The sequence below is a fragment of the Citrobacter sp. RHB25-C09 genome (genome assembly GCF_013836145.1).
Lineage (GTDB): Bacteria > Pseudomonadota > Gammaproteobacteria > Enterobacterales > Enterobacteriaceae > Citrobacter_A.
In genome coordinates this window covers 2,592,310-2,647,471 of sequence record NZ_CP057483.1, presented here as the reverse complement: position 1 = coordinate 2,647,471, position 55,162 = coordinate 2,592,310, and the positions used below count along the sequence as shown (strand labels likewise).

Here is a 55,162-nt window from a genome sequence, read left to right as displayed (position 1 = left end):
GATGTGGCTGTGAGCGGCGTGGTGGGGGTACCGGTAGGGTTCGTAGGTGCGGCGGAATCCAAAGATGCGCTGACGAAAAGCCATCTTCCCGCAATTGCCGCGCTGGGTCGTAAAGGCGGTAGCAACGTTGCAGCGGCGATTATTAACGCTCTGCTTTATCACATGCAGGGGGCGCGATGAGCGATCAGGCATTCGATTCGCCGGTGTGGCATAACGGCAAAGCGCTGCGTAAGGGGTACACCACCGGCTCATGCGCTACGGCGGCGGCGAAGGTCGCTGCGCTGATGGTGCTGCGCCAGCATTTGATTCACCAGATTTCGATTGTCACACCGTCTGGTGTCACGCTGTGCCTTAACGTTGAATCACCCCACATCGAAGGACAGCAGGCGATTGCCGCCATTCGCAAAGACGGCGGTGACGATGTCGATGCAACGCACGGTATGTTGATCTTTGCGCGCGTGACGCTGAATAACAGCGGCAAGATTGCTCTTCTGGGCGGTGAGGGGGTTGGTACCGTCACCCGCAAAGGAATCGGTTTACCGATTGGCAGTCCGGCGATTAACCGTACCCCGCGCCATACCATTGAAGCCGCTGTCCGTGAGGCGATAGGCCCGACACGGGGGGCGGACATTGAGATTTTCGCGCCGGAAGGCGAAGAACGCGCGCAAAAAACCTACAACTCACGTCTCGGTATTCTGGGCGGCATTTCGATTATTGGTACCACCGGCATTGTCACGCCGATGTCTGAAGAGAGCTGGAAGCGCTCGTTATCGCTGGAGCTGGAAATCAAACGCGCTGAAGGGCTGGATTGCGTGGTGCTGGTGCCCGGCAATCATGGTGAACGTTTCGTCCGCGAGCAGATGGGCATTGATACCGTCGTGGTGGTCACCATGAGCAATTTCGTCGGTTACATGATTGAAGAGGCGGTGCGGCTGGGATTTCGCCATATCGTGTTAGTGGGTCATCCCGGCAAGCTGATCAAAATCGCCGCCGGGATTTTCCACACCCACAGCCATATTGCCGATGCGCGCATGGAAACCCTGGTTGCACATCTGGCGCTACTCGGCGCGCCGCTGGAATTGCTCAAAGAGGTGAGTGAATGCGATACCACCGAAGCCGCGATGGAGCCTATTGCAGCCAGGGGGTTTGAGCATATTTACAACCATCTGGCGGAACGCATTTGCCTGCGCGTCATGCAGATGCTGCGTTTTACCCAAAAACCGCCAGTTTGCGACGCCATCATGTTCTCATTTGATAACCAGGTACTTGGCAGCAGTCGCCCCGTCGACGTCATCGCCCGGGAGTTGCAATGTTAACGGTTGTTGGAATGGGGCCAGGCGCGCTGCACCTGATGGCACCCGCTGCGCGTGAGGCTGTCGAAAATGCTGACGTGCTGGTGGGGGGAAAGCGTCATTTGCAGCAATTTCCAGGCTTTCAGGGTGAGCAGTTTGCACTGGGGGCCAACATTCCAGAATTGTTGAGCTGGCTAGAGACTCTTCGGGAGAAACGCGTGGTGGTGCTGGCCTCGGGCGATCCGCTTTTTTATGGCATCGGCACGCGACTGGTCGCCCATTTTGGCATTGCCCAGGTGCGCATTATTCCGGGGATCAGTGCCGTGCAGTACCTTTGCGCCCAGACGGGAATTGATATGAACGACATGTGGCTCACCAGCAGTCACGGGCGCCGGGTCTGCTTCGATGCGCTTGCGCGGCATAGCAAAGTGGGGATGGTTACTGACGGCCAGTGCGGGCCGCGAGACATTGCGGTGCAACTGGCTGCGCGTGGGAAGGGATATCGCTGGATGGTGATTGGCGAAAACCTGGCGATGGAAAACGAACGGATCCATTGGCTGCGCGTCAGTGACGTTTGTGCGGAATACGAAATGAATGCAGTGGTGATCCTTGATGAAAGATGAGCTTTTTCTGCGTGGCGAGAAGGTACCGATGACCAAAGAAGCGGTTCGTGCATTTGCACTCGCTAAACTCGAACTGCACCGGGCTACACATTTCATTGATATTGGTGCAGGAACCGGCAGCGTTTCTATTGAAGCTGCGCTCCAGTACCCCTCGCTGCGCGTGACGGCCATTGAGCGCAACCCGGCGGCTCTGCGTTTGCTTGACGAAAACCGCCAGCACTTTGCCTGCTCCAACATCGATATTTTGCCTGGTGAGGCGTCAATGGCGCTCACCGACAAAGCCGATGCGATATTTATGGGCGGCAGCGGCGGGTTTCTTACTGAACTTATCGACTGGTCGATGCGCCAGTTGCACCCAGGCGGCCGCCTGGTGATGACCTTTATCTTGCAGGAAAACGTCAACACGGCGCTGGCCTGGTTGCAGCAGTCGGCCGTGAAAGAGATTGAATGTCTACAACTCCAGGTTTCATCACTGACCGCGCTCGGCAGTGGTCACTATTTCAAACCGAATAATCCTGTTTTTGTTATCGCCTGTCAGAAGGAAGAACGCCATGTCTGAGACTTTTGATCCCCGCTGCGTCTGGTTTGTTGGTGCAGGCCCCGGCGATCGTGAGCTAATCACCCTCAAGGGCTACCGGTTGCTACAGCAGGCGCAGGTGGTGATTTATGCCGGTTCGCTCATTAACACTGAACTGCTGGAATACTGCCCGGCAGGTGCGGAGTGCCACGACAGCGCGGAACTGCATCTGGCGCAAATTCTCGATCTGATGGAAGCCGGAGTGAAGGCCGGCAAAACGGTGGTGAGATTGCAAACCGGCGACGTGTCGCTGTACGGATCGGTGCGTGAACAGGGGGAGGAACTTGCCCGGCGCGGCATCCCCTGGCAGGTTGTGCCCGGCGTCAGCGCTTTCCTCGGTGCGGCGGCGGAACTTGGCGTCGAATACACCGTGCCGGAAGTCTCACAGAGCCTGATTATCACCCGTCTTGAAGGGCGCACTCCCGTACCAGAGCGCGAGCAACTGGAATCTTTTGCCAGCCACCAGACATCGATGGCGATTTATCTCTCCGTACAGCGCATTCATCGGGTTGCCGAGCGGCTTGTCGAAGGAGGGTATCCCGCGAATACGCCGGTGGCCGTGATCTATAAAGCCACCTGGCCGGAAAGCCAGACCGTACGCGGCACGCTGGCGGATATCGCCGATAAAGTGCGCGATGCAGGGATCCGCAAAACTGCGCTCATTCTCGTCGGCAACTTCCTCGGAGATGAATATCACTACTCCAGACTCTACGCTGCGGATTTTAGCCATGAATACCGTAAAGCCTGAATCTATCGCGCTGTTTTGCCTGACGCCGGGCGGCGTAGCGCTGGCGAAGCGGTTGTCGGCCATGCTACCGCTGACCTGCTTCACCAGTGAAAAGCTGCAGGAGGATGGGTTTCTGCCGTTTGACGGCGGTTTCGCCCAGTCCGCTCGCGACGCGTTCAGCCACTATTCTGCGTTGATTTTTATTGGGGCGACGGGGATTGCGGTCCGCGTACTGGCCCCGCTGGTGAATGACAAATTCAGCGATCCCGCGGTGGTGGTGATCGATGAGCGCGGTCAGCACGTCATCAGCCTGCTTTCGGGTCATGCGGGTGGCGCGAATGCCCTGACGCGTTATCTGGCGGGCATGCTTGGGGCCGATCCGGTGATTACCACGGCAACTGACGTTAACGAGTTGGCAGCGCTCGATATGCTGGCATTCCAGCTTAATGCGCGAATGACCGACTTTCGCACGGCGGTCAAAGTCGTCAATCAGATGCTGGTGAGCCATCAGCGGGTTGGCCTGTGGTGGGACGATGAATTGGCCGAAGACGTCCAGCACTGTGACCGACGCGGTTTTATCACCGTGACCGATCTTCAACAACTGCCTGAGCTGGACGGGCTGGTCTGTATCACCCTCCGTAACGAACTGCCGGCGATCCCAATTCCGCACTGGAAGCTGGTGCCACAGCGGGTGGTTGCCGGGATTGGCTGTCGACGCGATACGCCGTTTCCGCTGCTGGCGGCGCTGCTGGCACGCCAGCTCGAAGCGCAACGCTTTGATCCGCTGGCGCTGAAAGCCATCGGCAGCGTCACGCTCAAGAAAAATGAAGCGGGGCTGATTCAGCTTGCCTCCTGCTGGCGCGTGCCGTTTGAAACCTTTACCGCTGACGCGCTGCGTGAGCATGAACATCGCTTTGCGGCGTCTCCGTTTGTACGTCAAACGGTTGGCGTCGGTAGCGTCTCGGGGCCGGCAGCGTGGTTGCTGAGCCAGGGGCAACTGGCTGGCGAAACGCTGCGCGAGCAGGGCGTCACTATCACTTTGGGAGTTTCACACTGATGTTAACCGTTATCGGAATCGGCCCCGGCTCACAGGCCATGATGACCATGGAAGCCGTAGAGGCGCTGCAGGCGGCGGAAATTGTGGTGGGTTACAAAACGTATACCCACCTGGTGAAAGCGTTTACCGGCGACAAGCAGGTGATCAAAACCGGTATGTGCAAAGAGATCGAGCGCTGTCAGGCGGCGATTGAACTGGCACAGGCCGGGCACAATGTGGCGCTGATCAGCAGCGGTGACGCCGGAATTTATGGCATGGCTGGACTGGTGCTGGAACTGGTCAGCAAACAGAAACTGGATGTTGAAGTGCGCCTGATCCCCGGCATGACCGCCAGTATCGCCGCTGCGTCGTTACTCGGCGCACCGTTGATGCACGACTTTTGCCACATCAGCCTGAGCGACCTGCTGACGCCGTGGCCGGTTATCGAAAAACGCATTATTGCCGCCGGGGAAGCAGACTTTGTGATCTGTTTCTATAACCCGCGCAGCCGGGGTCGAGAAGGCCATCTGGCGCGCGCCTTTGAACTGCTTGCCGCCAGCAAGAGCGGGCAAACCCCGGTGGGAGTAGTGAAATCGGCCGGGCGCAAGAAACAGGAGAAATGGTTAACCACGCTGAGTGGGATGGATTTCGAACCCGTCGACATGACCAGTCTGGTGATCGTCGGTAATAAAGCAACTTATGTGCAGGAGGGGCTGATGATCACTCCTCGAGGCTACGTGCTGTGAGTTACGGCGATGTGCTGGTCATCGGCGGCACCAGCGATGCCCGGACGATATGCCAGCAACTGGATGCGGCCAACGTGGCCTATACCCTGTCGGTGGCAACGCCGACCGGGAAGCAGCTGGCGGGTGATATCCGGGGTCAGGTGCGCTGTGGCCGGCTGGAATTAGCGCAGATGGTGAGCTGGCTGAAGGTGAACAACACGCGCTGGGTGATTGATGCTTCGCACCCCTACGCCGACGTGGTGAGCCGCAATATTCTCAGCGCCTGTGAACAGGCCGGCGTGCTATTGAGTCGCTATCAGCGACCAGAGCAGCTTAACAACTTACAACATCCGCTGCTCTTTCGCGTGCAGAGCATTGCGCAGGCCTGTGAAGTTGCGCGGCGTTTTGGCAAGCGTGTCCTGCTGACGACAGGAAGCAAAGATTTGGCGCAGTGGCGGGTGGGGTTGCCTGAGAAGATCCTGCTCGCCCGCGTGTTACCGGTCGTCGGGGTGATCCAGCAGTGTGCCGAACTCGGCTTCGGGGTGGGGGAAATATACGCGCTATGTGGGCCTTTTAGCGCTGAATTCAACGCCGCCTTTTATCGTCAGTGTCAGGCTGATGTGGTGATTACTAAGGCTTCTGGCGCTGAGGGGGGCTATCAGGAAAAAGTACAGCCCTGTCTGGAAGCGAGTATTCCCTGCATCGTGATTACCCGCCCGGCGCCGCAGGTGACGGGAGATGAGTTACTGGAAAGTCAGGCCGCATTTCAACAGCGTTTAGCACGCTGGCTGGCCACTGCTTAAGGAGTCACACACATGAAAAAAGCGCTTCTGGTGGTCAGCTTTGGCACCAGTTATCACGACACCTGTGAGAAAAATATCGTCGCCTGCGAGCGCGATCTGTCTGCAAGCTGCCCCGACCGGGATCTGTTTCGTGCCTTCACCTCCGGCATGATCATTCGCAAGCTCCGACAGCGCGACGGTATAGAAATTAATACTCCGCTTCAGGCGTTGCAAAAGCTTGCCGAGCAGGGATATCAGGATGTGGCGATTCAGTCGCTGCATATTATCAATGGCGATGAATATGAAAAAATTGTCCGCGAAGTGCAGAGCCTGCGACCGCTTTTTGCTCGCCTGACGCTCGGTGTGCCTCTGCTCAGCAGCCACGATGATTACGCCCGGTTGATGTTGGCCCTACAGCAGCAAATGCCCGCGCTTGGCGAACGTGAGAAGGTGGTGTTTATGGGGCACGGTGCCAGCCACCACGCCTTTGCCGCCTATGCGTGCCTCGATCATATGATGACGGCGCAGGGATTCCCGGCGCGTGTGGGGGCGGTAGAAAGCTATCCGGAAGTCGACATTCTGATTGAAAGCCTGCGTAAAGAGGGGGTTCGCGCCGTGCATCTGATGCCGCTGATGCTGGTGGCCGGTGACCATGCCATTAACGATATGGCCTCTGATGAAGAAGATTCGTGGAAAACGCTGTTTAACGCCGCAGGGATACCGGCAACGCCGTGGCTGAGTGGCCTGGGGGAAAACCCGGCGGTGCGGGCGATGTTCGTCGCCCATCTCCATCAGGCACTGAATAGCGCGATGGAGGAAGCAGCATGAGCGGCAGACTGTTTGCCCTGAGCACTGGCCCGGGGGCGTCCGATCTCATTACTGTTCGCGCCTCGCGCATTCTGGGAACGCTGGATATTTTGTATGCCCCGGCGGGGCGTAAAGGCGGCGACAGCCTGGCCCTTTCCATTGTGCGAGAGTATATCGGCGAGCACACCGAAGTGCGCTGCTGCCATTTTCCGATGAGCGCTGACAGTGCGGAAAAAGAGGCCGTTTGGGATGAAGTCGCCGCTGCGCTGGTGAAAGACGTGGACGCCGGTAAACGCGTGGGATTTATCACGCTGGGTGATGCCATGCTGTTTAGCACCTGGGTTTTTTTACTCCAGCGTATTGGGTGTCCGCCGTGGCTGGAGATTGTCCCCGGTGTCACATCCTTTGCTGCCATCGCCGCTCGCGCAAAAACGCCGCTGGCGATGGAGCAGCAGTCGCTGGCGGTGGTGTCCTGCACCGCGCCGGAAGCCGAAATTGCCCAGGCGTTAAGTCAACACGATAGTCTGGTTCTGATGAAAGTTTATGGCCGTTTTCCACGCATTAAAGCCTTGCTGAAACAGGCGGGACTGCTGGATTGCGCGCTCATGATGTCTGAAGCCACGCTGCCCGGTGAGCAGTGCTGGCAGCATTTGCACGAGGTCGATGACGATCAGCCGTTACCTTACTTCTCGACCATTCTGGTCAATAAACAGTGGAGGGATGCACAATGAATCTTGAGCAGCAGTTGAAAAAACTGTCATTCAGTGGCCTGGCGGTGGCGCTCTTGCTGATGATTGTGCCGGAGCAGGCTTTTGCGATGCACATTATGGAAGGGTTTTTACCGCCAATGTGGGCGCTGGCATGGTGGTTACTGTTTCTCCCGTGTCTGTGGTACGGACTGGTGCGTCTGCGGCATATCGTGATGGATGACAGTCATCAAAAGGTACTGCTGGCACTGTGCGGCGCGTTTATCTTCGTGCTCTCCGCGCTGAAGATCCCATCGGTGACCGGAAGCTGTTCGCACCCGACCGGTGTCGGACTGGCGGTGATCCTGTTTGGTCCGGGCGTTGTGGCCGTTCTTGGCGCTATCGTGCTGCTGTTTCAGGCCCTGCTGCTGGCACACGGAGGGTTAACCACGCTGGGAGCCAACGGCATGTCAATGGCGGTCATTGGCCCGGTTGTGGGTTATCTGGTGTGGCAAATGGCCTGCCGCGCAGGTATACGGCGTGATGTCGGCGTCTTTCTCTGCGCCATGCTGGCGGATCTGGTGACCTATTTTGTGACCTCGGTACAGCTGGGCGTGGCGTTTCCCGATCCTGAAGCTGGAGCCACGGGCTCGGTCGTCAAGTTCATGGGTATTTTCTGCCTGACGCAGATCCCCATCGCTATAGCCGAAGGGTTGCTCACCGTAATGATTTACGACCAGTTGACGAAACGACAACTGATTACCGCGCAAGGACATTAAGATGAAAAAGACATTGATCCTGTTATCGATGGTGATTGCTCTGGTGATTCTGCCGTTCTTTATCAATCACGGCGGCGAATACGGTGGTTCGGACGGTGAGGCTGAAAGCCAGATTCAGGCCGTTGCGCCGCAGTATGAGCCATGGTTCCAGCCGTTGTACGAACCGGCAAGCGGTGAAATTGAAAGCCTGCTGTTCACCTTGCAGGGGTCGATCGGCGCGGCGGTGATTTTTTACATTCTGGGCTACGCCAGAGGAAGACAGCATCGTGATGACCGGTCTTGACCGACTGAGTTACCAGAGCCGCTGGTATCACGTCGCGCCGGAGCGCAAGTTTCTTTTCTGGCTGGTGTTAATGATTCTGGCGTTTAGCTTACCCCCATGGGGACAGGGGATCGAACTGGCGATGACCGCAGGGCTGACCTGTTGGCTGCTGCGGATATCATTTCTCCGTTGGTGCCGCTGGATGGCGCTGCCGTTCGGCTTCCTGTTGGTTGGTGTAGTGACGATCCTGTTCAGCGTTAGCCGCGATCCGCAAACGCTACTGGCAGGGTTCCCACTGGGTGAGTACTGGCTGGGCGTGACGACGACGGGGCTGCATACTGCAAACGACACCTTCTGGCGCAGCCTGGCGGCGCTCGCTGCCACGTTCTGGCTGGTGCTGAATTTGCCGTTTCCGCAGCTGATTGCTCTGCTCAAACGGGCGCACGTGCCGCGTCTGCTCACAGAGCAGATCCTCCTGACCTGGCGTTTTATTTTCATCCTCCTGGAGGAGGCGCTGGCGATTCATCGCGCGCAAACGCTGCGTTTTGGGTATCGTAGCCTGCCTGAAAGCTACCGCTCGCTGGCAATGCTGGTGGGATTACTGTTCACCCGGGTGCTGATTCGCTATCAGCAAATGGCGGCAACGCTGGATATCAAACTGTATCAGGGTGATTTTCACCTGTAAGGATAAGCATGCTTGCCACCACCGATCTCTGGTTTCGCTATCAGGATACGCAGGTTCTCAAAGGCTTGACGCTGGATTTTTCGACGCACGCCGTTACCGGACTGGTGGGGGCGAATGGGTGTGGAAAGTCTACCTTGTTTATGAACCTGAGTGGTTTACTGCGCCCTCAGCAAGGTGCGGTGATGTGGCAGGGGAAGCCGCTCGATTACAGCAAACGAGGCCTGCTGGCACTGCGTCAGCAGGTGGCGACCGTGTTTCAGGATCCGGATCAGCAAATTTTCTATACCGATATCGACAGCGATATCGCCTTCAGCCTGCGTAATCTGGGCGTGGCAGAGGATGAAATTGCCCGGCGGGTGGATGACGCACTGACGTTGGTGGATGCGCAGCGTTTTCGCCATCAGCCCATTCAGTCCTTAAGCCACGGGCAGAAAAAGCGAGTGGCTATTGCCGGGGCGCTGGTGCTACGGGCGAAATATTTACTGCTTGATGAACCTACGGCAGGACTTGATCCTTCCGGTCGCAGTCAGATGATTGACATCATTAAACGTATTGTGGCGCAGGGGAATCACGTGGTGATCTCCAGCCATGACATCGATTTGATCTATGAAGTCAGCGATGCCGTGTATGTTCTGCATCATGGCGAAGTGCTAGCCAACGGCGAGCCAGGTGACGTGTTCACGCGTACAGCGCTGATAGAGGCGGCCGGGTTAACCCAGCCGTGGCTGGTAAAACTGCATGCGCAGCTAGGCTTTCCGCTGTGTAAAACCGAAGAAGAATTTTTTCGTCGTATGCAAAAACGACATATTAAGGAGGCGTCATGACGCAGGCAATTATGTTGCAGGGGACGGCGTCTGACGTCGGCAAAAGCGTACTGGTAGCAGGACTTTGCCGCATCTTTTACCAGGATGGCCGGCGAACCGCGCCGTTTAAATCGCAAAATATGGCGCTTAACTCCGGCATAACGCCGGATGGCAAAGAGATGGGGCGCGCGCAGATTTTCCAGGCGGAGGCGGCCGGGATCGTGCCAGATGTGCGCATGAATCCGGTGCTGTTGAAACCGACCAGCGATCGTAAAGCGCAGATCGTACTGATGGGACAGGTCGCGACGGATATGGACGCCGTCAGTTATCACGCGTATAAGCCGCAACTGCGCGAGCAGATCCTCTCCGTTTATAAGAGCCTGGCGCAGGAGTTTGAGGTGCTGGTACTCGAAGGCGCAGGTAGCCCGGCAGAGATCAATCTTCGCGACCGGGATATCGTCAATATGGGCATGGCTGAAATGGCGCAATGCCCGGTAATACTGGTTGCTGATATTGACCGGGGCGGGGTGTTTGCCTCCATCTACGGAACATTAGCCTTGTTGCATGAGCATGAACGCGCGCGGGTGAAAGGCGTCATCATCAATAAGTTTCGTGGCGACGTGGCGCTGCTCTATTCCGGTATTGAGCAGATTGAAAACCTGACCGGTGTTCCCGTACTGGGCGTGATGCCGTGGCTGGATATCGATCTCGAAGATGAAGACGGTGTGGCCTTGCAAAAAGGGAAGTATTTGCGCACCGGGAAGCGCGATATCAACATTGCGGTGGTGCAGGTTCCGCATATTTCGAACTTCACCGATTTTAATGCGCTGGCCGCGCAGCCGGATGTGCGCGTGTGCTATGTGCGTCAGCCGGAAGAACTGAGCGGCGTTGACCTGGTGATCCTGCCTGGCAGCAAAAATACGCTGGGCGATCTGGTCTGGCTGCGTGAAAGCGGTATGGCCCACGCGGTAATGCAGGCGCACCGACAACATGTACCGGTGGTGGGGATCTGCGGTGGCTACCAGATGCTGGGCGAAACCCTGATCGACGACGTGGAGTCGGGGCTGGGCACGCTGCCAGGACTTGGCCTGCTGCCGACCACGACGCAATTTGCCCAACATAAAACGACAACGCTGGTCGACGGGACAATGTCGCCCGTTTTACCCGGTTGGTTATCGGCAGCGTCTGGTCTGGCGGTACGCGGCTACGAAATTCATATGGGTGAAACCACGCTACAAGACTACTGCCAGCCGGTAGTGCAATTAAATAAGAACGGTCACTACGTGGCGGATGGCGCAGTCACGGCGGACGGGCTGGCGTTTGGCACCTATCTGCATGGTCTGTTTGATAGCGATGATTTTACCCGCGCGCTGGTCAACGGACTGCGCCAACGTAAGGGCCTTTCTCCCCTGGATCCCACGTTCCATTACGCGCAATATAAATCGCAGCAGTTTGACCTGCTGGCAGATGCGATGCGGAAACACATCGATATTGAGAAAATTTATACCATCATGCAACAGCACCAGGAGTCCGTATGATGATTCTGGTTACCGGCGGCGCACGTAGCGGTAAGAGCCGACACGCTGAAGCCCTGATTGCCGACTGCCCTCAGGTGTTGTACATCGCGACATCGCAAATCTGGGATGAAGAGATGGCGGCACGAATTCAGCATCATCGAGATAGTCGTCCAGCGCACTGGCGAACCGCAGAGCGCTGGCAGCATCTTGACGAGCTCATCACGGCGGAGAACGGTACGGATGAGGCCATTCTGCTGGAGTGTATCACCACGATGGTTACTAACCTGCTGTTTGCTTACGGCGGAGATAGCGACCCCGAGAGTTGGGATTACGCCGCAATGGAAAAGGTGATTGAGGCGGAAATTATCTCGTTGATTGCCGCCTGTCAGCGATGCCCGGCGACGGTAGTCCTGGTGACTAACGAGGTGGGCATGGGCATTGTTCCGGAAAACCGGCTGGCGCGCCATTTTCGGGACATTGCCGGGCGCGTGAATCAGCGTCTGGCGGCGGCGGCGGATGAGGTCTGGCTGGTGGTATCAGGTATTGGAGTCAAAATTAAATGAGTAAATTGTTCTGGGCGATGCTCGCTTTTATCACCCGTTTGCCCGTTCCTGGCCGCTTGTCGCAGGGGCTGGAGTTCGAACATTATTCCCGCGGTATCGTAATGTTTCCCTTGATCGGCTTGTTGCTTGGCGCACTGAGCGGGTTGGTCTTTTTGATTTTTCAGTCATGGAGCGGTGTTCCGCTGGCGGCGTTATTCAGCGTCTTAGCGCTGGCGTTGATGACCGGAGGTTTTCATCTCGATGGTCTGGCAGATACCTGCGACGGTGTTTTTTCGGCGCGTAGCCGGGAGCGGATGCTCGAGATTATGCGCGACAGCCGTTTGGGAACCCACGGTGGGCTGGCGCTGATATTCGTGCTGCTGGCAAAAGTGTTGGTGGTGAGCGAACTGGCGCTGCGAGGTACTCCGATGCTGGCGGCGCTGGCGGCAGCGTGTGCGGTAGGACGCGGAACCGCCGTTCTGCTGATGTATCAGCATCGCTATGCCCGTGAAGAGGGGCTGGGCAATGTTTTTATCGGTCATGTGACCGGAACACAAACCTGTTTTACCCTCGGACTGGCGGTTATTTTTGCGGCAGTGCTGCTGCCAGGCATGCAGGGTGTGGCGGCGATGGTCGTGACAATGATTGCGATTTATATCCTCGGACAGTTGTTAAAACGCACGCTTGGCGGGCAGACCGGCGATACGCTGGGGGCAGCGATTGAACTTGGCGAGTTGATATTCCTGCTGGCTCTGCTGTGAGTCAGCCAACCTATAGAGAACCCTTATGCAGACGTTAACCGCTTTACTCCGCGAAATTCCACCGCCGGACAGTGGCGCGATGGCTCGAGCTCAGCAGCATATTGATGGTCTACTTAAGCCACCGGGAAGTCTGGGGCGGCTGGAAGCGCTGGCAATACAGTTAGCGGGAATGCCCGGATTGAACGGCACACCGCAGGTTGGTAAGAAAGCGATTCTGGTAATGTGCGCCGATCATGGCGTCTGGGATGAGGGGGTTGCTATCTCGCCGAAGATTGTGACCGCAATTCAGGCCGCGAATATGACGCGCGGCACCACGGGCGTTTGCGTGCTGGCGGCGCAGGCCGCAGCGAAAGTGCATGTGATTGACGTTGGGATTGATGCCGAACCCATCCCCGGCGTTGTGAACATGCGCGTGGCTCGCGGCTGCGGGAATATTGCCACGGGACCGGCCATGAGTCGCGCACAGGCAGAAGAGCTTTTGCTTGAAGTGATTCGCTATACTCGTGAACTTGCGCAGGACGGCGTTACGCTGTTTGGCGTCGGCGAGTTAGGCATGGCGAACACCACGCCTGCGGCGGCCATTGTCAGCGTTCTCACCGGCAGCGAGCCTGATGACGTAGTGGGGATCGGCGCTAATTTACCGCTTTCGCGTGTGGGTAATAAAATCGATGTGGTGCGTCGCGCGATAGCCACTAACCAGCCAGATGCGCATGACGGTATTGATGTGCTGGCGAAAGTCGGAGGGTTCGACCTGGTAGGAATGGCAGGCGTGATGTTGGGGGCCGCATCCTGCGGCTTGCCGGTGCTGTTAGATGGTTTCCTCTCTTATTCCGCTGCGCTGGCGGCCTGCCAGATAGCGCCCGAGATTAAGCCTTATTTAATTCCTTCGCATTTATCGGCGGAGAAAGGAGCGCAGATTGCGCTGGAACATCTGAAACTGGAACCTTATCTCAATATGGGGATGCGCCTGGGTGAGGGGAGTGGGGCCGCGCTGGCGATGCCTGTTGTCGAAGCAGCCTGCGCCATGTATCACAATATGGGGCAACTGGCGGCCAGCAACATAGTGCTGCCGGAAGGCAAATAACCCGGTTTGTTGCCGGATGCCCCTGCGTATCCGACCTGTGAATCCTACGGTTTGCACTTCAGGAGTGATGTTCAAAACAAAATTATATAAAAAAGCTATAATTCGGCGACATCTGCCGCGACTGAGGAAAGGGAAATGTTGCCTCGTGTGAAAATACTGTGTTCACTTATTATGCTGCTTGCAGGCCAGAGCGCGCTGGCTGTCAGCTATCCGTTACCGCCTGAAGGGAGTCGTCTGGTTGGCGAACCGCTGACCATTACCATTCCGGATCAGAATACTCAACCGCTGGAAACCTTCGCCGCCCAGTACGGGCAAGGGTTGAGTAATATGCTTGAAGCTAACCCGGACGTGGATGTGTTTCTCCCTGTGTCGGGTTCAACGCTGGTGGTGCCGCAGCAAATTATTTTACCCGCCACCGTGAGACAGGGCATCGTCATTAACGTGGCGGAAATGCGTCTGTATTACTATCCAAAAGACAGCAATAGCGTTGAGATTTTGCCGATTGGTATTGGTGAGGCAGGGCGCGAAACGCCGCGAAATTGGGTAACTCGCGTTGAGCGCAAGCAGGAAGCGCCGAGTTGGACGCCGACAGCCAATACCCGCCGTGAATACGCCAAAAGAGGGGAAAGTTTACCGGCTTTCGTCCCGCCGGGTCCTGATAACCCGATGGGATTGTATGCAATCTATATCGGTAAGCTGTACGCTATTCATGGCACCAATGCCAACTTCGGTATTGGGCTGCGAGTAAGCCAGGGATGTATCCGTTTACGCAACGATGATATCGCGTATCTGTTCCAGAATGTTCCGGTCGGTACACGCGTACAGATCATCGATCAGCCGGTAAAAACGACCACCGAACCGGATGGCAGTCGCTGGATTGAGGTGCACGAACCGCTTTCTCGCAATCGCACAGAATACGAGTCGGATAAGAAAGTCCCTCTTCCCATCACGCCAGTTATGCGCAGCTTTATGCAGGGGGCGGGTGTGGACACGCATCGCGTAAGCGAAGCGCTCGAACGCCGCTCAGGGATGCCGGTGAAAATAACGCAGGGTTGACGCCTGTAACTCTGAAAACAGAAAGCCCGCGACATATCGGGCTTTCTAAATGCCTGGAATAGGGCACCCCAACTGTAGCGAGTCAGTAACAGAGACTAAGGAGAAAAAACGATGTTGATGAATCCTTCTGTTGCACTTATCGGTCCTGGTGCTATCGGCACCACCATCGCAGCGGCATTGCATGAAGTAGGACGGACTCCCATTCTGTGTGGTCGTACTGCATACCCTCAACTAGAGCTACGCCATGATGAAGGACGGATAATTGTCCCGGGGCCTGTTCTCATCAATTCAACAGAAATAACCCAACCCTTTGATCTGATTTTTGTTTCCGTAAAAGCGACACAGACAGAGGCGATAGCACGCTGGCTTTCGGTCTTATGTGGCAAAGATTCAGTAGTATGTGCCCTTCAAAATGGCGTCGAACAGCAACACCTGGCCTCATACACTGGCGGTGCCACAGTGCTGCCTTCTGTGGTCTGGTTTCCGGCCCAACGGGAGCCGGACGCGTCTGTGTGGTTACGGGCCAGGCCGCGCCTCACCCTGCCGGATTGTCCTGAAGCGAAACGGGTGCTCAACGCGTTAAGCGGCACCCGTTGTACCGTTGAGCTGGCGGCTGATTTCACCTCTGTCGCCTGGCGCAAATTACTCCAGAATGCGGTGGCGGGACTGATGGTACTGGCGAACCGCCGCGCCGGCATGTTTAGTCGTCCTGATATCACCCGGCTTGCACTGGCTTATTTGCAAGAATGCCTCGCCGTCGCGCGTGCAGAAGGCGCCATGTTGGATGATGATGTACCGCAGGCAATAGTGGATGGATTCCATAGCGCTCCGGCTGATTTAGGAACCTCAATCCTGGCTGACAGGCAGGCAAACCGCCCGCTTGAATGGGACATTCGAAACGGGGTGGTACAGCGATTCGGGCGAAAACATGGCATCCCAACGCCGCTCAGTGATGTCATCGTTCCACTGCTGGCAGCAGGCAGCGACGGGCCTGGCTGAGAAATATGGATTGTAAAAAGGTGACCCTGCGCTGTCATAAACCTAAGTGAGGACGTTGGTTCGTAATACGGCCTTCATCATGATTTATGCCGTCTTTTGATGTTATTTCCTTGCCCAGGAAATACGGCAGCATACAGGAGAGATTCGGCAGGTTTTTCCCCAGCGCAATGCGTGGTTCCATACTGTTTACAGGGTACTTGAGATACGAGGGATGGGAACTGTCTGGTTTGACTTGTAGATGCTGCCCGTGGGGATCGTAGACTTGATTGGGGTAATCAGAAGGCAGTGTAATAAGGTTTTTCGAGCCAACCCGTTGAATCGAAAATGATAAAGATTCGTAAGGATGCTCGAAAACAAGGATTTGGCTCCTCTGACTGGACTCGAACCAGTGACATACGGATTAACAGTCCGCCGTTCTACCGACTGAACTACAGAGGAATCGTTGTGGAGGCTTATCTTAGCGGCGAAAAATCTTTTGTCAAACCCCATTTCGGACATCTTTGTTCAGTTGCCGCTTCCCTCAACAGTTTGTTGCAATTACAGACATTTTCTACGGAAAAAACTTTGCAGCTTTTGGCTTTCTCCCTCATCATTTGAAATGAGGTTTCAACTTTCTTCTCTAAGGTCCATTTTGAACGTCTCCGCAGCCTTACGTCAGGCCGTCTCTCGCACGCCCTGGTATGCTAAACGCAAGAGTTATAAGGTGCTTTTCTGGCGTGAAATTACGCCGCTTGCCGTGCCTATTTTTCTGGAGAATACCTGTGTTTTACTGATGGGCGTACTCAGTACGTTTCTGGTCAGTTGGCTGGGGAAGGAGGCGATGGCGGGAGTCGGTCTGGCTGATAGCTTTAATATGGTGATTATGGCCTTCTTCGCCGCGATCGATCTGGGAACGACGGTGGTGGTGGCCTTTAGCCTTGGCAAGCGAGATCCCAGGCGTGCCCGGGCGGCTGCCAGACAATCTCTGGTGATTATGACGCTGTTTGCCGTGATTCTGGCAGCGGTGATTCACTATTTTGGCGCGCAGATTATTCACGTCGTGGCCGGCGAGGCGACGGAAGAAGTCAAAGCACTGGCGCTGACCTACCTCGAATTAACGGTAATAAGCTATCCTGCGGCGGCAATTGCGCTGATTGGTAGCGGCGCGCTGCGCGGGGCAGGGAATACCAAAATCCCGCTGCTGATTAATGGTGGCATGAATATCCTCAATATCATTATTAGTAGCATCCTGATTTACGGTGTATTTTCCTGGCCTGGGCTTGGGTTCGTGGGCGCTGGATTAGGACTCACTATTTCACGTTATATTGGTGCGGTGGCGATCATCTGGGTGCTGATGATCGGCTTTAATCCGGCGCTGCGTATCACGCTGAAGAGCTATTTCAAGCCGCTGAATTTCGCGATTATCTGGGAAGTCATGGGAATTGGTATTCCTGCCAGTATTGAGTCCGTGCTTTTCAACGGCGGCAAGTTGTTAACCCAGATGTTTGTGGCTGGCATGGGGACCAGTGTGATCGCCGGTAATTTTATTGCCTTCTCCATTGCTGCATTAATTAACCTGCCGGGTAATGCGTTAGGATCGGCATCCACGATCATTACGGGCAGACGACTGGGAAATGGCCAAATTGCGCAGGCGGAAATTCAACTACGACACGTATTCTGGCTTTCTACGATTGGCCTCACGGCCATTGCATGGTTAAGCGCACCGTTCGCCGGACTGATGGCCTCGTTTTATACCCGCGATCAGGAAGTGAAAGATGTCGTTGTGATCCTGATCTGGCTTAACGCGGCGTTTATGCCCATCTGGGCGGCTTCATGGGTGCTACCTTCCGGCTTTAAGGGGGCGCGTGATGCGAGGTTCGCCATGTGGGTGTCGATGCTTGGCATGTGGGGCTGCCGTGTCATCGCGGGCTATACGCTGGGCATCGTGCTTGGCTGGGGCGTGGTCGGCGTCTGGATGGGGATGTTCTTTGATTGGGCGGTACGCGCTGCGCTGTTTTACTGGCGAATGGTCAGCGGGCGATGGCTGTGGAAATACCCACGCCCATCCCATAAAAAGGTGACAAAAACACCCGTTGCGACGGAATAAGCGGCGAAACGACGAATATTTCGGCAAACAAACGCGATTGTGTATTCAGGCTTTGACAATGAGGTTGGGCATCGTTAATATTCGCCCCGTTCACACGATTCCTCTGTAGTTCAGTCGGTAGAACGGCGGACTGTTAATCCGTATGTCACTGGTTCGAGTCCAGTCAGAGGAGCCAAATTTAGAAAAGCCCGCTTTTAGCGGGCTTTTTGCTTTTTGGCCTTCGTTAAAGAATGGATTATTTTGTTCTCTTGCCAACCTGAATAAAAATCGTTTTCTCTTTTGTCCTGTCGCGGTAGTCTCATAACTGTCGCTTATGTATCGGCCGCAATGTGCGCGACCCTATTCCCATACTAATAATAAAAAATGTACAGACAGGATTACTATGGACTCCACCGCTATCACCACATCCTCAGAGGATGAAATACCCTCACTCAGTCGTGCGCGCCGCGCTGCGCTGGGGAGTTTTGCCGGTGCCGTTGTCGACTGGTACGACTTTCTGATCTACGGCATAACCGCAGCTCTGGTGTTTAACAGCGAGTTTTTCCCCCAGGTCAGCCCGGCCATGGGAACGCTCGCTGCCTTTGCCACCTTTGGCGTCGGATTTCTGTTCCGCCCGTTGGGTGGCGTCATCTTTGGTCACTTCGGCGATCGCCTCGGTCGTAAACGAATGCTCATGCTGACTGTATGGATGATGGGCATTGCCACTGCGTTAATTGGCATCCTTCCCTCATTTACGGCTATCGGCTGGTGGGCACCCGCGCTGCTTGTTCTGCTACGGGCTATTCAGGGGTTTGCCGTGGGCGGCGAATGGGGCGGCGCCACATTACTGTCGGTGGAAAGCGCGCCGGAAAACAAAAAAGCGTTTTACAGCAGTGGCGTTCAGGTGGGGTATGGCGTGGGTTTGTTGCTTTCAACCGGTCTTATTTCCCTAATCAGTTATCTCACCACCGATGAACAATTCCTGAGCTGGGGCTGGCGTATTCCGTTCCTGTTCAGCATTGTGCTAGTGCTTGGCGCGCTGTGGATAAGAAACGGCATGGAAGAATCTGCCGTATTCGAGCAACAAAAACAGCAGGCACCAGAAAAGAAAGCCCGTCTGCCGGTGATGGAAGCGCTTATTCGCCATCCGGGTGCGTTTTTAAAGATCATTGCTCTGCGTCTGTGCGAACTTCTGACCATGTATATTGTGACCGCTTTCGCCCTGAACTTTTCTACACAGAACCTGGGGCTACCCCGCGAGCTCTTTTTGAATATTGGGCTGCTGGTCGGAGGGCTGAGCTGCGTGACGATCCCCTGTTTTGCCTGGCTGGCAGATCGTTTTGGTCGTCGGCGCATCTATATTACCGGTGCGCTGATCGGCTCGTTAAGCGCCTTCCCGTTCTTTATGGCCCTGGAGTCGCAATCACTCTTCTGGATCGTATTTTTTTCGCTGATGCTTGCCAACATCGCTCATGACATGGTGGTCTGTGTACAACAACCGATGTTCACCGACATGTTTGGTGCGGGCTACCGATACAGCGGCGCAGGGGTTGGCTATCAGGTTGCCAGCGTTGTCGGTGGAGGTTTCACCCCTTTCATCGCTGCGGCGCTGGTCACCTTTTCAGGCGGCGACTGGCACAGCGTGGCCCTCTACCTTCTGGCTGGCTGTCTGATTTCGGCGACCACCGCATTGCTGATGAAAGACAAGCAATCCGACTGATTACTCTGCGAAAGCCATTCGGCTTTCGCATCTTCTCTAAAACTCTCACTTTTGTTTCACAATCTGCTGACATACTATCTCTAAAGCAGTACACCTGTAGAACAAGGAGATACAGATGAAGAGTAAGGGCTCAAGCCTGACGCCTGCACAGGCCCTGGAAAAACTTGATACGCTGTATGAGCAGTCGGTACAAGCGCTGCGCAGTGCGATTGGCAGGTATATTGAAACAGGTGAACTTCCGGACCCGGTTGCCCGTCACAACGGTCTGTTTGTGTATCCCTCACTTTCTGTCACCTGGGATGGTAGCGCGACGAATCCACCGAAAACCCGCGCCTATGGGCGTTTCACCCATGCCGGGTGCTATACCACCACCATTACCCGTCCGACGCTGTTCCGACCTTATCTTGAAGAACAATTGACGCTGCTCGCGCAGGATTATGGTGCGCATATTACGGTAGAACTGTCCCAGCATGAGATCCCTTATCCCTATGTAATTGACGGGTCGGAGTTGACGCTCGATCGCTCCATGAGCGCTGGATTAACCCGCCATTTCCCTACCACGGAACTGGCGCAGATTGGTGATGAAACTGCAGACGGGATTTATCATCCGGCAGAATTTTCCCCGCTCTCGCACTTTGACGCCCGCCGGGTCGATTTCTCTCTGGCGCGGTTACGCCATTACACCGGCACCCCGGTTGAACATTTTCAGCCGTTCGTGTTGTTTACCAACTACACCCGCTATGTTGATGAGTTTGTGCGTTGGGGATGCAGTCAGATACTCGATCCGGACAGCCCCTACATTGCCCTCTCTTGTGCTGGAGGGATCTGGATCACCGCAGAAACAGAAGCACCGGAAGAGGCTATTTCCGATCTGGCATGGAAAAAACATCAGATGCCGGCCTGGCACCTGGTTACCGCCGACGGGCAAGGCATTACGCTCATCAATATTGGTGTCGGCCCTTCCAACGCCAAAACCATTTGCGATCACCTGGCGGTATTACGCCCGGACGTCTGGCTGATGATTGGTCACTGTGGCGGTCTGCGTGAAAGCCAGGATATTGGCGATTATGTTCTCGCCCATGCTTATCTGCGTGACGACCAGGTGCTGGATGCAGTTTTGCCACCGGATATCCCAATCCCGAGTATCGCTGAAGTGCAGCGCGCGCTGTATGACGCGACAAAAATGGTCAGCGGAATGCCGGGTGAAGAGGTTAAACAGCGTCTGCGTACTGGTACAGTCGTCACCACCTCCGATCGTAACTGGGAACTGCGCTATTCCGCCTCGGCGCTACGCTTTAACCTGAGTCGAGCGGTGGCTATCGATATGGAGAGTGCCACCATTGCAGCACAAGGTTATCGCTTCCGCGTACCGTATGGCACGCTACTCTGCGTCTCGGACAAACCACTGCACGGTGAGATCAAGCTACCCGGTCAGGCCAACCGTTTTTATGAAGGGGCGATTTCAGAGCACTTGCAGATTGGTATCCATGCCATTGATCTGCTGCGTGCCGAAGGCGATAAGCTGCACTCACGTAAACTGCGTACCTTTAACGAACCGCCGTTCCGTTGAGGCAGTCCTGAAAACAGAAAAGCAAAAAGCCCGCTAAAAAGCGGGCTTTTCTAAATTTGGCTCCTCTGGCTGTAGATGAGATTTGTCCAGGGGATTAAGCTGCGACAGCTTGCTGAATCAGAATATGTAAGCACACAGAACGCTTCTCGACGGAGAGACGGTCCTCTACGCTTACTTCTTTTCTCAATGGCGTGGGATTTACCGCGCAGCCAGCTTCATTACCATTGCCGGATAACGATCGCCGATAATGGCGTCGGGCGCAAAAGCGCTATCCTGTGTCGCCAGCTCATCAGCCGTCAGCGAAATAGCCAGCGCCTGAAGGTTTTCCTCCACGCGTTCGGGGCGACTCATCCCCAGCACTGGAACGATATCCTCACTGCGCGACGCAGCAGATCAGCGCCGACTTCGGAAACGCCAAGATGGCGAACCTTGCCCTCTTTAATGAGGTCAGCAATCGCGCCGATGCTTTCTTCATAAGGCACGTTTGGATCGGCGCGACACGGTTGATAGAGGTCAATAACTTCCACGCCCAGGCGTTGCAGGGAGTAAGAGGCAAAATTCTTTATCGCCTCCGGGCGGCCATCGACGCCGAAAATGCGCCAGTCGGCGAGAACATAGCGCCGCATTTTACACTGAGAAACGCCTGATCCCTGCGCCCTTTAATTGCCTGGCCAACCAGATATTCGCCTCGCCCCATACCATAAAAATCTGCGACATCGATAAATTGATGCCCGCGTCCAGCCCCGCCTGAATTGCGGCGATGCTCTCCTGGTCGTTGTGCGGTTTTTTTATCGCCATCTGCATGACGCCAAATCCCAGCCTGGAGACACGAGGCCCGTTGTTGCCTAATGTCGTTGTCTGCATATTGTTTCCTTTTCGCGAATAAGCGGAGATATTGTGTTAATCGTAGGTCTGAATCTGATAAGCCACCGGGCGGAAAAAGCCGCGAATTAGTTTGATGCTGCTGGTCTGGTTCAGGTTGTTTTGCAACTGTCGGGAGTACGTCGGATCGTTCTGGGCATCCACAAACGCATTATAGGATTGCCACTGGCTGACGTTGATAATCGAATAACGCTCGTCCGGCAGCACCGCCCTGTAGAGCGTGGCGTTCATGGAACCAGCCTGCTGACGGGTCAACTGCGAGCGGATTTTCCAGTCGGCAATAAACGTCGTCGCGTCTTCTGGCGCCATCTCCATCAGGTTGATAAAAACAAAAGGCGATTCGGGATGGCTGAATGCGGGATCTTTTTTGACCCTGTTCAGCAGCGCTTCAGGGAGTTGGCTCTCATGACGGGCAGCTAAATTGAAATAGGCGACCGCCGGGCGGTAGAACCCGGTCAGGCTGTTGCGACCCGGATTGTCATGGGCTTTTGTCCAGGTGGTATATGATTGCCATTGCACGATTTCGATCAGCGGCCAGGGACTCCCGGGCAAAACCGACTGATACAGGGTGGCGCTGATAAAACCGGGTGCTTTCGTCAGGCTGGCTGTGCGTGAATTCCACGCGTTAACCGCGCTGTCGCTATCGCCTGGCGACACATTAATCGGGGTGATGGCGGTAACGGGTGCCTGCGGTTGTTTGATCTCAGTGGACGTTGCCGCCAGCGCGTATCTGGATGCGATAAGGAAAGTGAGCAACAGCAATCGGGGCAGTGTTTTTATCATGACCTCTCTCCTGGAATTCAGAATACTTCCTCGACCGCCTGCGCAGGGGGCTTATCCCTTTTAGTGCGTCTTCTGATGCATGGCGTTATCCATAATGGCGTTAACCTGCTTCATCACCGTTCCCGCATCGTTCACGCCTTTGGCTTCCTGTTCTTTTACCCACTTCGCCTGTGCGGCCTGGTAGTGGGTGGTGCTTTGCCACTGAGCAACTTCTTCCTGTTTCAGGATACGCACCGTGGCACCGACGTTACGCAAATCGTCTATCTGGGTGTTAAAGCTCTGGTTCATCACCGCGCCCAGGGACTTATACGCGGTTTGTGCCGCACGCAGGATCGCCGCCTGGTCCTCCGGAGATAGCTTATCCCAGGTTTTTTCGTTCATTGCCAGAATGTAAAGATGCCCCAGCCACAAATCTTTGGAGATCAGCACGTTGGACGCGAACTGATATGCTTTCAGATCGTAACCGCTGTCAACGTTCAGCATCATGCCGTCAATCGCGCCGGTTTTCAGCGCGTGATAGGTTGGCTCGCCCCAGGGCATGGTCACTGGTTTCGCGCCCGCGTTTTGCAGAAAATCGCGATGCCAGAAGCTGGCTGAACGCCATGTACCCCCCTTAATTTTTCCCAGATCTGGCATGACTTTGCTGCTGAAAAAGGCCAGCGGATAGCCGGTTTCCAGAAAAACGCTCACCACATTATTTTTCTTCAACTCTGCCGGGAAGGCTGGGATATCGGCGTAGACGCGGCGGAAAAATGCAACCTGTTGCGCATCGGTAGGGCCGACAGGAAAGCTTTTGAAAATCTGATGCAGCGGCAGCTGCTCGGCGTTGTACTCCGGCACAACGGTTGCCATATCAACTTCGCCCTTGCTGACCTTGCCTAACGCCTCGTAGCTGGTGTTAAGCTCGCCACCCCAGTGTGCGTCGATCTTCAGGCGGCCCAGCGACTCTTTTTCAATTGCCGGGAAAAATACGTCGTTAATAAAACGGGTACGCATGCCTCCCAATGGCTCATGATCGCTGTAGATAAGCGTCTGGGCCGCCGACGCGGCAGTGGGCAGCAGCGATGTGGCGAGTAAAAGGGCCGTCAGGTTTTGGCGTATATATCCAGCTTTCATGCGTGTTCTTCGCTTTGGTTAAATGGTTTTTCGGCGTTGCCGTGGGCGATCTTCTCTTTATTTCTCTGATTAAAGCAAAATATGACGTTATTCAGTGGCAAAACGATCGACTCGCGGCATCGCTCAGCTGAAGCGTCAGGCCACCAGCCAGCGCTGGCTTGCTTCCTTCATTTGCTTCTCAAGATCGCTGCCGCGGGTCGCGAAGATGCGATTAACCGGGAAGCCGCTTTTATCCAGCAGATAGGCCAGCGCTGCGTATTCACGCGGGTACTTTTTCAGCGTCTCTTGATCGATATCGACCATGCCGAGCGGAAAGGTAAAGCTGCCCATATCGTAAATACTCTGGCGGTGGAGCAGCTTCCAGACGCCGTTACGTTTTTCCGCCATGTCGTAAAAGCGGTTGTGGGTGGTGCAGCCGATATTCAGCTTCACGTTTTCAGCGATGATCATCGCGTTAGTTTCGACAATCGCTTTGGTAGCGTCGGCATTGAAGGTGACGACCGGCGTACCGATCAGGTGTTTGGTGCGCGCGTCTGATGCGCCCATGCGTATCGAGCCGTCGACAAAATCGCTGGACAGACCTTCAAACCAGGTGATCTCAATAGTGCCATCTGGGTGGAACAGCTCGCGTAGTTGCTCCCACTCGCCAAGATCGCGATGGATCCATCCCGTAAGCAGGTCGGTAATTTGTTGACGATCTTCCAGATAAGTATGCATGGCGTGTCAGCTCATAATTAAAGGGAACTTCAGTTTGATCGCGATTAAAGATAAAATCCAGTAGATGAAACTGACCAATTATTCAGTTTAAATGAATGATGAGGGCTGTATATGGAACTGCGTCACCTGCGCTATTTTCTCGCCGTCGCAGAGGAGGGGCATTTTGGTCGCGCCGCCGAGCGGTTAAATATTGTACCGCCTGCACTCAGTATGCAAATCAAAGCGCTGGAAGAGGAGCTGGGCGGTCCGCTGTTTCTGCGCACCAGCCGGAAAGTGGTGCTGACGGAAGCCGGACGGTTGTTGCAGGTGGAAGCCCAGCGCACGCTGGATCAGGCAGAAAATGCCCGGCTGGCGGTGCAGCGCTCGATACGCGGCGAAAGCGGTCGCGTGCGTGTTGGCTTTGCCGGAAACGCGGTGTTCAGCGGTAAACTGACAAAAGATATGCGGGCGTTTCGCAAAGCCTACCCTGATGTTGAGCTGGTGGCGCGTGAAGTGGCGCCGCTGTTGCTGGCAGATGCGATCCTCTCCGGGCAGCTCGATATTGGTTATATGCCGGATCACAGTCTCCTCAACGTCCAGGGACTGTTATCTGAAACGGTCGGTGTCTGGAACCGTCTGGTGGCTATCGCCGACGATCATCCGCTGGCCGATTGCCCGTATCTGACGGTGGATATGCTGGCAGATGAGCCGATCATTTTTTACGATAGTCATAGTGCGGATGAGCCGCTTTACACGGCGCTCACCCGAATACTGGGCCGCGCGCCCCAGACTGCGCATCGTACTTCCAGCACCCTAAGTGTCCTCACTCTGGCGGCCGCAGGACAAGGGCTGGCACTGGTGCCGGAGCCGTTGCTGAATATTTCTATTCCAGGGCTGGTGTACCGTCCGCTGGATGCACCGGAACTGTCGGCCAATCTGATGCTGATCAGTCGGCAGTTAGAGGATAGCGGTGCGGTACAGGCTTACCTGACCATCGCGCGTTGCCTGTTAGCGCAATAGTGGGCAATCCCTCAGTCGTGATAAATCTGTCATATTCGTGTGGGCACCGTGCCACTTCATGGCGAACTGGCGAAAGGTATGTCCGTTTTTCTTTTTCTGCCGGGCGATCTTCTTATCCGCGGTAGGGTCGGCTCCTTAACGTACTCTGGCGCGGGCGGCATCGCGTAGCTGACGTGCTTAAAAGGGGAGACGTCTGGGTAGGGGCCGAAAGCCAGCTTTTTCTCTTTTTCATTGATGCGGTACTTCATATACCAGAGCTTTGAGCCGTTGGGTTTGATCTGCAGGTACAGTGATGAACTGTCGGTAAGCTTGAAGGATTTATTGGTAGGTTTGAGCTTGGGAGAGCAGTATCGATTAATGCCATCGGTGAGGGCTTCATTTTCTCAACGAAACGTGAGGCCCCGAAAAACCATGCATGTCAGAAAACCCGGCAATCCCAGGCAGGATAACCGAATAAAGATAACTTCTTGTTTTTTTAAATGTTACAGGACTTAAAGGAAAATAATGAAACTAAAATTTGGCTCCTCTGACTGGACTCGAACTTCATCTGTACTCCTTTCTATTGACGGGATTGTGAAAACAACACAGTTATTTACCAACATATTACCATCATTATTGTTTTCTTATGATAAAAATGTCAATTAAAAACAATTGGTTGTTGTCGTAACCATCTAACTATACACATTTAATTTAACTTTTATTGTCAACATGGTGTTGTCGTTATTTTCTTTAAGGTAATTGATATAAAAAAATTAGTTATTTTTTATTAAAGAAAGCATGTTTAGTCAAGGCAAAAGCACGTACCTCTAAGATCACTTATCTGCTCTCACACCATTTTTGAAAACCCGCCTCTCTTTTCCACTTTCTCTATCATGTTGAATGGGTTAATTTTTATGAAACACAAAAGCAACCGGTAGAACAATGACTACACAAAAGGAAATGGGTGAAATCAGGACAGCGTTATCTTGGTTTGATGTACGCCGATATGATGGACTGAAAGACCTCACCCTAGAACAAATCTATGCTGAACTTGAAAGGCGGATATTTGCGTTTAGCATGGTATGCTTCCCTTCTTTGACCAGAATGCCTTTATTTATTAGCTTATTCCACATTTACACACGTTAGATTTGCTCATATTAAGTTCTTCTGCGAGTGCCGACTGAGATATACTGGCAATGAGGTTTCCATGCTGCATGAGTTTACATAAGCGGAACATTATTGTGTATTCTGCACCAGACATATTTTTTTCCGAGTTTTTCCAGATTATCAAGAAAAGCATGAACATAGGCTATTCCCGGTTGAATGTCAGAATTTCTCTCTTTTTTTACATTTACGGTTATTTTATCTTTTCTGTTTCTGTTATAAAAACTGTAAATCTCCAGTTTCTGTTTGTCTGTAAAATGATTTCTGTTTATATATTCTTCCACTTCTTCACTGCTGGAGGTCATTATTGTATTGTAATCAATGCTCATCGGTTATCCTTTTATTGTTATTATGTTTATTCTATATAATGCAGGGTATGTTTTTGTCAAAAATAAATGTGAAAAAAGGAAAAATAATACACTTTTGCGAAATGGCGTTCACTTCTTTCTGGGAGTTTTAACTATAAAAAAGTTTCCACAGAAGAAACTTTGGTTTCCGTACAGGAAACTTTTTTTGTGAAATCTCTTTTAAATATAATAGGTTATGCCTCCTTAATACTATAATATGTTTAATAACCTTAACGGGGAGTGTGCCGGTTAAATGGCACCGTCTATTTTTCTGCTTTGTTTTTACTTGATGTTATGGACAGCAAGTGATTGTTTTATACAATCACGAAGCGCTGCTGATTTTTTAGTAAATATACAATTGTTTTTCCTCTACGTTATCGCGGCTACGCCGCAATTCTTTATGGATAAATCCATCATTAACAGGGATGAACCCTGTTTCAGCAATGTGATTGTCCAAAACAATCACGAAGTGCTGCTGTGGATATTATTTTTCTGTAAACTTAAGAATAAATGCTATATGTCGAAAAAGGATCTGATCTTCGGTAAAAGGATCCTTTCCATATTGCAATTAAATAATGGAAAATGTGTTAGCCATTAAATTCCATTGGATATCAGCGTCAGGGCGTAGCCGTGCGGCAGCACATGAGCGTTAGCTCATAAGATAAATATCTTTTCAAAAGAGAGTAATAAACAGGCAGTAAACCTGTTCTGAAGGGTAAGTTAAATTGGATTTTTTTTCAACAGGAAATGGTATTTTTATATAAGATAAGGAGGAGCATACAATGAAAGCTATAAAAATAATAAACATCTTTAAAGCGAAAGAAAACATTCCCTTTATGACCTGTTTGATCACCAGCATGGAGGAAAATGAAAAAGGAATAAACCTCACGCTGGAAAATGGTGAAAACATTTGCATTAAAGATTACGGTTATTACTTCCTGTCAGAAGCCGACGGTGATTTGGACAGGGAGCAAATGGTAAACAGCTATCGAAGGTTAATTTCTGAACTCGGCCAGATGAGTGAAGAAACGATAACATCATTAATGCCCTAAGCTGAATACGTCATCATTGTTGATTTTGTCGTTGGTTTTTATAACTTCATGACAAACATCGCTTTTAAGTCAAATTGCGGATCGGTTAGTATTACATCAACTTAACCACAAACATGACAAGGAAAAGGAAATGGATCGTCAATACAACAATGAACTGACTCCGGAAGTGCTGGCAACAATGGATCAATCACCGTTTACGGCGGAACAACTGGCCGGAATGAATGATGAAACACGGGCGCTAATCTCTGACCAGCAGGAATATTGCCGCCAGCATCCTGTTAATGCCCTATACCGTATTGCTGTAGATGGCAGCCTTACCAGAGAAGGGGGAACAGTTCGTGCAGCATACAACGGAAACGAAATCGAACTTTCAGACGGCAGGAAAGTTAATATTGCTTTAGTCGGTGATGAGGTTGTTTACCCTGACGGGAGAACGGCGAAAATTGTCACTGGTGCGGGTAAAATGAGTGAGGTAAATGGTCGCGGTGTAGCGCTGGTCAACAGTCATCTGGATAACGGAGATGAGATTATCAGCACTCTGTGCAATGGCCCGATGATTGTAGGCCGTGAAGGAGAGAAGATGCCGGAGGATTTCCTGTCATCCTGTGAGGTGGCGTAATGGGTCATCGATCTGACTGTTATGGCCGAGGGACAGCACTGGAGGGCGATAAAACAACCACGGGTGCTGAATGTATCGCCTCAATGTCTAATGATACTGAACATGGGCGAAGAGTTGTTCGTGTTGGGGATAAAACAACCCCATGCCCTAAATGTGGTGAGGTAGGGGTTATCGTATCCGGTGAACCCCGTGATACCAATGATGGAAAAATAGCAGCGGTTGATGGTTCAATCGTGCGCTGTGCCTGCCCTTCAGGGTCTAACTGGATTATTGCGCCAGCAGGACAATGGGTTGGCAGAGGCCCGGATCCTTCTATTACAGCCCTTGCGGCATTGGTTGCTGAACGTAAGGCCGCAGAAGAAGAAAGAACTAAACAACTCGCGGAAGAACGTGATCGTAATCGTGTCTTTGCCAAATCCTGCCTTCGTGGTGAAGGTTGTAATGATGCCGGAGTAGATCAGGAGCCTCATACCAATTTCGCTGCGATGGCATTTTATCAGGCTGTTCCACCTGCCGACCCTGCATCAGATAATGATGTTGTCCAGCACGCCCAGACTGCCAAGAAGAAGAAACCTGCTGAAGATATTCCAGAGCCAAAGAAACGAAGCGCCCTATATAAATGGTGGTTCGGTAACCATGAGGAAGTCGAATACCAGCGGGCAACAGCCGCAGCGACGAGTGCTGCTAATGCTCAGACGGCTGTCGAAGGTGCCAGTGTGCTTGGTCTGATTGGTGGAAGTGCCATTACGTCAGGTACGTGGGCGGTAAAACTTGGTGAGATAGCAAGCGGAGCTGGAAGAATAGCAGCCAGCGGTCCCGGTGCTCCCATCGCCGCAGTTGTGATGGGAATGATGCCCGGCAGGCTGAATGACGGTGAACAGGACTTTATTGACCGGATGCGTCTGGAACAGATGCGTGAAGCACCAAGCCGTGTGCGTTATACATGGGAACAGGATGATATAGGTAATCCTGTTCCTCATGGCTGGCACACCCCACCGGGTAAAGACATGGTGCGTGTGCGCAAAATGGATTGGGATGACTCCAGAAAAGCGTATACGTTCACCACAGAGGAAGATCCGCGTATTACCATCATCTGGACACCAGACAGTTCAGGTGTCAATGTTCCATCAAATACAGGAAACCAGAATCCGGTAAGGATACCGAACCCGGTAGTTGTTGATCCGATGCCGGAAGATACCAGTATTGAGGCTACAACCACTCCGGCACCGGAAGAGAAGGATTTTGCAGATTATATTCTTATTCTGCCAATATCGGATATTCCACCGATATATATATATCTGCGAAACAATCCCGGTCAGGTAACGGGTAAAGGCCAGAAGGTTAGCGGTATTTGGTTGTCTGATGCTAACACGGGGAATGGTTCTCCGGTTCCAAGTCAGATAGCAGACAAGCTACGAGGGCGAACCTTTGGTAACTTTGACCAGTTCCGTAAGGCATTTTGGTTAGAAGTCTCAAAAGATCCTGATTTATCTAGACAATTTAAACGGGGCAACTCCGGTAATATCAAGGTAGGTAAAGCCCCAGCACCAAGGGAAAGTGAGCAGGTCGGAGGAAAGATAAAGTATGATATTCATCATATTAAACCAATAATTGAAGGTGGTGAGGTTTATAATATTGATAATATGGGAATAGTAACTCCGAAACGTCATATAGATATTCATAGAGGCGGATAACATGAAACAAATTAGTGATTATACAGAGGAAGAGTTTTTGGATTTTGTTCGTAAGATATTTGATGTCGATAATACTACTGAAGCAGAAGATATCCAAAATATCCTTGAGTTTAAACGATTGACTGAGCATCCTGATGGCTCAGATCTCATTTACTATCCACGAGAAGATCGGGAAGATAGCCCCGAAGGTGTTGTTCAAGAAGTCAAAGAATGGCGTCAAAAAAATGGAAAGTCGGGCTTTAAAAATTAGCCTCATGTTACATAGATGATATATGTTCCACGCTATCAAGCGTGGTGTTAACGCTCTTTGTGGTATTTTGAGATTTCTATTATGAATAACTTATTGTTAGATTTAAAAAAAGAATTTGAAAATTTATCATGTGATATAAGTGTTCCAGAGGAAATTGAGCAGTTGTATCAGTGGATAAATGAAAATGGCCTTGTTGAATCTCATGATGGCCTTATTGAAACGCCAAAAGGAATGATGGGGGACCCTACAGTTTATTCTTATGGAAGGATTAGTTCAGATTATGAGATTAATCCAGATATAACTTTTACAACATCAGGTCAGAAAGGAATTCACTATTGGTTTGATCTCACTGAAATTACAGAGGAAATTTCATCAAGGCTCGTATCATTTGCAGAGAGTGGATTTGATGGTTCTCAACTTGCCTTTTGGCTGGATGATAGCAACTCTCTTAGAATTGTTCATATGGGTTCTGGTTCCGGTTCGATGTTATGCTGTGTAGTTGCTGATAACGCAAGGGAGTTTTTGTCATTACTCGCCATCGGTTATGGACAATTAGGTGATGTTTATGATTTTTCATTATCGCCTGAACAAATAGATGATGGAGTGAAAATAAATAATTCATTTGTTTATTGGTTATACCATTCACTTGGTATAAAAAGACCTCATGATGCATCTGCTATAATAAAAGCAAAATCAGAAATAGGAGATAAAGATACAAATGATGCATTCTGCTTATGGTGCAATAAACAGTTTAAAAAATAATATACACACTTAACTTTGGATATTAACTTGCGGATTATACAATAATGTCAGAGAAATTGACCTTGAAAATCATTGTGAATACAAGGTTAATATTACTTTTAGTCTAAAAATAATTTGTGGGTAGTGTTTTCCCTCTTGTGTTATGGGCAGGTAAATATAATGAAAAAAAGTCTGTTTTTGTGTTTTATATTTCTAGAAGGATTTCTGATTGGTACTCCGGCCTATGCTCAAAGTGAGCAGGAGAGATACGAGGCTTATGATAGATGCCAAGTTGATGTACGAGCATGCCAGCAAGCTGCTGAACATGGTGATGCAGAGGCTCAATATAATTTAGGAAAGATGTATTATACAGGAGAGGGACTTCCCCAGAACTTTCAGAAGGCAAAGATACTATGGGAAGAATCGTCCAAAAAAGGTAGTGCTCAGTCTTTAAATGGATTAGGTTTGTTATATTATACAGGGAAAGGAGTTCAGGGGAAAAATGTTAAATTAGCAAAAGAATTATTCCATAAGGCTGCGCAATTAGGTGAGTTTAAGGCTGTGTTAAATATAAAGGTTATGCTCGAAAATAATTTTGCTGAATATGATGATCTCAAAAATGCAGATGAAGAATTTAGACATTGTCATGAGATAAACAAAACGAAATTAGAGAATTTTTCCAATAATGGAAATGCCGATGCATCCTATCAACTAGCTTTGATGTATGGTGGTTATGATAAAATTCAAGAATACGATCAGAAAAAATACATATACTATCTGAAAAAGGCCGCTCAAGAAGGTAATGCAGATGCGCAGTATAAAATAGGATATATCTATTTCCGAGGAACTAATAATGTAAAGGTTGATCGTGATAAGGCACTTAAATATCTAATTGAGTCTGATAAACAGGGCAATTCAAACGCGTCATACGCTCTTTTTGAATATTATCAATATCAGCATGAACCCGACTCCCTTCGTTCATCTAAATATTTAGAAAAAGCAGCAGAACGTCACAATCTACAAGCTGTATACAAGATGGCTTATTTTTATTATCATGGCAACGATTCATATAATAGTAATGAGTCTTTTCCTAAAATTGATTTTAAAAAATCATTTCATTACTATCAAGTTCTTTCAACCACACTAACTAATAGAGGTATATATAATCTTGGAAAAGATTATCAACTGGATGCTATGTATCAGTTAGGTGTTATGTATGAAAATGGTCAAGGGGCAAATAAATCCATACAGAAAGCAAGAAATATGTTTAAGGTATCCTGTGATAAAGGTTATAAGAAGAGTTGTGATGAGTTGAGCCATTTGAAGTGAAAGTAGAAAATGCTAATTGATGAATCAGCACATTGCTAATTGTGTGCTGCTTCATTCTTTATCCCGCCGAACATCCAGCCAAAGCCCCAACTGTGGCGTTCCATTGTTGACCACCACCATCAATCAATTGATATAAAAGATCGATAATTTATTATTGATAGTCTTTATCGATTGAAAACGGTTTATTGATCGATAATTTAATTGCTTTAATCGATTAATTTAGCCTATTTTGATAGGCTGTAGCTATTGTTTGTTTTTTATCGATCGATTTAAACGATATTACGAACATCAAAAATAATTCAATTCTATCAATTGGTTAAACATACTGTTTGTGGATCGGGTGCGATCCGGTTGGGAATAGGGTCACTTCGATTCTCATTCCTGCCACAAACAACCTGTTCTTTATCACTGATGGGATATTAAAATGAAGAAAATCTTACTCATGGCAGGTGCTGCGCTGGTTCTGGCGGGATGTGGTGAAAAAGGCGACTTTGAGAAAGCGATCAACGCCAAGATTGGTTAATCAAAAACCTGTTTCTCATTCCGAAACAATGACGTCACATTCCCTATCCAGCTCTCCAAACCGCGATTTGACGAAACAGGCACCGGGACAGGCTCAGTGATCCTGACCCTGGTCCAAATTCAGTGCAGTGCTAAATCAGAGTTCTTCGTCTTTCTGACCCTGGTCCAAATTCAGTGCAGTGCTAAATCAGAGTTCTTCGTCTTTCTGACCCTGGTCCAAATTCAGTGCAGTGCTAAATCAGAGTTCTTCGTCTTTCCGGAGACTTCGGATGAATTCCGCCGGAGTCATGTCATTTAATGATGAATGCGTTCTCTCATGATTGTATTCCCTGCGCCAGTTGTCGAGTTTGTCCTGCGCATCTTCCAGCGACAGAAACCAGTGGATGTTCAGGCATTCATCACGCAGGCTGCCGTTAAACGATTCAATAAACGGGTTATCTGTCGGTTTTCCGGGGCGGGAGAAGTCCATCATGACACCGTGTTCATACGCCCATTTATCCAGACTCTTCGAGATAAATTCGCTGCCGTTATCCGTCTGTATACGTACCGGCAGACGCTTATCCAACACCCGCAGCGCTTCCATTACGCGGACCACATCCTCACCCTTCAATGATTTTCCGGCATGGATCGCCAGACATTCCCGACTAAAATTATCCACTACAGTCAGCGCCCGGAAGCGCCGTCCGTTAAACAGACTATCCGACACGAAATCCATACTCCAGCACTGATCGATGTGCGTCAGGGTCGGACGCTGCTGCCGGTGTGCCGCACTGATATGTCTGCGGGGACGTTTCCTGCGCAGATTCAGGCCTTCCAGACAGTAAATCCGGTGTGTTTTCTTATAGTTAATTAGCCAGCCTTCTCGTCGCAGCAGGACGTGAATGCGCGGACAGCCATAGCGTATTCGTGTTTCCGCAATTTCCCTGATGCGCTGGGTTATTGCCCGATCGTCACGCCGACTCTGCCAGTGGTAGACAGTTCTGCTCTGCATCAGCAACCCGCATCCCCGACGGACGCTGATACGATATGCCTCACGCAGGAAATGCACCGCCTGGCGCTTCTGAGCCGGCCTCAGAACTTTTGCTTCAGTACCTCCTGCAGCATCTCCTTGTCCAGACTCAGGTCAGCCACCAGTTTCTTCAGCCGCTGGTTTTCATCCTCCAGTTGCCGCAGACGCCGCAGTTCCGTCACACCCAGACCGGCAAATTTTTTCTTCCAGTTGTAAAAAGTGGCCTCAGAAATGCCCATCTTTCTGCAGACTTCCCCGACGCGGGTGCCGGTTTCGGCCTGTTTCAGCGCAAACGCAATCTGTTCTTCGGTATAACGGGTCTTTTTCATGGCAGTGTGCCTCTCTGTGAGGTGAAAGAAAGACCGGAGACTTCAGTTTAGACTGGTACTGTTTTCAGGGGGAAGGTCAACTTACATTTGTATTCGGTAATTTTTTTAAGTAGTTGAGGGATTTCTTCCAGTTCCAGCGCGGGACGATGTTCGGTCTGTGGTTTCTGAACAGCACCTTCCATATCATAGGCAGGGTTATGGCGTATCAGTTTTTGCTGGACAGCATGGCGGAGGATCGCCGTAATGTATTGTTGAATGCGCATGGCAACTTCAAGATAGCCAAGTGCCTCAACCTTTTTCACTGGAACCAGCAGGTCACCCGTATCCAGTTCGGCAACATCGCTGTCACCAATCGCAGGGAAGACATAGGTTTCAAGACGCTACCATACAGAATCACCATAATCTTTTGACCATTTTGTTTTTGTGGCAAACCAAGCTTTAGCCACCATAGCGAAGGAGCGTGTCTTATCACGCTTGGCCTTTAGCTCTTTAACCTCTGCCTGTTTCTTTGCATTAGGGTCAATACCCTGAGCAAGAAGCCTTCTGGCCTCATCAAGGCGTTGTCTTGCGTCAGAAAGAGAAACAGCAGGGTAAACACCAATAGAGAGGAGTTTTTGCTTTCCTTCGAAACGGTAGGCCATTTGCCAGTATTTCGAACCTTTAGGGGTAACACGGAGGAACATACCAAAGCCATCGGTTAGCTTATATTCCTTCTCAAGGGGTTTTGCATTTTTTGCTTTAATATCAGTTAGTGACATGAACCCCCCCCTCGATTGTTGGTAAAAGGCAAATCGAACCAGCATTACCAGCATTTTTACCTTCAAAATGATATGGCTTCGAGTGGTTTTTAGTGAACGAGGGTGAACGTGAAAGAAAGGATAACCAACTGATAGAAATGCGGGAAGCAGACGTCAGTGAACGTCTGCCTCCCTTAAATTGGCTCCTCTGACTGGACTCGAACCAGTGACATACGGATTAACAGTCCGCCGTTCTACCGACTGAACTACAGAGGAATCGTGTGAACGGGGCGAATATTAACGACGCCGTCTGGGGTTGTCAAAGGGGGAAATGCGATTAGGCGTTCGTTTGCTGACAAAATCAGCAAAGCGGCGAAGTTTCGGTCTGTGGGGGCTTTTGCCCCATTTTGGTGCGTTATCGCCCGTAATGGCGCATAACGGCAAGCACAGGCAAAGGGCTCTTCGAAGATGTAGACAATTTTGTGTTATTTAATAGCGGGTTAAATATGTCGCCCGACTTATTTTAAACTGGCAAGCATCTTGCAATTCTATCCTGACATTCACGCCAGCATTGGGACTGGCATTCCGGACAGGAGGCAAAATGAACTTCAGACGACTGAAATATTTCGTGAAAATTGTCGATATTGGTAGCCTGACGCAGGCCGCTGAAGTATTGCATATCGCCCAGCCTGCGCTGAGCCAGCAGGTTGCTACTCTGGAAGGTGAGCTTAATCAGCAACTGTTGATTCGTACAAAACGCGGCGTAACGCCGACGGAAGCGGGAAAAGTGCTCTATCTTCATGCGCGAACTATCCTGGGTCAGTGCGAACAGGCGAGATTGGCAGTATGCGGTACAGGCCATACGAGAGCAGGGCAGCCTACCATGGGACTTGCCCAAAGCAAGTTAAGCGTTATTCCCTAATGGAATAAGATGCAGGTTTTTATTATTTGTTATGCCGAGTCTCTGACTTTAACAATAGCGTAATGTCTGATGTCCTCGGAGCAAACAGTGAATTTCCAGCAGCTAAAAATTATCCGTGAGGCCGCCCGCCAGGATTTCAACCTGACGGAAGTGGCCAACATGCTCTATACCTCACAGTCGGGAGTGAGCCGACATATTCGTGAGCTGGAAGACGAGTTGGGTATTGAAATATTCATCCGGCGAGGAAAACGTCTGCTTGGCATGACCGAACCGGGTAAGGCGCTTCTGGTCATTGCAGAGCGTATTCTGAATGAGGCCAGTAATGTTCGCCGCCTTGCGGATCTGTTTACAAATGACACATCCGGCGTACTCACCATCGCCACGACGCATACTCAGGCAAGATACAGCCTGCCAGGTGTGATAAAAGCTTTCCGTGAACTGTTTCCCGAAGTGCGTCTGGAACTCATTCAGGGGACGCCGCAGGAGATAGAGGCGTTGCTACAAAATGGCGGGGCGGATATTGGTATCGCCAGTGAACGTTTGAGTAATGATCCTCTGCTGGTGGCGTTTCCCTGGTTTCGTTGGTATCACAGTTTGCTTGTGCCTCAGGATCACCCCTTAACTCAGGCTTCCCCCCTGACGCTGGAGTCGATTGCGCAGTGGCCCTTGATCACCTATCGGCAAGGGATCACCGGGCGTTCGCGTATTGATGAAGCCTTTGCCCGCAAGGGTTTAGTGCCGGATATCGTGCTTAGCGCCCAGGATTCAGATGTGATTAAAACTTATGTGTCATTAGGTCTGGGTATTGGCCTGGTGGCAGAGCAATCCAGCGGTGAGCAGGAAGAGGGGACACTTACCCGCCTTGATACCCGACATTTGTTTGATGCCAATACCGTTTGGCTGGGATTAAAGCGCGGGCAGTTGCAGCGCAACTACGTCTGGCGATTTATTGAACTCTGCAACGCGGGTCTGTCCGTTGAGGACATTAAGCGACAGGTGATGGAGCCAGATGAAGTGGCGATTGATTACCAGATATAAAGCAAAAAGCCCGCTAAAAAGCGGGCTTTTCTAAATTTGGCTCCTCTGACTGGACTCGAACCAGTGACATACGGATTAACAGTCCGCCGTTCTACCGACTGAACTACAGAGGAATCGTTTGAACGAGGCGCATGATACTGGCCTCGCTACTACGTGTCAACAGTAAAATTAACGCGCTTTTTCAACTGGTTAATTAATCTTCAAAACCAGAAATCAGTGTACCTGCGACGACGGTTGATCGTCTTCGTCCTGGCTATCGCGCAGGCGCTGAAGCGGATCCTGACGGTAGAAATGACTAAAACGTTGCCACAGGGCCGGGAAGCGCGGGGCAAAAAGCTCCGGTGCGCTGAAAAAATACTCCGACAACACGGCAAAGCATTCCGCCGGGTCGCTCGCTGCGTAGGCATCAATGCTGGAGGCCGTTTCACCGACAAGGTCAATTTCATCCTGAATATTGTTCATTGCCGCATGGAGGTCATGTTCCCAGCTTGCCACTTCACGCAGAGGAATTAACGGAATGCCGCTGGCGCGATCGCCATTACGCATATCCAGTTTATGTGCCACTTCATGGATGATCAGATTAAAGCCGGAGGCATCAAACGAATCCTGAATATCCAGCCAGTTCAGCACGACAGGCCCCTGTTGCCAACTCTGACCGGACTGCACGATGCGCTGATTATGAACCAGACCAATATCATCTTCCCATTCGTCATCAACGACAAAGGGAGCGGGGTAGATGAGGATCTCATGGAAGCCATCCAGCCATTCGATGCCCAGTTCCAGTATGGGCAGGCAGAATATCAGGGCGATGCGCGCGCTTTTCAGCGGATCGAGTTCAAAGCCTTGCAGAGCGACAAGTCTTTTTTGCTGTAAGAATCGTTCCGCAAGTGCGACTAATCTGGCTTGTTCTTGCGCGGTTAGCGTCACCAGAAGAGGAATGGCGAGGGCCTCCTCCCAAAGGGCGGCGTCATTTTGCGCGGTATCTTGTGCTTTCCAGGGCCACTTAATCATCGTTTTGCTCGCAAACTCGTCACTTGAATGAAATTGAAGGGACAGGGTCTGTTAAAATGCCAAATTACCTGGCATGATGGCAACCATCAAAACGGAGAGATGCCGGAGCGGCTGAACGGACCGGTCTCGAAAACCGGAGTAGGGGCAACTCTACCGGGGGTTCAAATCCCCCTCTCTCCGCCACTATTCAAGCACTTACCCTTCCTGTTGTCAGTGACACACATCCCGTTGGTAACAACGAATAGAGATTTAACGCTTAACGACACGTCTGTACTCTCTCTTGCGTCACATTTTCTCCTCTTTTCTTCATATTCAATCGTATTGTGAATCCGGGCGACACGGACGTGCCGCCAGGTTAGAGGCGTTACAAATTTCCCGTACCGCCGTCAACCAGCAATTCCGTGCCTACCGTATAGGTTGACTCATCAGAGGCTAGATAGAGCGCCGCTTTTGCCAGTTCTGTGGGGGTGCCCATGCGTCTGATAGGTACTAACTGAGTGATTTCTTTTAGCAATTCCTGTTGTGCTTCTCCGCTCAGGCCGAGCTTATTGAATGCGGGGGTTGCGACCGGACCGGGGCTTAATCCATTTACCCGAATACCGCGCGATAAAAATTCGCCAGATAGCGTGCGGGCAAGGGAGAGCAATCCCGCCTTGCTGGCGGCGTAAGCACTGCTGCCAGGCAGACCTATGTGTGCGCTAACGGAGCCACAGAGAATAACGGAAGAAGGGTTATGCAATAGCGGCAGTAGCGCCTGGAAGAGGAAAAAAGGTCCTTTGAGATTGGTCTGCATCAGACGATCCCACATGGCTTCATCCCAGGTATCCAGCGGCCCGTGCGAAACATCTCCCGCGTTAATAAACACCGCATCCAGTCGTGGCCAGCGTGTTGCGATGGTCTCCGCCAGCGCCTTCTGTGCCTGTACGTTCCCGGCGTCAGTGGCGATGACCCATGCTTTATCCCCCAAAAGACGCTGAGCTTCAGCAAGTGTCTCCGGGTTACGGCCGGTAACGGCAACCTGCGCCCCTTCGGCGATGAATTCCTGGGCGGTTGCCAGACCAATGCCACTGGTACCACCGGTAATCAGGGTAAACTTATCAGTTAAACGCCCCATTTTTGCTGCTCCTGAATTGTCTCTGGAGAAAGCACTATAGAAACGTTAGTATCTAAAGGAAACCAGGTACCAAATGGATACTAATGCGGCGAGAGGTGTGAGATGGCGGAAATAGCCGAATGTGTTGCTGAAAAAAATTGTCAGCATGAACCCTGTCCGATGACGCGCTTCGTCAACCTGATCGCGGGTAAGTGGGCGATACCGATTCTGTATCGTCTGATTATTTTAAACACCCCGGTACGCTTTGGTGAGCTACTGCGCGCGGCTGCGCCAATCACTCAAAAGGAACTGACAAAGCAACTGCGCTTATTCGAACAACGCGGTCTGGTCACGCGCACTATCTATCCCGAAATCCCTCCACGCGTGGAGTATCAGATCACACCGCTGGGGTTAACTTTGCAAAACGCGCTGTCACCACTTGCGGACTGGATGCGGGAGAATGGAGATAAGCTTAAAGAGTGACTGGGGTTGAGGCACAAAAAAGCCCGCTAAGAAGCGGGCTTGAGAATAGCGGGGATTAGAACTGGTAAACCATACCTACGCCAACAACGTCATCAGTAGAAATGCCAACGGTGTTATAGAACGCGTCGTCTTCGTCTAACAGATTGATTTTGTAATCAACGTAGGTAGAGAAGTTTTTGTTGAAGTAGTAGTTTGCACCGACGGAAACATACTTAACCAGGTCCTGGCTATCATACTTGCCATTCATGAAAGGCATATCTGCTACCAGGTCTTTACCTTTAGACTGGATGTAAGAAACTTCCGGACGCAGACCGAAATCGAACTGGTACTGAGCCGTGACTTCAAAGTTCTGCGTTTTGTTTGCGATTAAACTTTCGCTATTGCTGCCAACCGGCGTCATGTTTCGGGTTTCTGCATACATCGCTGCCAGATAGATATCGTTAGCATCGTATTTCAGACCCACGGTCCAGACTTCAGCTTTTTCGCCACCAGCAGTGGTACCGAATTCTTGTTCGTTGGTACGGTCAGACGCGGAGAAAGCTGCACCTGCGCTGATGCCCATGCCGAAATCATAAGTGGTGGACATACCAAAACCGTCACCATTCTGTTTGCGAACATTACGTCCGTTGTTGGTGCCTTCCTGGCCAAACAGGCTACTTTCGCTTTCGTTTGCGCCCTGATACTGCAGTGCAAAATTCAGACCTTCAATCAGACCGAAGAAATCGGTGTTACGGTAGGTTGCAACACCGTTGGTACGGCCGTTCATGAAGTTATCGGTGTAAGTATAAGAGTCACCGCCCCATACCGGCAGCATGTCGGTCCAGGCTTCAACGTCGTACACGACACCATAGTTACGGCCATAGTCGAATGAGCCGTAGTCGCCAAATTTCAAGCCGGCGAAGCCCAGACGGGTTGCGGAATCAGACGTGTTTTCAGAACCGTTTGCCTGAATGTTGTATTCCCATTGGCCAAAACCAATCAGATCGCTATTAATCTGTGTTTCGCCTTTGAAACCAAGACGGACGTAGGTGGCATCGCCATCCTGATGAGCATCATCAGAGAAAACATGACGAGCATCAACTTTGCCGTACAGATCCAGTTTATTTCCATCTTTATTATACATTTCAGCCGCATTTGCTGCGCCAGCTATGAGTAATGCCGGGACAAGTAGTGCCAGTACTTTTCTTTTCATTATGTATTCCCTTATGATAATAATCTTCATGAATAAGTGCTTGTTTTTTTAAAAGCACATTTGGATACTATTCTATTAAGTTCAGAATATTTTAAAAATAACATGTAACAAATGTATTTAAAAGATTTCAAAATGTTTCCATTTGCGCTTTTGTATTAATATTATTATGTATTTCTTGTAAAATATTCATGTTAATTATGGATTTATAGTAGAGTGTGATAAATGGGGGTTAGGTATTGGTGAAGCAAATAAGATTTGTATGTCACTAATAATGGAAGGGAAAGATTTATTCTTTGAATAAAAAAGAAACCGGCATAAATGCCGGTTAAAATAATGGGGTAATTGACAATAAAAGGCTAATAACGGAAGAATCATGCCATGAAAAAAGAAAAACATAAACCCTGTGCGGTTCGTTCCTCATTATTCGTGGGAACAATAATTCCAGACTTCAAAATTAAATATCAGGCGCACATTTCTGGTTGAAACACAGGTTTACCGCCGTATGGATAAAATTATTCCGGATTAAAACATCTGCAAAATATATAATTCGCGGTCGAACTGAGCGTTATGTTGATCTAAAATGTGATTCTAATCACAAAAATGCAGTGATAATTTCATTTGATTCACATCACAAAAATGGCGTTTCCTTTGAGGAGTCTGGAAATAAACGACGTGTAATCTCCGATGAGAACAGGCTGGGTGGGCTTTTGCGGGTGAGATTGGTGGGAATGATGTTCGGTGGAATCGCCTGGTACATGCGTCCACGCCGTCAACAGAAGTGAAGAACCCGGTAAAAATTGCTACTGTAGCCCTCCTGACGACACCGGAGGCAATGTGGAACTACAAGACTGGCAAAGGCAATTTGAAGCGTGGCTACTCAGCCATCACCATCAACAGGACGCTGCGCATGATATCCACCACTTTCGTCGCGTCTGGGCGACATCGCGGCAACTCAGCGAAGGGATGTCCGTTGATGAGTTAGTCATTCTCACAGCATGTTATTTCCATGACATTATCAGCCTGCCGAAGAACCACCCTGAACGACACCGTTCTTCAGTTCTGGCTGCCGCTGAAACCCGCACTCTTCTCCTGCGCGATTTTCCCGCATTTCCTTCGTCACGCCTGGATGCCGTGTGTCACGCCATTGAAGCGCACAGTTTTAGCGCCAACATTGCTCCAGTCACCCTGGAGGCGAAAATTGTCCAGGACGCCGACAGACTCGAAGCGTTAGGTGCTATTGGTCTTGCGCGAGTATTTGCCGTCTCAGGTGCGTTAGGCGTCGCGCTTTTTGACGCAGAAGATCCGTTTGCCCAACGGCGCGTACTAAATGATAAACAGTTCGCACTGGACCATTTTCAAACCAAATTACTTAAGCTGCCGGAAACCATGCAGACCGCGCGAGGACGTGAACTGGCGCAGTATAACGCCGCGTTTTTGGTTACCTGGATGGCAAAACTGAGTGCCGAGCTAAACGGTGAATATGCGTCATTCGATCCCGCCGTGGTGCAAGCATTTCGCCCTCAACACGCGTAAGCTCAATTTTATGTTAACCTGACGACACTCTCTTTTGGCCGGTTGATGATATGCAGCAAAATCGTTCAGTAACAGATCCCGTCGTGCCTGCGGCAGACAACAATATTGAAGCCACTCAGGTTATGCTGGCGAAATTGTTCGAAATCTATGATGTAAAAACGCTGGTGGCACACCTGACAAGCGTGGGAGAGAATCACTGGAGTCCGGCCATCTTAAAGCGGGTGATGTCGAACGCGTCGGCCTGGCATCGACTGAGCGAGCGAGAGTGCGCGCACCTCCACTCTTTGCTTCCCACACCGCCTGCGCATCATCCTCACTATGCCTTCCGGTTTATCGATCTTTTTGCCGGGATAGGGGGGATTCGCCGTGGGTTTGAAGCGATAGGCGGACAATGCGTGTTTACCAGTGAGTGGAACAAACATGCCGTTCGCACCTATAAAGCAAACTATTACTGCGATCCGTCCGCGCATCAGTTTAATGAAGATATTCGCGATATCACCCTCAGCCACCGTGAAAACTTAAGTGACAAGCAGGCAGCGGATCATATTCGGCAGCATATTCCGCAGCATGATGTCCTGCTGGCGGGCTTTCCTTGTCAGCCGTTTTCACTGGCGGGTGTCTCCAAGAAAAATGCCCTGGGGCGCGCTCACGGTTTCGCCTGCGATACGCAGGGGACATTATTCTTTGACGTGGCACGTATTATCGACGCCTGTCGCCCGGCCATTTTTGTGCTGGAAAATGTTAAAAACCTCAAAAGTCACGACCAGGGCAAGACGTTTTGCATCATTATGCAAACGCTGGATGAGTTGGGTTATGACGTGGCCGACGCCGAGGACAATGGTCCCGACGATCCGAAAATTATCGATGGTAAATATTTCCTCCCTCAGCACCGCGAACGCATTGTGCTGGTGGGCTTCCGCCGCGATCTGAATCTGAAGCGTGAGTTTACCCTGAGGGATATCGTCACACGCTATCCGCATCCGCGCCTCTCGCTGGCGGAGTTGCTGGAGCCCGCGGTGGAAGCGAAATATGTCCTGACCCCCGTTCTGTGGAAATATCTCTATCGCTACGCGAAAAAACACCAGGCTAAGGGGAATGGCTTTGGCTATGGGATGGTTTATCCGGCGAACCCCAATAGTATTACGCGCACACTATCTGCCCGTTATTACAAAGATGGCGCAGAAATTTTAATCGACCGTGGATGGAACATGGCGATCGGTGAAGCCAATTTCGACGATCCGCAAAACCAGCAGCATCGTCCGCGCCGGTTAACGCCAAGAGAGTGCGCACGGCTGATGGGGTTTGAATCACCTCAGGGGTACCAGTTCCGCATTCCCGTCTCTGATACTCAGGCCTATCGCCAGTTTGGGAATTCCGTAGTGGTCCCGGCCTTCGCCGCCGTCGCGAAACTGCTTGAGGGTAAAATTAAAGAGGCCGTCGCGCAACGCTTACCCGAGAATCAGCATGGCGGATGTTCACGATAAGGCGACACGTAGCAAAAATATGCGGGCCATTGCGACCCGCGATACGGCTATTGAAAAACGTCTGGCCAGCCTGCTGACGGAGCAAGGGATTGTGTATCGCGTACAGGATGCGGCTCTCCCCGGTCGTCCGGATTTTGTCGTCGATGAGTATCGTTGCGTGATTTTTACTCACGGGTGTTTCTGGCACCACCATCACTGTTATCTGTTTAAAGTCCCCGCCACGCGCACCGCATTCTGGATGGAAAAAATAGGCAAAAACGTCGAGCGCGATCGGCGTGATATCCTGAGGTTGCAGGAGCTGGGGTGGCGGGTACTTATCGTCTGGGAATGTGCGCTACGCGGGCGGGAGAAACTGAGCGACCATGCGTTATCTGAACGCCTGGAAGAGTGGATCTGCGGTGACGGAGCGCCCGCGCAGATCGACACTCTGGGCGTGCATTTACTCTGAGGTCAGTTTTGCTTTCGCCGGGAAAAGGTATTTACCCAGCGTCACCAACACTACGGCAAAGATAATCACACCTAATGCCAGCCACTCAATCGGTGCCAGCGTTTCGCCGCCAAGCCCTGTGCCAAGCAAGACCGCGACCACGGGGTTAACATAGGCGTAGCTGGTAGCCAGCGCGGGGCTGACATTGCGGATCAGATACATATAGGCATTGATGGCGATAATGGAACCAAAAATCGCCAGGTACCCTACAGCAAGGAAACCGGAAAGCGACGGTGGCGCAGTCAGCGTTTCGCCGCTGATAAACGATGCGCACAACAGCACGATACCCGCAGCCAGCATTTCAATCGCCCCGGCCATCATCCCAACGGGCAGCGTAATGCGTGAGCCGTAGACGGAACCAAACGCCCAGCTAACCGAGCCAATCAAAATGATCACCGCGCCCCAGGGATTACCGCTTAAGTTCCCGCCACTGTTCAGCATAACAATCCCCGCCAACCCAATGGCAATACCCAGCCACTCCAGTTTTCGCGTCTGAATACCAAAGAAATGGCTGAAACAGAGAGTAAACAGAGGGACGGTTGCGACAACAACAGCAGCAATGCCGGAAGGCACATTCTGGTGCTCAGCGACGGTGACTAATCCGTTACCGACCGCCAGTAGCAAAATGCCGATCAGTGCGGCGTTGAGCAACGGACGAAGAGGCGGGAGTTTGTGTCCGCGCAGCAGTAAAAAAGCAAGCAACAGAATGCTGGCAGCAAGAAAGCGCACACCGGCCATCATCAGCGGCGGCCAGCTTTCCACGCCGATACGGATAACGAAGTACGTGGAACCCCAAATGATGTACAGCGCGAATAGCGCGCTGAAAAGTGGTAACAGTTGCCTGAAACGCATAATCCCTCACGGCAGAAAAACAAAGAAGCAACATAGTAAACGCGAAAACGATGGCACTGGCGAGCGATATAATTCCCTTCTCTTGTTAAAAAAAAGTTGACTAAAATCGTCAGTTTCAGCCTTCCGTGTTTTACTCCATACTTACGTTTTTAAGCATTTAAAAATTGAGGGACTTATTTTGGCAGGAAGTAGCTTACTGACATTGCTCGATGATATTGCCACATTGCTTGACGATATCTCGATGATGGGGAAACTGGCCGCGAAGAAAACCGCTGGCGTTCTGGGGGATGACCTGTCGCTTAACGCACAGCAGGTGACCGGGGTAAGAGCCAATCGCGAGCTGCCTGTCGTCTGGAGCGTGGCTAAGGGATCGTTGATTAATAAAGTCATCCTGGTGCCGCTTGCATTACTGATCAGTGCTTTTATTCCCTGGGCGATTACGCCGCTGCTAATGATTGGCGGTGCCTTTCTCTGCTTTGAAGGGGTAGAGAAGGTGTTGCATACGCTGGAAGCGCGAAAACATAAAGAAGACCCCGCAGAGCGTAAACAGCGCCTGGAGGCATTAGCAGCTCAGGATCCTCTGGCATTTGAAAAAGATAAAATTAAAGGCGCGATACGCACCGACTTTATTCTCTCTGCTGAAATTGTCGCTATCACCCTCGGGATTGTCGCTGAAGCACCATTGCTTAATCAGGTTCTGGTGTTGTCGGGCATCGCGTTAGTGGTAACCGTTGGGGTGTACGGACTGGTTGGCATTATTGTAAAGCTGGACGACGTGGGTTTCTGGCTGGCTGAAAAATCCGGTGCCCTCGCACGCGCGGTGGGTAAGGGCTTGCTGGTGGTGGCTCCGTGGTTGATGAAGTCTCTGTCGGTGATTGGTACTCTGGCAATGTTTTTAGTCGGAGGCGGGATTGTAGTGCACGGCATCGCTCCTTTACACCATGCAATTGAGCATTTTGCCCAACAGCAAAGCGCGGCGGTCGCTCTGATCTTGCCGACGGTGTTAAACCTGGTACTGGGGTTTATCATTGGGGCGGTTGTTGTCGCCCTGGTTAAAGCGGTGGCAAAACTGCGCGGTGTAGCGCACTAATTGTTACGCGCTGAATTAGGCAAAATCGGTCATCGTCGTCTAAGGTAAAAAGCGTTTCACTTGATAAAGGAGGCAGGTATGGTCTTTTCTGTCAGTGAGGAAGTTACCGTAAGAGATGGCGGTCCGCGCATGATTGTGACCGGATATTCCAGTGGCATGGTTGAATGTCGCTGGTATGATGGTTTCGGCGTCAAGCGTGAGGCATTCCATGAGAACGAACTCGTACCGCGTGATGAGCACGGTTTGCGAGAAGATGGCTGAAGTCCAAACGCCCGGCTACGTCGGGCGTTTTCTTTTCTGAAAAATGCACTTTTGATGCGATGCCTAACGTACTGAATTATGCCAGGATTAGGTAAGTCATTGTCAGTTGGGAGTGGTCAGCGTGCCGCACGAAGCATCGATGGAAAACTGGAGCTGGCTGAAGCGGTTAGCGCGGCGGTTTGGGCCGGGCCATGTCGTGAATCTTTGTTTTCTGATCGTGATATTTTTTTCCACCTTGTTGACCTGGCGGGAAGTGGTCCTCCTTGAAGACGCCTATATATCCAGCCAACGCAACCATCTCGAAAACGTGTCTAACGCGCTGGATAAGCAAATGCAGTTCAACGTGGACAAACTGCTTTTCCTGCGAAAGGGAATGCACGAAGCCTTAAGATCGCCTTTAGGTTTTTCTGATTTAAAAAACGCGGTTGCCCATTTTCAGCAACTGCGCCACACGAGAGTCTGGCAACTTGAGCTGGATAAAAACCGTACGCTGCCGCTGAACGGCGTATCTGATTCGTTTGTCAGCCAGACCAAATTGTTATCGCGAGACAGCGATTCACTGGATAACGAGCTTACCGCTGCGCTCGAAGTGGGATATCTGCTCCGCTTAGCACCAAGCTCTGCATCATTATCCCAAGAGGCCATGTATATCTCACGCGCTGGTTTTTACTTATCTACGCGCGCCACGCCTCTCTCCAGTGAAATTGTCACCCGTTATTATGAATATGTTACGCAACCCTGGTTTAGCGGGCAGTCGCAGCGTGAAAATCGGATGCGCGGCGTGCGCTGGTTTACTACCCCGTCAGCGCAGTCATCTGGGGATCGGCGCGTGTTGACGGTCAGCGCGCCGCTGGACAACGATCGTTATTGGTATGGTGTGTTAGCGATGACGGTTCCTGTCTCCTCAATTGAGCGTTTTATTGATGAGGCCATTGAGAAAGACGAGGAAGGGAAATACCAGCTTTACGATAGCAAACTGAATCTGCTGACCGCTTCCCACCCGGAATTGAAGAGAAACAATACCTTTGACGAGCGGGAAAAGGCGATGCTGGCTCGTGATATTGAGCAGGATACCGAAGGCGGTCTGCGGATGGGGAGTCGTTTTATTAGCTGGCAACGACTTGACCACTTTGACGGTGTTCTGGTTCGCGTCCATACGCTCAGTGAGGGCGTTCATGGTGACTTTGGCAGTATCAGTATCGCGCTGATGCTGCTGTGGGCGCTCTCCTCCGGCATGCTGATTATCTCCTGGGTGGTCATCCGCCACATGGTCAGCAATATGTTTATGCTGCAAAGTTCCCTGCAGTGGCAAGCATGGCACGATACGCTGACCCGACTGTATAACCGTGGGGCATTATTCGAAAAAGCTCTGTTGATGGCACAGCGTTGCCGTCTACAAAAACAGCCACTAGCGGTTATTCAGATCGATCTGGACCATTTCAAAAGCATTAACGACGACTATGGTCACCAGGCCGGGGACCGCGTCCTGGCGCATGCCGCAGGGCTAATCAATAACACGTTGCGACCCTTAGATATCGTGGGGCGCGTGGGCGGTGAGGAGTTTTGCGTCGTGCTGCCGAATACCACGCTTGCTCAGGCCACAGATATCGCTGAGCGTATCCGTCAACGACTGCACGAAAAAGAGATTCTGGTGGCCAAAAGCACAACGTTGAGGATCAGTGCTTCGCTGGGAGTCAGTGGATCGCAGGAGACGGATGATTACGATTTTGAGCAGTTGCAATCGCTGGCGGATCGCCGTCTCTATCATGCAAAACAAACGGGGCGTAATCGGGTTTGTGCTTCAGATGACAAATAATAGTGGGTAGAAGCTGGGGTAGCGTCGTTTATTTTTTTAAGAATATTCCTAAATGGAGTGAAACTATTAAGAAGAATAGATGGAATCGATCCCTTAGCCCGCAAGGCTCCGCAAGATAACCCCGGCAATCATTAGTAGGAATAATCATTCATAGCAAAAATATTTACTTGTCATGCAAAAAAATTGCAGATAAGGTTTACAGCACATCAGATTTCCTGGTGTAACGAATTTTCAAGTGCTTCTTGCATAAGCAAGTTTCATCCCAACCCTTCAGGGTTGGGATTTTTTTCGTCTGTTGTCAGCGGTTAATTTCGGTGACGCTAAAATCATGAATATCCAGCTCAAACGCTTCGGCTAATTCATGCCATGTATGGTATTCGCGACCGTCTACGCTGACTTTATCGGGGTCATTACCGCTGCGGTGAATTTCGCTCTCACAAATTTCATTGATCGCTGCCAGCAGGGCGTCAACGTCGACGCTGACTTCGCGTTTCGCAGTCTCGCTGTACTCTTTCGCCGTCTTCATCTTTAGCCTCTCCGTTCACCATAATTAAGACTAAGTATAGACCGTTGAGAAAACCTGCAATCACGCCGAATGGGCGCTGTCAGGCACCTGTTTTTGTTCTACACTGGCACTAAGCCACAGGAGGATAATGATGAAGGTGAACGATCGGGTAACAGTCAAAACGGATGGCGGTCCTCGTCGTCCTGGCGTGGTACTGGCGGTAGAAGAATTTAGTGAAGGGATAATGTACCTGGTTTCGCTGGAAGACTACCCGCTCGGCATTTGGTTCTTTAATGAATCAGGGCATGAGGATGGGATTTTCGTGGAAAAGGCGGAGTAGCGTCTACGTGCGGCTCAGCTACCGGCTGGTGGGTTGACCACCAGTCGGGCTGTTTCATCTCATATTGACAAAAATGCCATTGGTTACATTATCCGTCAGCCGAACAACATGATAAATAACCTGTTTATTATGCGTTTTTATCTTTCGTTTTATATTCCCTTTATGAGATGAAACCGTCTTCGCTTTAATGTTCATTTGATCGGATATTTGAATCGTTCCCTGACCCTCCATCCACATACGCAACATACTGGATTCTGTACGGCTTAATGACAGCGTTGGCAAATTTATTACACTGACGCTATCGGCCTCTTTTTTCAGAATATCCCCAAGTAAAGTATCCAATGATTCTGGTTTTATTGATTTAGAACTAATCAGTAAGTTTTTTCTGACCAATAAATATTCATCAAAATGAACGTTGGCAATAGCCATAAACACAATAAATAACGTATTGGGATGTTGATTAATGATTTGCTTAATATGCTGACTGTCGGCAGGATCATGGATAAAACAGTCTTCATTAATAAACACCACTGAAGGTCGGTGGGCGCTGCAAGCGATGTCGAGTTCATCAACGGTTTCGATGTCGTTGATTTCCCTTTTCTTCACCCCTCTGCTAACCAGATACCCGGTCAAACCCAACCGGGTGTAACTGCATAGATCCATAATAATCGTTGACATGGCTAACCCTCACTCAATGCGTAACGATAATTCCCCTTACCTGAATATCTCATCACAACGTAACGGAATTCGCTGTTTACCTAATGCAACGCATTCGCGGTTTTCAGGCGGACTTACTATCCCGTAAAGCTATGTATAATTTGCCTGGAATTATCTTAAAGTAAAGTAAATGTTGCGTTATGTGAGTGAGATAAAAACAAATATAGGAGGGCAGAGTTATCCTGGTAGATGTTTTCCCATTTTGACTTTAGGATAATCCTTAGAATAACAATTTAAAGATTAAGGACTATTATTAACAGGCATTTCACTGACAATATCAGATAACAGATTGAAAATTTCGCCAAAAAGATGTTCGCAGAATGGGGCAATTAATGGCATTAATGCTGTGATTAACGCCATGCCGACGGTCAGGGTTAACGGGAAGCCAATCACGAAGATGGATAATTGCGGAGCCATACGATTTAGTAATCCTAACGCCAGGTTCAGCGTGAGCAGCATCGTGATCACGGGTAACGCCAGCATCATTCCATTGATGAAGATAAGTCCACCCGCCCTGGCCAGTGCCAAAAACGCATTGCTGTTTACCGGATCGCCGCCGATGGGCAGGGTATGAAAGGTATCCACTAATAGTGAAATTAACCACAAATGCCCGTTGAACGTCAGGAATAACAGTAGGGCCAGCATATCGATGATACGTGCAAGTACCGGCATGTTGAGATGGCTGGCGGGGTCGACAAACGTCGCGAAAGAAAGCCCCATCTGTAAACCGATAATTTCACCGGCGGTACGCACAGCGGCAAAGGCAAACTGCATGGTAAATCCCAGCGCGATGCCTATCAGGATTTGCTGCATTGCCATCCACAAGGCGCCAAACGAAAAGATCGGCACGTTGTGGGCGGGCAAACCAGGGGCAATCACCACGGTAATGAGAATTCCCAGCCCCAATTTAACCCGCTTGGGCAGAGCGCGTTCACTCAGTATGGGGGCGGTGGAGATCAGCGCCAGCACGCGCAGCAGCGGCCAAAAATAGAGATTAAGCCACTGGAGCCATTGATCGCTGGTCACCTGTAACATCAGTCAGCTTACCCGATGATGTACGGCAGGTTGGTGAATAACGTCCGGACGTAGTCCAAAAGCATATTCAACATCCACGGGCCGGCAACGATAATGGCCACAAATACCGCGATGATTTTCGGGATGAAAGAGAGCGTCATCTCGTTGATCTGCGTGGCGGCCTGCAAGATGCTGATGATAAGGCCGGTTATCAGCGCGACCAGTAGCAGAGGAGCGGCAAGGGACAGGGCCACTTTCATCGCCTCTGTGCCCATCATCATGACCGATTCAGGTGTCATTTCGTCTCATCTGCCTAACTGTAAAAACTTTGCGCAAGGGAACCCACTAAAAGCTGCCAGCCATCGACCAGCACAAACAGCATCAGCTTGAAGGGGAGCGCGATAGTTGCGGGAGGGACCATCATCATACCAAGTGCCATCAGTACGCTGGCGATCACCAGATCGATGATCAAAAAAGGAATGAAAATCGTAAAACCAATCTGGAAGGCGGTTTTCAATTCGCTGGTTACATAAGCGGGCAGGAGAATGCGCATTGGCACGGCTTCTGGTCCCTGTAACGGACCGCTGTTCGCCAGACGCGCAAACAGCCCGAGATCCGCTTCACGAGTCTGACGTAACATAAACTCTCGCAGGGGCTGCGCACCTTTCTCCAGCGCTTCCTGCATTGAGATTTTCTCTTCGCTGAAGGGTTGATACGCTTCAACGTAGATTTTATCGATGACCGGCGACATGATGAAAAAAGTTAAAAACAGCGCCAGTCCAAGTAGCACCTGGTTTGGCGGCGCAGAAGGCGTACCCATGGCGTTACGCAGCAGGCCAAACACAATGATGATGCGGGTAAAACTGGTCATCATCAGCAGAATCGCTGGAATAAACGTCAGAGAGGTAATAAAGACCAGCGTCTGTACCGGCAGCGACCAGCTCTGTCCGCCGCCGGGTAGCGGCTGCGTGACCAGACCGGGAAGCTGTGCTAATGCAGAAGGGCTAATCAGCCATAAACCGAAAAGCGTAAGGGATAATAAACGGCGCATCAGGATCTCCCGGAACGCTTAAGCAAACTCTTCATCATGGACTGAAAATCCGCAGGGGCAGCAGTCGTCTCGGCGGCTGCAACAGGGGCGGGCGGCAGGGTATGTAGCACATTGATTTGTGATGCCGTGACGCCCAGTACCAGACGCGCATCCTCAACGTCTACAATCACCACGCGCTCGCGTGGGCCTAGCGAGGTGCTGGCGGAGACTTTCAGTGCCCGCGAACCGGTACCTTTTGTGGCAAACCCCAGACGCTTAATCACCCAGGCCGTGGCAAGGATCAATACGATAATCCCAAGCAAGGCGCCGCTAACCTGCATTAACGGCGACCCCGGAACGGCAGGGGGGTGTTGAACGGTGGTCTGGGTTTTCATCATTAACGGCTCAGGCGGCGCATACGCTCAGACGGCGTGATGATATCGGTAATACGCACGCCGTATTTATCGGCTACGACCACGACTTCACCCTGGGCAATCAGATAACCGTTGATCAGGATATCCAGTGGCTCGCCTGCGAGACCATCCAGCGCCACGACGGAACCTTGCGTCAGGCGCAGCAGTTCTTTGATGGTCATACGCGTACGGCCCAATTCCACGGTCAGCTTGACCGGGATATCCATGATCAGGTCGATATCCTGCAGCGTTCCACTCACATCACTCACGCCAAGCTGTTGAAAAACCGCATCGGCGGCACTTTTGCCAGGGATCGCTTTTTGCTCGTTTAACGCGTCAGCCCACAGATCGTCCAATGCGCCAGCGTTGTCATCAGACGGATTATTAATGTCACTCATTGGGCTGTTCCTCATTCAGCGAATTCAATATCGGGTTTATCAAATGTTCTACGCGCAGCGCGTACTGACCGTTAACGGTGCCATATTGGCTGGTCAGCACAGGCACACCGTCCACATGAGCAATAATGCGGTCTGGTTTTTCAATCGGCAGTACGTCGCCGGGTTGCAGTTTTAATATTTGAGAAAGACGTAGCGGAATGTCGGCAAAATTTGCCACCAGTTCCAGTTCAGAGTGCTGTACCTGCCGCACCAGATTGTCACGCCAGTTCTGGTCTTCATTGCGGGAGTTTTCCAGCGGCGGGTTAACCAGCAGTTCACGCAGCGGCTCGATCATGCTGAACGGCAGACAGATATTAAACTCGCCGGTCAGGTTACCAATCTCAACGTGGAACGGCGTATTAACCACGATGTCGTTCGGTGACGTCGTGATGTTGGTAAACTTCACCTGCATTTCCGAACGAACATATTCAACATCCAGCGGGTGGATAGCCTTCCATGCGTCGCTGTAGCCTTCAAGGGCCAGCTTCAGCATGCGGTTAATGACGCGCTGTTCGGTATGGGTAAACTCACGACCTTCCACTTTGGTTGGAAAACGTCCGTCGCCACCAAACAGGTTATCAACGGCGATAAACACCAGACTCGGCGAAAACACCACCAGACCGGTGCCGCGAAGTGGTTTCAGGTGGATCAAGTTCAGGTTAGTCGGAACCGGCAGGTTACGCGCAAATTCGTGATATGGCTGAATGCGGATGGCACCAACCGTAATATCCGGACTCCGTCTGAGCAGGTTAAACAGCCCCATACGGAACTGACGTGCGAAACGTTCGTTGATGATCTCCAGCGCCTGTAAACGTTCACGGACTACGCGACGTTGGGTATTGGGATCGTAGGGGCGAATGTCACTGTCGCCCCCGGTACCGGGAATCGGTTCGTCTTTGGTATCGCTGTCACCGTTGAGCAGCGCATCGATTTCAGCCTGAGAAAGAATACTATCGCCCATGTCTTTACCGCAGAATGAAAGCTGTATACAGCACGTCAGTCACGTCCTGCTTAGGTTGTCCGACAACAAGTGGCGGCATAAGCGTGTCTTTAATCGCTGCGATCAGCTTTTGTTTGCCGTCTTCGGTCGCCAGCACGCTGGCATCCTGGCGTGAAAACAGTAACAACAGACGGCTACGGACTTCTGGCAGGTAATCGTTAAGACGGTTACGCGTCGCTTCATCTTTCAGGCGCAGCGTAATGCCGATATACAGAACGCGATCCGCATCACCGAGATTGACGGTAAACGTATCCAGGGCGAAGAACACCGGCGCCGGTGGAGGAGGCGGCTGTTCACTGACGGCCTGGCTGGAATGTTTCTGCATGCGCCAGTAGCTATACCCTGCGGTGGCGCAGGCGGCGAGGGTAATTATTACCAGCAGCGGGATCCAAATTGAGCGCTTGCTCTTTTTCCTAATCGCGGAGTCAGTCATCTGATTCGGGCTTCCTGTTTCGGTACAGCATATAGGCCGATTATCCCGTGTCCTGTCCACGACAAAGCGTGGAAAAGACGGGGATAATCATGTTACCTCTGACGTTAGGCGAAGATATCGACGGCGCCAGTGCCGCGAGCCGCGGCCTGAAGCGAGGCGGGAACCGCCAGTTCACTTTCATCGTCCGCTAATGGCGTCTGCTGGCCAGGCGTCGATGCGCCATGCTGCTGTTGCGAAAAAGCGTGCTGTTGACCAGCAAAGCTTTCACTACTAATACTGCTTTGACCCAACTGGATGCCGCTTTCTGCCAGTTGCGTGCGCAATACAGGCAGTGCGGCTTCCAGCGCGGCACGGACGTGACTGTGGGCAGAGATCATTTGCAGCTGCGCATGATTGTCCTCAAGCTTCAGGGAGATCTGCACCTGGCCCAGGTCTTCCGGGTGCAGACGCAGTTCAGCACTTTGCTGGCCCTGACGGGTAAACAGGGTGATGTGCTGGCTGAGCGACTGCTGCCACTCACCACTGCCCAGCGGCGCGCTCAATACTGGAGCCGTATTAGCGGGAAGTGTAGGCTGCGGAGAAGATGAAGACACGGGGGCCATCGCCACGCTGGTCGCCATAGCCGACGGGGATGAATCCGCTCC

At 51.3% G+C, this 55,162-nt stretch carries 60 protein-coding genes, 5 tRNA genes and 6 pseudogenes (2 of these 71 running past the window's edge); 44 read left to right on the top strand and 27 right to left on the bottom strand.

Translation table 11 applies throughout. The features are described from left to right. The 20 genes from HVY19_RS12420 to HVY19_RS12325 all read left to right on the top strand — a co-directional run. A protein-coding gene (locus tag HVY19_RS12420) for a cobalt-precorrin-8 methylmutase (RefSeq protein ID WP_181680889.1) crosses the window boundary here: on the top strand, positions 1–180 show its 3' portion. Its footprint begins 453 nt before the window's first position; 180 of the gene's 633 nt are visible here — the last part of the coding sequence; the start codon falls outside the window, past its left edge; the stop codon is at positions 178–180. Further along, positions 177–1,316: a cobalt-precorrin-5B (C(1))-methyltransferase CbiD gene (gene cbiD / locus HVY19_RS12415; RefSeq protein ID WP_181680888.1), complete on the top strand. Its 1,140-nt coding sequence runs from the start codon at positions 177–179 to the stop codon at positions 1,314–1,316. The genes HVY19_RS12420 and cbiD overlap by 4 nt, the downstream gene beginning before the upstream one ends. Continuing rightward, positions 1,310–1,915, top strand: coding sequence for a cobalt-precorrin-7 (C(5))-methyltransferase (locus HVY19_RS12410; RefSeq protein WP_181680887.1), 606 nt, complete (start codon positions 1,310–1,312; stop codon positions 1,913–1,915). Before cbiD ends, HVY19_RS12410 begins: the two co-directional genes overlap by 7 nt. Next, the gene (locus tag HVY19_RS12405; RefSeq protein ID WP_181680886.1) at positions 1,905–2,474 is read left to right on the top strand and encodes a decarboxylating cobalt-precorrin-6B (C(15))-methyltransferase; all 570 of its coding nucleotides are present in this window, start codon (positions 1,905–1,907) and stop codon (positions 2,472–2,474) included. The genes HVY19_RS12410 and HVY19_RS12405 overlap by 11 nt, the downstream gene beginning before the upstream one ends. Then, positions 2,467–3,240 carry a cobalt-precorrin-4 methyltransferase gene (locus HVY19_RS12400; protein ID WP_181680885.1) on the top strand — a complete coding sequence of 258 codons (774 nt, stop codon included), beginning with the start codon at positions 2,467–2,469 and terminating at the stop codon, positions 3,238–3,240. The genes HVY19_RS12405 and HVY19_RS12400 overlap by 8 nt, the downstream gene beginning before the upstream one ends. Continuing rightward, positions 3,221–4,276 (top strand): cobalt-precorrin 5A hydrolase, encoded by a 1,056-nt coding sequence (cbiG, locus tag HVY19_RS12395; RefSeq protein WP_181680884.1) that lies wholly within the window; start codon positions 3,221–3,223, stop codon positions 4,274–4,276. Before HVY19_RS12400 ends, cbiG begins: the two co-directional genes overlap by 20 nt. After that, positions 4,276–5,001 (top strand): precorrin-3B C(17)-methyltransferase, encoded by a 726-nt coding sequence (locus HVY19_RS12390; protein ID WP_181680883.1) that lies wholly within the window; start codon positions 4,276–4,278, stop codon positions 4,999–5,001. Before cbiG ends, HVY19_RS12390 begins: the two co-directional genes overlap by 1 nt. Further along, positions 4,998–5,783 (top strand): cobalt-precorrin-6A reductase, encoded by a 786-nt coding sequence (locus HVY19_RS12385; RefSeq protein ID WP_181680882.1) that lies wholly within the window; start codon positions 4,998–5,000, stop codon positions 5,781–5,783. The genes HVY19_RS12390 and HVY19_RS12385 overlap by 4 nt, the downstream gene beginning before the upstream one ends. A gap of 12 nt (positions 5,784–5,795) precedes the next feature. Further along, positions 5,796–6,590, top strand: a complete 795-nt coding sequence (locus tag HVY19_RS12380; RefSeq protein ID WP_181680881.1) for a sirohydrochlorin cobaltochelatase — start codon at positions 5,796–5,798, stop codon at positions 6,588–6,590. Beyond that, the gene (locus HVY19_RS12375) at positions 6,587–7,300 is read left to right on the top strand and encodes a cobalt-factor II C(20)-methyltransferase (RefSeq protein WP_181680880.1); all 714 of its coding nucleotides are present in this window, start codon (positions 6,587–6,589) and stop codon (positions 7,298–7,300) included. Before HVY19_RS12380 ends, HVY19_RS12375 begins: the two co-directional genes overlap by 4 nt. Next, positions 7,297–8,034, top strand: a complete 738-nt coding sequence (cbiM, locus tag HVY19_RS12370; protein WP_181680879.1) for a cobalt ECF transporter S component CbiM — start codon at positions 7,297–7,299, stop codon at positions 8,032–8,034. The genes HVY19_RS12375 and cbiM overlap by 4 nt, the downstream gene beginning before the upstream one ends. A gap of 1 nt (position 8,035) precedes the next feature. Further along, entirely contained in the window at positions 8,036–8,317 is a 282-nt protein-coding gene (locus HVY19_RS12365; RefSeq protein ID WP_181680878.1) for an energy-coupling factor ABC transporter substrate-binding protein, read from the top strand. Then, complete coding sequence (locus HVY19_RS12360; RefSeq protein WP_181684279.1) at positions 8,304–8,981, top strand: energy-coupling factor ABC transporter transmembrane protein; 678 nt, start codon at positions 8,304–8,306, stop codon at positions 8,979–8,981. Before HVY19_RS12365 ends, HVY19_RS12360 begins: the two co-directional genes overlap by 14 nt. Positions 8,982–8,989: 8 nt before the next feature. Continuing rightward, entirely contained in the window at positions 8,990–9,805 is an 816-nt protein-coding gene (locus tag HVY19_RS12355) for an energy-coupling factor ABC transporter ATP-binding protein (RefSeq protein ID WP_181680877.1), read from the top strand. After that, a complete protein-coding gene (locus tag HVY19_RS12350; protein WP_181680876.1) occupies positions 9,802–11,322 on the top strand; it encodes a cobyric acid synthase in 1,521 nt (506 codons plus the stop codon). Before HVY19_RS12355 ends, HVY19_RS12350 begins: the two co-directional genes overlap by 4 nt. Then, positions 11,319–11,864 carry a bifunctional adenosylcobinamide kinase/adenosylcobinamide-phosphate guanylyltransferase gene (gene cobU, locus HVY19_RS12345; protein ID WP_181680875.1) on the top strand — a complete coding sequence of 182 codons (546 nt, stop codon included), beginning with the start codon at positions 11,319–11,321 and terminating at the stop codon, positions 11,862–11,864. Before HVY19_RS12350 ends, cobU begins: the two co-directional genes overlap by 4 nt. Next, on the top strand, positions 11,861–12,604 hold the full coding sequence (gene cobS, locus HVY19_RS12340) for an adenosylcobinamide-GDP ribazoletransferase (RefSeq protein ID WP_181680874.1): 744 nt from the start codon (positions 11,861–11,863) through the stop codon (positions 12,602–12,604). The genes cobU and cobS overlap by 4 nt, the downstream gene beginning before the upstream one ends. Positions 12,605–12,629: 25 nt before the next feature. Further along, positions 12,630–13,688: a nicotinate-nucleotide--dimethylbenzimidazole phosphoribosyltransferase gene (gene cobT / locus HVY19_RS12335; protein WP_181680873.1), complete on the top strand. Its 1,059-nt coding sequence runs from the start codon at positions 12,630–12,632 to the stop codon at positions 13,686–13,688. A gap of 135 nt (positions 13,689–13,823) precedes the next feature. After that, on the top strand, positions 13,824–14,744 hold the full coding sequence (ldtA, locus tag HVY19_RS12330; protein ID WP_181680872.1) for a L,D-transpeptidase: 921 nt from the start codon (positions 13,824–13,826) through the stop codon (positions 14,742–14,744). 111 nt (positions 14,745–14,855) lie between these two features. Continuing rightward, entirely contained in the window at positions 14,856–15,743 is an 888-nt protein-coding gene (locus tag HVY19_RS12325; protein ID WP_181680871.1) for an oxidoreductase, read from the top strand. Between the two features lie 362 nt (positions 15,744–16,105). Here the strand turns inward: HVY19_RS12325 and HVY19_RS12320 are convergent. Next, positions 16,106–16,181, bottom strand: a tRNA-Asn gene (locus tag HVY19_RS12320). A 160-nt stretch (positions 16,182–16,341) separates the two neighbouring features. Here HVY19_RS12320 and HVY19_RS12315 point away from each other — a divergent pair. The 4 genes from HVY19_RS12315 (at position 16,342) to HVY19_RS12300 (ending at position 21,098) form a co-directional block, all read left to right on the top strand. Beyond that, a complete protein-coding gene (locus HVY19_RS12315) occupies positions 16,342–17,829 on the top strand; it encodes an EmmdR/YeeO family multidrug/toxin efflux MATE transporter (RefSeq protein WP_346342133.1) in 1,488 nt (495 codons plus the stop codon). A 99-nt stretch (positions 17,830–17,928) separates the two neighbouring features. Beyond that, positions 17,929–18,004, top strand: a tRNA-Asn gene (locus tag HVY19_RS12310). Positions 18,005–18,211: 207 nt separating this feature from the next. Next, positions 18,212–19,528, top strand: a complete 1,317-nt coding sequence (shiA, locus tag HVY19_RS12305) for a shikimate transporter (RefSeq protein WP_181680869.1) — start codon at positions 18,212–18,214, stop codon at positions 19,526–19,528. Positions 19,529–19,643: 115 nt separating this feature from the next. Next, positions 19,644–21,098, top strand: a complete 1,455-nt coding sequence (locus tag HVY19_RS12300) for an AMP nucleosidase (protein WP_181680868.1) — start codon at positions 19,644–19,646, stop codon at positions 21,096–21,098. Positions 21,099–21,296: 198 nt separating this feature from the next. Here the strand turns inward: HVY19_RS12300 and HVY19_RS20800 are convergent, their stop codons facing one another. From HVY19_RS20800 to HVY19_RS12280, 6 genes are all read right to left on the bottom strand, one after another. After that, entirely contained in the window at positions 21,297–21,449 is a 153-nt protein-coding gene (locus HVY19_RS20800; RefSeq protein ID WP_249419078.1) for a hypothetical protein, read from the bottom strand. Then, positions 21,446–21,724: an aldo/keto reductase gene (locus HVY19_RS20795; RefSeq protein ID WP_256435864.1), complete on the bottom strand. Its 279-nt coding sequence runs from the start codon at positions 21,722–21,724 to the stop codon at positions 21,446–21,448. The genes HVY19_RS20800 and HVY19_RS20795 overlap by 4 nt, the downstream gene beginning before the upstream one ends. Next, positions 21,661–21,795, bottom strand: coding sequence for a hypothetical protein (locus HVY19_RS20860; protein WP_256435863.1), 135 nt, complete (start codon positions 21,793–21,795; stop codon positions 21,661–21,663). The genes HVY19_RS20795 and HVY19_RS20860 overlap by 64 nt, the downstream gene beginning before the upstream one ends. A 203-nt stretch (positions 21,796–21,998) precedes the next feature. Then, the gene (locus HVY19_RS12290; protein ID WP_181680867.1) at positions 21,999–22,763 is read right to left on the bottom strand and encodes an antibiotic biosynthesis monooxygenase; all 765 of its coding nucleotides are present in this window, start codon (positions 22,761–22,763) and stop codon (positions 21,999–22,001) included. A gap of 60 nt (positions 22,764–22,823) precedes the next feature. Beyond that, positions 22,824–23,879, bottom strand: coding sequence for a TRAP transporter substrate-binding protein DctP (gene dctP, locus HVY19_RS12285; RefSeq protein WP_181680866.1), 1,056 nt, complete (start codon positions 23,877–23,879; stop codon positions 22,824–22,826). Positions 23,880–24,014: 135 nt separating this feature from the next. Then, positions 24,015–24,596: a nuclear transport factor 2 family protein gene (locus HVY19_RS12280; protein ID WP_181680865.1), complete on the bottom strand. Its 582-nt coding sequence runs from the start codon at positions 24,594–24,596 to the stop codon at positions 24,015–24,017. A gap of 111 nt (positions 24,597–24,707) precedes the next feature. On the opposite strand from HVY19_RS12280, the gene HVY19_RS12275 reads away from it, so the two are divergent. Further along, positions 24,708–25,595: a LysR substrate-binding domain-containing protein gene (locus HVY19_RS12275; RefSeq protein WP_181680864.1), complete on the top strand. Its 888-nt coding sequence runs from the start codon at positions 24,708–24,710 to the stop codon at positions 25,593–25,595. Between the two features lie 48 nt (positions 25,596–25,643). On the opposite strand, the pseudogene HVY19_RS20785 reads toward HVY19_RS12275, so the two are convergent. After that, a pseudogene (locus HVY19_RS20785) lies at positions 25,644–25,974 on the bottom strand (Arm DNA-binding domain-containing protein); the annotation flags it as partial. A gap of 542 nt (positions 25,975–26,516) precedes the next feature. Between HVY19_RS20785 and HVY19_RS20695 the strand changes: the two are divergent. After that, positions 26,517–26,648 (top strand): annotated as a pseudogene (locus tag HVY19_RS20695) (DUF6387 family protein); the annotation flags it as partial. Here HVY19_RS20695 and HVY19_RS20780 read toward each other — a convergent pair. Then, positions 26,636–27,067: pseudogene (locus HVY19_RS20780) on the bottom strand (helix-turn-helix domain-containing protein); the annotation flags it as partial. The pseudogenes HVY19_RS20695 and HVY19_RS20780 overlap by 13 nt on opposite strands. 800 nt (positions 27,068–27,867) lie before the next feature. On the opposite strand from HVY19_RS20780, the gene HVY19_RS12260 reads away from it, so the two are divergent. From HVY19_RS12260 to HVY19_RS12230, 7 genes and pseudogenes are all read left to right on the top strand, one after another. Beyond that, positions 27,868–28,137, top strand: a complete 270-nt coding sequence (locus HVY19_RS12260; protein ID WP_086579190.1) for a hypothetical protein — start codon at positions 27,868–27,870, stop codon at positions 28,135–28,137. Positions 28,138–28,267: 130 nt separating this feature from the next. Continuing rightward, positions 28,268–28,756 carry a PAAR domain-containing protein gene (locus tag HVY19_RS12255; RefSeq protein WP_181680862.1) on the top strand — a complete coding sequence of 163 codons (489 nt, stop codon included), beginning with the start codon at positions 28,268–28,270 and terminating at the stop codon, positions 28,754–28,756. Positions 28,757–28,839: 83 nt separating this feature from the next. Continuing rightward, positions 28,840–30,450, top strand: a complete 1,611-nt coding sequence (locus tag HVY19_RS12250; protein ID WP_249419076.1) for an S-type pyocin domain-containing protein — start codon at positions 28,840–28,842, stop codon at positions 30,448–30,450. Position 30,451: 1 nt separating this feature from the next. After that, positions 30,452–30,700: a bacteriocin immunity protein gene (locus tag HVY19_RS12245; protein ID WP_181680860.1), complete on the top strand. Its 249-nt coding sequence runs from the start codon at positions 30,452–30,454 to the stop codon at positions 30,698–30,700. 81 nt (positions 30,701–30,781) lie between these two features. Next, complete coding sequence (locus HVY19_RS12240; RefSeq protein ID WP_249419075.1) at positions 30,782–31,462, top strand: hypothetical protein; 681 nt, start codon at positions 30,782–30,784, stop codon at positions 31,460–31,462. Between the two features lie 159 nt (positions 31,463–31,621). Beyond that, the gene (locus HVY19_RS12235) at positions 31,622–32,770 is read left to right on the top strand and encodes an SEL1-like repeat protein (protein WP_181680859.1); all 1,149 of its coding nucleotides are present in this window, start codon (positions 31,622–31,624) and stop codon (positions 32,768–32,770) included. Between the two features lie 424 nt (positions 32,771–33,194). Beyond that, positions 33,195–33,398 (top strand): annotated as a pseudogene (locus HVY19_RS12230) (lipoprotein); the annotation flags it as partial. A 132-nt stretch (positions 33,399–33,530) separates the two neighbouring features. Here the strand turns inward: HVY19_RS12230 and HVY19_RS12225 are convergent. The 3 genes and pseudogenes from HVY19_RS12225 to HVY19_RS12215 form a co-directional block, all read right to left on the bottom strand. After that, positions 33,531–34,630 (bottom strand): IS3 family transposase gene (locus HVY19_RS12225; protein WP_181680858.1). Its coding sequence is split into 2 segments (ribosomal slippage): positions 33,531–34,375 and positions 34,375–34,630, totalling 1,101 coding nucleotides; the frame shifts between segments, so codons are not numbered across the junction. Between the two features lie 86 nt (positions 34,631–34,716). Further along, positions 34,717–35,388 (bottom strand): annotated as a pseudogene (locus HVY19_RS12220) (integrase arm-type DNA-binding domain-containing protein); the annotation flags it as partial. A gap of 179 nt (positions 35,389–35,567) precedes the next feature. Continuing rightward, positions 35,568–35,643: transfer RNA gene (locus HVY19_RS12215), tRNA-Asn, on the bottom strand. A gap of 325 nt (positions 35,644–35,968) precedes the next feature. Between HVY19_RS12215 and HVY19_RS12210 the strand changes: the two are divergent. After that, positions 35,969–36,262: pseudogene (locus HVY19_RS12210) on the top strand (LysR family transcriptional regulator); the annotation flags it as partial. 114 nt (positions 36,263–36,376) lie between these two features. Continuing rightward, complete coding sequence (gene cbl, locus HVY19_RS12205) at positions 36,377–37,327, top strand: HTH-type transcriptional regulator Cbl (RefSeq protein ID WP_181680857.1); 951 nt, start codon at positions 36,377–36,379, stop codon at positions 37,325–37,327. 37 nt (positions 37,328–37,364) lie between these two features. Here the strand turns inward: cbl and HVY19_RS12200 are convergent. Both HVY19_RS12200 and mtfA read right to left on the bottom strand, forming a co-directional pair. Further along, a tRNA-Asn gene (locus HVY19_RS12200) sits at positions 37,365–37,440 on the bottom strand. Between the two features lie 100 nt (positions 37,441–37,540). Continuing rightward, entirely contained in the window at positions 37,541–38,338 is a 798-nt protein-coding gene (gene mtfA, locus HVY19_RS12195; RefSeq protein ID WP_181680856.1) for a DgsA anti-repressor MtfA, read from the bottom strand. Positions 38,339–38,431: 93 nt separating this feature from the next. On the opposite strand from mtfA, the gene HVY19_RS12190 reads away from it, so the two are divergent. Continuing rightward, positions 38,432–38,521 (top strand) — tRNA-Ser (locus HVY19_RS12190). Positions 38,522–38,702: 181 nt separating this feature from the next. On the opposite strand, the gene HVY19_RS12185 is transcribed toward HVY19_RS12190, so the two are convergent. Further along, complete coding sequence (locus HVY19_RS12185; RefSeq protein ID WP_181680855.1) at positions 38,703–39,452, bottom strand: SDR family oxidoreductase; 750 nt, start codon at positions 39,450–39,452, stop codon at positions 38,703–38,705. Positions 39,453–39,554: 102 nt separating this feature from the next. Here HVY19_RS12185 and HVY19_RS12180 point away from each other — a divergent pair, with 102 nt between their 5' ends. Then, complete coding sequence (locus HVY19_RS12180; RefSeq protein WP_181680854.1) at positions 39,555–39,914, top strand: helix-turn-helix domain-containing protein; 360 nt, start codon at positions 39,555–39,557, stop codon at positions 39,912–39,914. A 55-nt stretch (positions 39,915–39,969) separates the two neighbouring features. Here the strand turns inward: HVY19_RS12180 and ompC are convergent, their stop codons facing one another. Next, a complete protein-coding gene (gene ompC, locus HVY19_RS12175; protein ID WP_181680853.1) occupies positions 39,970–41,106 on the bottom strand; it encodes a porin OmpC in 1,137 nt (378 codons plus the stop codon). Between the two features lie 834 nt (positions 41,107–41,940). Here ompC and HVY19_RS12170 point away from each other — a divergent pair. Genes HVY19_RS12170 through HVY19_RS12160 form a run of 3 tightly spaced genes read left to right on the top strand, consistent with a single transcriptional unit; the run spans position 41,941 to position 44,571 of the window. After that, positions 41,941–42,639, top strand: coding sequence for a phosphohydrolase (locus tag HVY19_RS12170; protein WP_181680852.1), 699 nt, complete (start codon positions 41,941–41,943; stop codon positions 42,637–42,639). Positions 42,640–42,689: 50 nt separating this feature from the next. Beyond that, positions 42,690–44,123 carry a DNA cytosine methyltransferase gene (locus HVY19_RS12165; protein WP_181680851.1) on the top strand — a complete coding sequence of 478 codons (1,434 nt, stop codon included), beginning with the start codon at positions 42,690–42,692 and terminating at the stop codon, positions 44,121–44,123. After that, positions 44,104–44,571 (top strand): very short patch repair endonuclease, encoded by a 468-nt coding sequence (locus HVY19_RS12160; RefSeq protein ID WP_181680850.1) that lies wholly within the window; start codon positions 44,104–44,106, stop codon positions 44,569–44,571. The genes HVY19_RS12165 and HVY19_RS12160 overlap by 20 nt, the downstream gene beginning before the upstream one ends. Here HVY19_RS12160 and yedA read toward each other — a convergent pair. Further along, positions 44,563–45,462 carry a drug/metabolite exporter YedA gene (gene yedA / locus HVY19_RS12155; protein WP_181680849.1) on the bottom strand — a complete coding sequence of 300 codons (900 nt, stop codon included), beginning with the start codon at positions 45,460–45,462 and terminating at the stop codon, positions 44,563–44,565. The two genes, HVY19_RS12160 and yedA, sit on opposite strands and share 9 nt — an antisense overlap. 178 nt (positions 45,463–45,640) lie before the next feature. Between yedA and HVY19_RS12150 the strand changes: the two genes are divergently transcribed. The 3 genes from HVY19_RS12150 to dgcQ all read left to right on the top strand — a co-directional run bounded on the left by HVY19_RS12150 (position 45,641) and on the right by dgcQ (position 48,629). After that, positions 45,641–46,552 (top strand): DUF808 domain-containing protein, encoded by a 912-nt coding sequence (locus tag HVY19_RS12150; RefSeq protein ID WP_181680848.1) that lies wholly within the window; start codon positions 45,641–45,643, stop codon positions 46,550–46,552. Positions 46,553–46,630: 78 nt separating this feature from the next. Beyond that, positions 46,631–46,813, top strand: a complete 183-nt coding sequence (locus tag HVY19_RS12145) for a DUF2158 domain-containing protein (RefSeq protein WP_181680847.1) — start codon at positions 46,631–46,633, stop codon at positions 46,811–46,813. A gap of 121 nt (positions 46,814–46,934) precedes the next feature. Beyond that, positions 46,935–48,629, top strand: a complete 1,695-nt coding sequence (gene dgcQ, locus HVY19_RS12140; RefSeq protein WP_181680846.1) for a cellulose biosynthesis regulator diguanylate cyclase DgcQ — start codon at positions 46,935–46,937, stop codon at positions 48,627–48,629. A gap of 298 nt (positions 48,630–48,927) precedes the next feature. Here dgcQ and yodD read toward each other — a convergent pair whose 3' ends face one another. Continuing rightward, positions 48,928–49,155, bottom strand: coding sequence for a YodD family peroxide/acid resistance protein (gene yodD / locus HVY19_RS12135; RefSeq protein ID WP_181680845.1), 228 nt, complete (start codon positions 49,153–49,155; stop codon positions 48,928–48,930). A 130-nt stretch (positions 49,156–49,285) separates the two neighbouring features. Here yodD and dsrB point away from each other — a divergent pair, with 130 nt between their 5' ends. Beyond that, complete coding sequence (gene dsrB / locus HVY19_RS12130; protein ID WP_181684277.1) at positions 49,286–49,474, top strand: protein DsrB; 189 nt, start codon at positions 49,286–49,288, stop codon at positions 49,472–49,474. Between the two features lie 54 nt (positions 49,475–49,528). On the opposite strand, the gene rcsA is transcribed toward dsrB, so the two are convergent. From rcsA to fliK, 9 genes are all read right to left on the bottom strand, one after another. After that, complete coding sequence (gene rcsA / locus HVY19_RS12125) at positions 49,529–50,152, bottom strand: transcriptional regulator RcsA (RefSeq protein ID WP_181680844.1); 624 nt, start codon at positions 50,150–50,152, stop codon at positions 49,529–49,531. Positions 50,153–50,431: 279 nt separating this feature from the next. Further along, positions 50,432–51,226, bottom strand: coding sequence for a flagellar biosynthetic protein FliR (fliR, locus tag HVY19_RS12120; RefSeq protein WP_181680843.1), 795 nt, complete (start codon positions 51,224–51,226; stop codon positions 50,432–50,434). Positions 51,227–51,234: 8 nt separating this feature from the next. Then, positions 51,235–51,504 carry a flagellar biosynthesis protein FliQ gene (fliQ, locus tag HVY19_RS12115; RefSeq protein ID WP_181680842.1) on the bottom strand — a complete coding sequence of 90 codons (270 nt, stop codon included), beginning with the start codon at positions 51,502–51,504 and terminating at the stop codon, positions 51,235–51,237. A gap of 14 nt (positions 51,505–51,518) precedes the next feature. Further along, the gene (fliP, locus tag HVY19_RS12110) at positions 51,519–52,256 is read right to left on the bottom strand and encodes a flagellar type III secretion system pore protein FliP (protein ID WP_181680841.1); all 738 of its coding nucleotides are present in this window, start codon (positions 52,254–52,256) and stop codon (positions 51,519–51,521) included. After that, entirely contained in the window at positions 52,256–52,633 is a 378-nt protein-coding gene (fliO, locus tag HVY19_RS12105; protein WP_181680840.1) for a flagellar biosynthetic protein FliO, read from the bottom strand. The genes fliP and fliO overlap by 1 nt, the downstream gene beginning before the upstream one ends. Next, positions 52,633–53,046 carry a flagellar motor switch protein FliN gene (fliN, locus tag HVY19_RS12100; RefSeq protein ID WP_181680839.1) on the bottom strand — a complete coding sequence of 138 codons (414 nt, stop codon included), beginning with the start codon at positions 53,044–53,046 and terminating at the stop codon, positions 52,633–52,635. Before fliN ends, fliO begins: the two co-directional genes overlap by 1 nt. Then, positions 53,039–54,046, bottom strand: coding sequence for a flagellar motor switch protein FliM (gene fliM, locus HVY19_RS12095; protein WP_181680838.1), 1,008 nt, complete (start codon positions 54,044–54,046; stop codon positions 53,039–53,041). The genes fliN and fliM overlap by 8 nt, the downstream gene beginning before the upstream one ends. Positions 54,047–54,050: 4 nt before the next feature. Beyond that, positions 54,051–54,518 (bottom strand): flagellar basal body-associated protein FliL, encoded by a 468-nt coding sequence (gene fliL, locus HVY19_RS12090; RefSeq protein ID WP_181680837.1) that lies wholly within the window; start codon positions 54,516–54,518, stop codon positions 54,051–54,053. A 104-nt stretch (positions 54,519–54,622) separates the two neighbouring features. Beyond that, positions 54,623–55,162: the 3' end of a flagellar hook length control protein FliK gene (fliK, locus tag HVY19_RS12085; protein WP_181680836.1), read on the bottom strand. The gene runs 666 nt beyond the window's last position; only the last 540 of its 1,206 coding nucleotides appear in the window; its start codon lies off the right edge, out of view; the stop codon is at positions 54,623–54,625.

Coding starts and splice junctions, on each gene's coding strand:
- cbiD (WP_181680888.1), top strand. CDS start 177: ATGAGCGATCAGGCATTCGATTCGCCGGTGTGGCATAACGGCAAAGCG.
- HVY19_RS12410 (WP_181680887.1), top strand. CDS start 1,310: ATGTTAACGGTTGTTGGAATGGGGCCAGGCGCGCTGCACCTGATGGCA.
- HVY19_RS12405 (WP_181680886.1), top strand. CDS start 1,905: ATGAAAGATGAGCTTTTTCTGCGTGGCGAGAAGGTACCGATGACCAAA.
- HVY19_RS12400 (WP_181680885.1), top strand. CDS start 2,467: ATGTCTGAGACTTTTGATCCCCGCTGCGTCTGGTTTGTTGGTGCAGGC.
- cbiG (WP_181680884.1), top strand. CDS start 3,221: ATGAATACCGTAAAGCCTGAATCTATCGCGCTGTTTTGCCTGACGCCG.
- HVY19_RS12390 (WP_181680883.1), top strand. CDS start 4,276: ATGTTAACCGTTATCGGAATCGGCCCCGGCTCACAGGCCATGATGACC.
- HVY19_RS12380 (WP_181680881.1), top strand. CDS start 5,796: ATGAAAAAAGCGCTTCTGGTGGTCAGCTTTGGCACCAGTTATCACGAC.
- HVY19_RS12375 (WP_181680880.1), top strand. CDS start 6,587: ATGAGCGGCAGACTGTTTGCCCTGAGCACTGGCCCGGGGGCGTCCGAT.
- cbiM (WP_181680879.1), top strand. CDS start 7,297: ATGAATCTTGAGCAGCAGTTGAAAAAACTGTCATTCAGTGGCCTGGCG.
- HVY19_RS12365 (WP_181680878.1), top strand. CDS start 8,036: ATGAAAAAGACATTGATCCTGTTATCGATGGTGATTGCTCTGGTGATT.
- HVY19_RS12360 (WP_181684279.1), top strand. CDS start 8,304: ATGACCGGTCTTGACCGACTGAGTTACCAGAGCCGCTGGTATCACGTC.
- HVY19_RS12355 (WP_181680877.1), top strand. CDS start 8,990: ATGCTTGCCACCACCGATCTCTGGTTTCGCTATCAGGATACGCAGGTT.
- HVY19_RS12350 (WP_181680876.1), top strand. CDS start 9,802: ATGACGCAGGCAATTATGTTGCAGGGGACGGCGTCTGACGTCGGCAAA.
- cobU (WP_181680875.1), top strand. CDS start 11,319: ATGATGATTCTGGTTACCGGCGGCGCACGTAGCGGTAAGAGCCGACAC.
- cobS (WP_181680874.1), top strand. CDS start 11,861: ATGAGTAAATTGTTCTGGGCGATGCTCGCTTTTATCACCCGTTTGCCC.
- cobT (WP_181680873.1), top strand. CDS start 12,630: ATGCAGACGTTAACCGCTTTACTCCGCGAAATTCCACCGCCGGACAGT.
- ldtA (WP_181680872.1), top strand. CDS start 13,824: ATGTTGCCTCGTGTGAAAATACTGTGTTCACTTATTATGCTGCTTGCA.
- HVY19_RS12325 (WP_181680871.1), top strand. CDS start 14,856: ATGTTGATGAATCCTTCTGTTGCACTTATCGGTCCTGGTGCTATCGGC.
- HVY19_RS12315 (WP_346342133.1), top strand. CDS start 16,342: ATGAGGTTTCAACTTTCTTCTCTAAGGTCCATTTTGAACGTCTCCGCA.
- shiA (WP_181680869.1), top strand. CDS start 18,212: ATGGACTCCACCGCTATCACCACATCCTCAGAGGATGAAATACCCTCA.
- HVY19_RS12300 (WP_181680868.1), top strand. CDS start 19,644: ATGAAGAGTAAGGGCTCAAGCCTGACGCCTGCACAGGCCCTGGAAAAA.
- HVY19_RS20800 (WP_249419078.1), bottom strand. CDS start 21,449: ATGAGTCGCCCCGAACGCGTGGAGGAAAACCTTCAGGCGCTGGCTATT.
- HVY19_RS20795 (WP_256435864.1), bottom strand. CDS start 21,724: ATGCGGCGCTATGTTCTCGCCGACTGGCGCATTTTCGGCGTCGATGGC.
- HVY19_RS20860 (WP_256435863.1), bottom strand. CDS start 21,795: ATGGGGCGAGGCGAATATCTGGTTGGCCAGGCAATTAAAGGGCGCAGG.
- HVY19_RS12290 (WP_181680867.1), bottom strand. CDS start 22,763: ATGATAAAAACACTGCCCCGATTGCTGTTGCTCACTTTCCTTATCGCA.
- dctP (WP_181680866.1), bottom strand. CDS start 23,879: ATGAAAGCTGGATATATACGCCAAAACCTGACGGCCCTTTTACTCGCC.
- HVY19_RS12280 (WP_181680865.1), bottom strand. CDS start 24,596: ATGCATACTTATCTGGAAGATCGTCAACAAATTACCGACCTGCTTACG.
- HVY19_RS12275 (WP_181680864.1), top strand. CDS start 24,708: ATGGAACTGCGTCACCTGCGCTATTTTCTCGCCGTCGCAGAGGAGGGG.
- HVY19_RS12260 (WP_086579190.1), top strand. CDS start 27,868: ATGAAAGCTATAAAAATAATAAACATCTTTAAAGCGAAAGAAAACATT.
- HVY19_RS12255 (WP_181680862.1), top strand. CDS start 28,268: ATGGATCGTCAATACAACAATGAACTGACTCCGGAAGTGCTGGCAACA.
- HVY19_RS12250 (WP_249419076.1), top strand. CDS start 28,840: ATGTCTAATGATACTGAACATGGGCGAAGAGTTGTTCGTGTTGGGGAT.
- HVY19_RS12245 (WP_181680860.1), top strand. CDS start 30,452: ATGAAACAAATTAGTGATTATACAGAGGAAGAGTTTTTGGATTTTGTT.
- HVY19_RS12240 (WP_249419075.1), top strand. CDS start 30,782: ATGAATAACTTATTGTTAGATTTAAAAAAAGAATTTGAAAATTTATCA.
- HVY19_RS12235 (WP_181680859.1), top strand. CDS start 31,622: ATGAAAAAAAGTCTGTTTTTGTGTTTTATATTTCTAGAAGGATTTCTG.
- mtfA (WP_181680856.1), bottom strand. CDS start 38,338: ATGATTAAGTGGCCCTGGAAAGCACAAGATACCGCGCAAAATGACGCC.
- HVY19_RS12185 (WP_181680855.1), bottom strand. CDS start 39,452: ATGGGGCGTTTAACTGATAAGTTTACCCTGATTACCGGTGGTACCAGT.
- HVY19_RS12180 (WP_181680854.1), top strand. CDS start 39,555: ATGGCGGAAATAGCCGAATGTGTTGCTGAAAAAAATTGTCAGCATGAA.
- ompC (WP_181680853.1), bottom strand. CDS start 41,106: ATGAAAAGAAAAGTACTGGCACTACTTGTCCCGGCATTACTCATAGCT.
- HVY19_RS12165 (WP_181680851.1), top strand. CDS start 42,690: ATGCAGCAAAATCGTTCAGTAACAGATCCCGTCGTGCCTGCGGCAGAC.
- HVY19_RS12160 (WP_181680850.1), top strand. CDS start 44,104: ATGGCGGATGTTCACGATAAGGCGACACGTAGCAAAAATATGCGGGCC.
- yedA (WP_181680849.1), bottom strand. CDS start 45,462: ATGCGTTTCAGGCAACTGTTACCACTTTTCAGCGCGCTATTCGCGCTG.
- HVY19_RS12145 (WP_181680847.1), top strand. CDS start 46,631: ATGGTCTTTTCTGTCAGTGAGGAAGTTACCGTAAGAGATGGCGGTCCG.
- yodD (WP_181680845.1), bottom strand. CDS start 49,155: ATGAAGACGGCGAAAGAGTACAGCGAGACTGCGAAACGCGAAGTCAGC.
- dsrB (WP_181684277.1), top strand. CDS start 49,286: ATGAAGGTGAACGATCGGGTAACAGTCAAAACGGATGGCGGTCCTCGT.
- rcsA (WP_181680844.1), bottom strand. CDS start 50,152: ATGTCAACGATTATTATGGATCTATGCAGTTACACCCGGTTGGGTTTG.
- fliR (WP_181680843.1), bottom strand. CDS start 51,226: ATGTTACAGGTGACCAGCGATCAATGGCTCCAGTGGCTTAATCTCTAT.
- fliQ (WP_181680842.1), bottom strand. CDS start 51,504: ATGACACCTGAATCGGTCATGATGATGGGCACAGAGGCGATGAAAGTG.
- fliP (WP_181680841.1), bottom strand. CDS start 52,256: ATGCGCCGTTTATTATCCCTTACGCTTTTCGGTTTATGGCTGATTAGC.
- fliO (WP_181680840.1), bottom strand. CDS start 52,633: ATGATGAAAACCCAGACCACCGTTCAACACCCCCCTGCCGTTCCGGGG.
- fliN (WP_181680839.1), bottom strand. CDS start 53,046: ATGAGTGACATTAATAATCCGTCTGATGACAACGCTGGCGCATTGGAC.
- fliM (WP_181680838.1), bottom strand. CDS start 54,046: ATGGGCGATAGTATTCTTTCTCAGGCTGAAATCGATGCGCTGCTCAAC.
- fliL (WP_181680837.1), bottom strand. CDS start 54,518: ATGACTGACTCCGCGATTAGGAAAAAGAGCAAGCGCTCAATTTGGATC.